This window comes from Micromonospora sp. NPDC048898, assembly GCF_043198035.1.
Lineage (GTDB): Bacteria > Actinomycetota > Actinomycetes > Mycobacteriales > Micromonosporaceae > Micromonospora.
On sequence record NZ_JBICUF010000011.1, the window covers coordinates 113130 to 170800 of the forward strand.

Consider the following 57671-nt stretch of genomic DNA (forward strand, 5'->3'; position numbering starts at 1 on the left):
GACCATCGCCGCTCGCTACCTGACGATCGGCGACCCTCTTCGCACCCACATCAGCGACATCACGCGAACGCCGGCCAGCGAAAACCACCGCGCCGTCTGCACGCAGCTCACGCCGTCATGGCCGGTACCGGCCACCTCACTGGCCGCATAGCGACCTGGTCAACAAAGGGGAATGCACCATGCCGACGCGGTCCCTGCCAGTTGCTCCGTGGACGCCGGCGCTCGTCACCAAGGCGGTGGCCGCGACGCTGACGCGTGCCGCCGAGCACGGCCTGCGTCCTGCGGTCAAGGAGGTCGCCAGCGAATGCGGCGTGTCACGGCGCACCATCGACGAATGGGTGGCACGGGCACGAGCGGTGCCATCCGCCCCGGTCCCGCCAGGGCTGACGGCCTGCCATCTCTGCGCCAACCGCATGATCCTGGTGCACCTCCCTAAAGGCCCGCAGGTCTACCTGTGCATGCCATCCTGCGGACGGGCACCCGTCCCGGCGCAGGCGCTGCGCGACGCGGTCGCCCAGGCGGTGCTCCACCGTGCCCCGCACCTCGTGCCCCCCGGCAAGACCGAATTCGCCGCCGCGTATGCCCCCGGTGGCCTGCACCGTGTCGCGGTCGGGGCTGATCACACCGATCTGCACATGACGTGGCGGTCTCACCCGCGCCAGCTCGTCGGACCGCGGATGTCCATGGCACAACGCCTCACTTACGCCCGGGCCCGCGCTGATCACGGTGAGCACGCGCGCGCCATTCAGGTCCTGCACACCGGGCTGCTGCTCACCGATCCCTCCGACGACGTCGGCGCCTTGGACGTCGCCACCGCGCTCGCCGCCGCACTGCTCGCGGAGTTGACCGTCGTCCACGCTGACCCCAGCACCGCGCTGCCCTGGGCCGGGTGGGCGCACCGCAGCCTGTACCGCCTGCTCGGCACCTCCTCGCCGGAAACCGACTCGGCCCTGCGGATCCTCGCCATCGCACACTGCCGGACCGGCAACCTCACCGACGCCGCGAACTGCTACGGCGAGCTCATCCGCCACCACAGCAAGGCCGAAGGCACTCGGGCGCTACGCACCCTTGCCGCCCAAGCGGCCCTCGCCCTCGTCCTCTATCAGGACGGGCGCTGCATCCAAGCGCGTCAACTCCTTGCCCGCACCGCCGCCGACCACCATGCCGCGCACCCAGGTCACCGCGACGGCCCGCGCCTGCGCCACGAACTCGCCCGCATGCGCGCCGGTTGTGTTGACCAAGGCCACGCCCATCCGGTCGGAACCGACGACCCCTCACACGATCTTCAGACCGCACTCACCGATAGGAGCCCGTCAGCATGACCGACGACACCAGCCACACCGCTGCGACCGACGGCACCGACCCGTCGGCCGGCGGGGCAGCAACGGCGCATGGCAGCACGCAGAACTCGCACCCGGCTGTTGCGCGACCAACTCGACCGAGTCCAGGTCAGCGCCGGGCAGCGGGTCCTGACCTCACCCGAGCCGCCGACCTGCCGACCTGCGACACGCCCGTCAGGTCCAGGCCATCGCCCGGTGACCGCTATCCGGTCCTACGCGGCGGGCAGATCTGACCGGATGGTGAGAGGCAGTCGTTCCGGTGACGAGTCGATGGCGGACAGGCGGCGCCGCATCTACACGACGCTGCTCGACGACCCCACGCGGACGTGGACCGTGCGGGAGCTAGCCGACACGGTGAACAGCGTTTCCGAAGGCACCGTCCGCGACACCTTCAACGTGCTGCTCGCCAATGGGCACCTGCGGGAGGTGCCGCGCCAGCGTTCCCTGACGGCCATGCTCACCGACCGCGGCCAACAGGCCCTCACCAGGCTGCTCCGCTGTGCCACCTAGCCCCTACAGGCCAACGAAACAGACCGAGCGACCTTCGCGCCCTCGCGTCCGACCGACCACACCAACGCGGGGCCGCGTCAACGCCGAGGCGGGCCTGCGCCAGTCCTCTGACCACTTACCTCCAGCGAGGAATCATCACCACGATGCCCATGCCCCGACGGACTAGTCTTGCCCTCCTGGTGACTGCGAGCGCTCTCGGAGTCCTGCTCACTGCCTGCCAATCAAGTACCCCCGCTGGGCAGACCCACCCGCAATCTGCGTCCAGAACACCACGGCAGCAGAGCACCACAACACCTCCGGCGGCCGCCACCGATCCCGGCCTCACCCCGCACGAACGCCTGATGACCCTCGCGGGGAACGTCGGCAGTACACCCGCCGACGCCGCCACTGGCCTGCCCTACACCTACGTGCACACCCAGTCGTGGACCCGCGTCACGAAGAAGATCGCCCGCATCGACCTCCAGCGCTGGCGCCGCGACGCCGACGACTCCGGCCGCGAGGTGACCCGCCGGCTTCCCGACGTGCCTGGCCTCGCCCACCGCCCGACCCAGGCCGAGCGCGACCGCTTCGCATCAGCCCGAAAGACGATCACCCCATACCTAGCGGGCGACCTCAAGGCGTACGTTGCGGAACCGCTGCCCACCGACGCCACCGTGCTCGCCAGCGTGCTGGCCCCACGCGAGCTGGCCGGGGAGCCGGCCTACCCGCGAATCCTCGTCCACGGTGTCATCGGCCTCGCTACCCATCAATACCTGAACCAGGATCAGCGCCGGACCACTCTGCGCGTCCTCGCGGCCGTACCGAACATCGCCTATCAAGGCGAGCAAACAGACTTCGCTGGACGGACCGGGCTCGGCTTCACGGTGACCGCGGACGGCTCCACGACGCAGCTCATCATCAACCCCGGCACCGGAGAAATCCTCTCCGCGCAGGAGCAAGTGGCCGGCGCACGGTCGGGCCTGTTCTCCTGCGTGCTGATCCTCGCCCGCGGCTACGCAGCCAACGACACCCAATCACCTTCCACCCAAAACCTGAGGTAGGCAGCTACTGACCGGCCCCTGCCCACCGAGCAACATCGATCGGACTCGAGGTAGCGCTCAGGTCGCAGGTTCCTTCCTCAGCGTGCATCCAGCCGTCGATACATCCCCGGCGGGTACAAGTCGCTTTGGAGAGCCATTTCAAGATTGGCGAGGGTTCGAAGATCGGCGTAACGGTCACCGTTCAAAACCGAGCCGATGGTGGGATGGCTCACCCCTGCCAGCTTGGCCAGCTCCCGGTTGCTGATGGGCCGTCGCCGCATCGCGACTGCCAGCCGACGCGCGACCTCTTGGGCATAGTGGGCGCTGGCAGGGGCATCGGCCTGCAGGACTGCCTCCGGCCAATGACCGTCCCGGACGTACGTCTTCGGCGCCGATTCACCGTGGCTCCGCGCCACTTCCACCCCTCGCTTAGCCGGCGATGCGTTCCAGCAAGGGTGTGGACCGCAGTTCGACGAGGCTGACTCGACACGCGTGGTAATTTCATCTACCAGGAACGCGGGCGGCGTGGCGAGCAGAAGTCGACGGGACCAGATGCGCACGAGTGTGGACTGGTCTCGAAGTGAGCGCTCGGGCGTCGCTGGTCGCACAGTCGACGAGCTCGCCCGACTGTGGTCGATTTGGCGTGGGTGCGTCATTCAGGCCGAAGATCGCTCACGGGGAGTGTCTGGTGCGTCGCCTATGGTTGTCGCGACGTGTCGGGCGCGAACTCGGCGTTGTTCTCGACTCGCGCGCGGTGGCGGTCCATGCCCGCTGCGCAGTCACGTGTGCACATTGCGCGATCGTTGGGTGCCGATGTGTGCTGTGGATGGGCAAAAAGACACTTTTGCATTGAAACTCGGCTAACTCGGTGAATACATTCGGCCAACCGCGTAGGTGCTGATGCGGAGGGAGGGGACATGCGTAAAGGGCTTGAGTGGAGCTGACGTCACCAATCTGCTACTGTGAGCGACTTGAAGGCTGGGGGGCCGGCTAGCCACGGGGTATAAATGGACGCGCTCCGCAGAAATAGTGTCGCGTTGGCTTTGTTTACTGCGACGCTGGTGGTAATGGCGCTGGCTGGCTTGGGATGGGCGCTCTTCCATCTGAGCGAGCCAGCGCAACACCATGTCGTCTACGTTCTGACGGGCGCATCGCTGATAGCGGTCGGGGCGATCTTCTCTGCGCCACTCCCTGCGCGAATCCCCATGAGAATAACGCTGACTCCTACGGCGTGCCTTGTGTGTGCTTCGGCACTGCCGGCGCCGTGGGTCATCGTCTGTGTAGCCGTCGGTGCGTCCGCTGCAAAGGTGCTGACGAGATATCCCCGGACGGCGAGCGTGCATAAGGCTGTCCACAACATCAGCAAGGATATTGTGGCGGCGATGCTTGCCGTTTTGGTCATGTCGCTCTACGGCATTCAGCCCGCGTTTGATAGAGCTGTTGACGTTGACCTTTCGATTCAGCGCTGTCTGCTCGCAATCGCCAGTGCGGCGCTCGTCATCTGGCTATTGGACGAGTTGGCGACCACGACGGCAGTATGTCTTTCCACAAGTCGCAAGTTCAAGGCGATGTTGCGATACATGTGGCAAATGAGGCTGATAGTGGGTGTAACGGAGGCGGTGATATCGGGCGTCGCGGTAATGCTGATCAGTCTCGACAAAAGGGCGCTCATCATCCTTCCTGTCGCCATGCTTGTGCTACATGGTGTCCTGTCGCTTCGGCTTAAGTTGCGTGAGGAGCGCCGAGTTTGGGAGAAGCTGGCTGCGTTGATCGATGCGTTGACTACTCGCGAGTTCGACGAGGTTCTGCGTACGGCGGCTCGGGGTGCAGTCGACCTCTTCGGCGCCCGCGCGGCGGAGGTAGAGGTCGGGGCGTCTAGAAGGCTGGTTCGAGCCGACGGCGACGCTCTGGTCGTGTACGACGGTGCAGCGTCGGGGGCACCCAGACTCGATGGCGTGGGCCCGCCATCGATCGTCCAAGAGGTCGGCGCGGAGGCCGCCGGCGTGCATGGAGTGCTGCGGATTTACCTGCAAGGACCCCGTGATGTGTTAACGCCTCGCGAGCGCTCGACCATGCGCGCCCTGGCGTCGGCGATCTCGACGAGCGTAGACATCGCGTTCGCATATCAGCGGTTGACCGAGGAATCGGCCGGCCATGCGCTTGCCGCAACTCAAGATGCCGTCACTGGCCTGTCGAACAGGGTGGCGTTTACACGGCGAGTCACAGCGGCTGAGGGCGCTGACTCTTGTCACCTCATCGCCATCGGCCTCGAAAACTTCAAGTTCATCAGCGAAGCGATAGGTCGGGATTGCGCCGACAGTGTCTTGGCCAAGCTGGCGCAGCGTCTTGAGAGGTCGTTCCGCGAACATCAAGCGGCGGTCGGCAGAATCGGTGATCATGAGTTCGGGGTTGCGGTCTGGGGGTGCTCCGAAGCCACGGCCTATGAGCGGGCATGCTGGGCAGTTTCCAACCTTCGTCGAGAGGTGCAAGATGGCGGCCATAGCGTAGCGGTGCGAGCCAGCGCAGGCATGGTTTCCGGGTCCCGGGCAGACGCTGAGGAACTTCTGAAGCTAGCCGAGATGCGGATGTGGCGATCGGTGCAGCAAGGGCGCGATCTTCTTGTCGCCACGACCGAACATCCTGGCTCGCTCACGCTCGGCGCGGAGCTTCGGAATTCCCGAATGTCGATCTCGTTCAGGCCGATTGTTGACCTCGCATCGGGAGCTATCGTGTTGGCGCAGGCACTTCCTCGGTGGCTCTACTCTCCCTACGAAGTGCTCTCGGCAGACGAATACGTCTATCAACTGATCGACGACCAGGAAGCGCTGGATGCCCTGACGCAGACCACGCTGACGCGGTCGCTGGCTGCCGCCCAAACCTGGCGGCCCAAGCTGCCGCGCGCAGGGTTGGTCATCCCCGTGCCCGGTCGGTCGGTCAACGCGAAGCTCGTCCAGGCTGTCCGGAATCTGCTCGGGACGTATGGCGCGCCGCCCACGACGTTGGTATTGGCGATCGCACCGTCAGAAGGTATTCAGGACCTCGACGCCTACCGCGACCTTCGGCGCTGCGGCGTGCGGTTCATGTTGCACGAGTTCGGTAGCGGCGACCGGAGCCTTGAGCTCTTAAGCGCCGCAGAGTTCGACTTCGTTTCCGTACATGCCGCCTACGCCCTGGACGGCGGGTGGAGCACTGCCCGGTCCACTATTCGGGCGGCGGTGGACCTCGGTAGGGATCTGGACATGAGCGTGGTCGTTCCAGGTGTCGTCGATGAGCAGCACCGCCGGCAGCTCCTGCAGCTCGGGTGCTCGCTGGGGGCGGGCCCGTTGTTCGGTGACGAGACGTTCCCGAGCGAGTTCCGTGACAACATCAGCCGGCAGCCCCGGTTCAAGCAGGCGGCCCTGGACGTTCACACGGCGCGGCTAGGACGGCACCGGTGCGGAGGCATCACCAAACCTTGCGGCGGCCGACAGACCGGGCGCGCTGGGGCCGGTTAGGCGGCGAACCACCAACGTTGGCGGTCCTTGTCCGGCGACGCGACATGCCGGCGAAGTCCGCCGTCTCTGGTCGCGGTGCCCCATCGCGCAAGCTCGGCGTGGACCAGGGGAGATTGATGAAGCGCGCGGGACACCTGGGCAAGGCGGCGCGTTTCCTCGCGGATGTCCAGGTGTCCCGAGCCGCGCTGAGGCAGTACGAAGCTTCCGCCTGCGGGGGGCGCACCGGCTTTTCGGCGCCGAAGCGCGACTGCGATGACTGCTGCCTCCGCAACGGCCGCTGCTTCCGACGGGCCGCATCTCTCTGCCCGTCGCAGGGCGCTCAAGCGAACGTCCTCCGAGTACCACGGCCGCAATCGACGCAGCTGTTCGTGAACCTCTACGACCCGACGGTAGGTGCGGCGGCTGCCGCCCAGCGCCGGCGCGGGCTCATCGTCGTGCGGAACGAGGATGAGCGGCGCGTCCGGGACCGCTGTCCTCAGCTTGACCCAGAGCAGTTCCAGCTGCCAGTCATCCCAGCGGTCGTTCATCCAATCCCGAGTGCGCCAGTTCAGGTCGGTTAGCTTCGCCTCCTGCGGTGTCGACACTCGATGCGCGGCATTGGCTGCTCGGGCGAGCTGGCGTGACAGGATGTCTGCGGCAATTTCGGCGTCAGCCTCTGCGGAAGGGTCGATGTCGCCGTGCAGCGCGTTGCCTCGGTGCCCCAGGAGCAGATGGGCAAGCTCATGAAGAATGGTCTGTATTCGAGTCAGCGATGGCAGTCTGACGTCAGTGACGATGTAGTCAGCTTCGGCGCTGTTGAAGAAGAACCCCGGCGGCCAATCTGCTTGTAGCTCGGCGGAGCTGATCCGGATCGGGCGTCCTCGGGCTGCGGCTATCGCCTCGCACCACGCCTCGACGGTGTAGGGCTGCGGTGGGTCGGGCACTCCGGCTCGGTGTAGACGCCCAGCGACGCGTGCCCGTCTCCACCACACTGTGGACCTCCTGACACTGTGACTGCCCGTGTGTGACCAAAGATCGGAGTGTAGCGGCGACCGCCGGGTTTTGGACCCCCTTGGACGCCGTCGCCTGCCGTCACGCCACTATGGCCTGGCCGCTAGGCTTCCGGTCCGTAATGGAGGTCACAGGACGGCGGGATGCGCCGTCTTGTACGGAACGGGGAGCGGCGCATGGTGAGCGACGAGACAGGCCAGAAGTCATCATCTGCCGGAGGGCGGGCCACCGTGGCCCGGATGTACGACTACCTGCTGGGTGGCAAGCACAACTTCCCAGCTGACCGTGCGGCCGCGCAGGAGCTTCAGCGGGTGGTGCCGGAGAGCGCCGATATCGCGTTGTCGAACCGGCAGTTCCTCGGCCGAGTGGTTCAGGTGCTAGCGGAGCGGGGAATCCGGCAGTTCATTGACCTCGGCTCGGGAATTCCTACCCAGGGCAACGTCCACCAGATCGTTCAACGTGTAGACCCGACGGCACGCGTTCTGTATGTCGACATCGACCCCGTCGCGATTGTCGCGTCCAACGAAATCCTGGCCGATAACCCCTACTGTAGGGCGGTCGAGGGTGACTTCACGCGACCAGATTCCGTTCTCGATGCCCTCGCGGAGGGGGACCTCGCGACGCTGTTCGATCTAGATCAGCCGGCCGCGCTGCTGTACTTCGCGGTCCTCCAGCAGGTCTCCCCGTCGCAGGTCGAAGCTGTCGTCGCACCGCTACGAGATCGTCTTGTCCCCGGGAGCGCCATCGCGATCTCTCACCTCAGCCACGTGGTGGTAGACACCCACGGCGAGGACTCCGTGGAGGTCGCGAAGGAGGTGTACCGCAGGCGGGCCGACATCGAGATCACCCTCCGGTCCCCAGAGGAGATCGCCTCGCTCTTCGGGGGCTTCTCGCTGTTGGAACCGGGCTTGGCACGGCTCCCCGAATGGCGACCCCTCGGGGATGGATCTGACCCGTACGCGAGTGCGCCCGAGAAGTCTCCGATGGTGGGGGGCGTGGGGATCCGAGCCTGATAGCCGGGCTGCTCGATTGACCACAGAGAACGCCACATCCAGTGCCGGGACAGGGCGTGAGGGTGGGACGCTGTAGCGCTGGTCATCGCTTTGTCGGTGCAGGCGTTCATACTCGGGATATGTCATCTCGTGTCGCTAGCCCGTGTTGTGGTGCCACCGGCGGTCGGCGCCATTTGGCTTCGGTCTACGCCGCAGGGATCAGGACGGCCCACACCCGCACCACCATGTTGGCACCGCGAGTTCTGGTGGTTCGGGGCCGCAGCGCGACGACGTCGACCACAGGGCTGGCAGACCTCCTGCGACCGCCGGTCCAGCCGCGGTCACCCCGCCGGCCCATGGTGGTGGCGTTGATCTGCGGCGGGTTGCTGTGCCTGCTGACGTACGGCGTTGTCGCGGCGCCGGCAGCTGACCGTGCTGCAAGCGCCCTGATGATGGGTCTCGTCGGTTTGGTGGGTGCTCCTGCGGCGGTTCTCGCACTGGCTCGGTCGAGTAGCCGCCGCAGGAGCACGCTGGCTGGCCGTGCATGGCAGGTCTGGCAGGCGGGATCGTGGTGTGCGCAGTGCGGGCAGGCGACACTTCCTGTGCCGTGGGCGGGCCGAGAGGTCGTCGTACCGGCGGCGGAGGTGCATCACGCCGTCGAGGAGATCGCCGCCGGACGGCTGCCCGCACTGGCTGGCTACCGCTGAACGGGCGTCGTGGCGGCCTGTGCCCACAGGTCACGTAGTGGCAGCCACGAGGATGCCAGCTCAGCCCAGTAGCAGGTGAAGACCCCAGCGATGGGCTTCGTGGGGTCGCTCCACCAGATGGCGACCACGACCTGTCCCGCGCGGTCGCCGGTGGGGATTCGGTAGGCGTACTCGATGTACTGCACGGGGCGGCCGGCAGCGGTGCTCTGCTGCGTCGGCGGCGCCGCACCCGGCGCCAGGGTGGCTGCGTTCGCCGCCTGACTGCGGTATCGGGCCTCTGCGGCCTCCCGGTCGGCGAGGTTGCGGTACGTGATCCAGTAACTGGTGACGATGCCTGCCGTGCAGCGGGTTCGAGTCGTCTCACCGTTGCCGCGCTGCGTTTCGCTGATGGCATCGACGGAACACCCGCCGATCGTGGCGAGCCAAGGGCCGGCGAAGTCCGCGATGCCGGGCGTCGGCAGACTGGCTCGGTTGACCGCTGCTTGGCGCTGCGCGAACGCTGCGCCAGCTGATGCGGTGGGCGCCGTAGCCGTCGGTGTGTGACGTGGCGGTGGCACGACCGTGTAGTGCAGGCCGAATCCGATGGACGCGCCCGTGAGCAGGGCCGCCAGAGCGAGCGCCGTAGGTCCGCGCGCCCATCGCCTCCGTCGGCCGCTTCTATTATCGGACGCCAAGGACCGCAGCTGGTCGGAGCCAGCGGGTTGCGTGCCGGTGCGGATGCCGCTGTCAGGTGGGGCAGTGGTGCGGCGAACGGGTTCGACCGCAGGCGCCCGGCCGGGCGCGGTGGCGGGGACGTCCTCGATCGAGGATGGCCAGACCGCCCGGTCCGGGTGCTGCGTCGTCACTGGCTGCTCCTTCCGCCCGCGTCAGCTGGGCCGGCTTGTGCTCATCGTGGCTTGCGGCGACTGGCCAGCAGCAGCGCGACGCCGGCGATGAGGGCCGCGCCCCCCGTGGCGGCGATCGGAGCGATACTCCCGCCGGTCACCGGGAGCGACGGCGCCGATGATTCCGCGGTACCGCTGGCGTTGCTCGGGCTGTCGCCACGGTCGGTGGCACCCCCGCCTAGCTGCTGCGGAGTCTGCCCTCCAACTGGCGCACCGCTCGACGGCCGAGGACTTGCCCGGGTTGGTTCCGGCGCGGGCGGGGCGTCGGGCGGTGGAGTGCTCGGATCGGGCTCCGGCGGCGCGGTGGTGGGATCGGGCAGGGGAGCGGTGGGGTCGGGATCCGGCGGAGGATCGGTCGGGTCGGGAGCACTCGTGGGTGTCGGCTTCGACGTTGAGGGCTCCGCCTCGACGGTGGACCGTTGCGGCTTCGGCTTGTCAGGGCTGGCCGTCGCGCTCGCCGAACTCGAAGGGCTTATCTCCGCCCTCGCCGGTGACGCGGAAAATGCGCCGATCGTCGCAAGGGCGAACGCCGAAGCCGCCAATGCCGCTAGGCGTTGCCGCACCTGCGATTCAGGTTGACTCACGATCTATTACCTCCCCGTGTTGCATGGTGTTGGTCGGCGGTCGTGCGTCCTGCCGCCGCATCCAATGGCGGATTGGACGCTAGCGTTTCCACCACCGGGGCACCAGCTTCACCAAGTCCGCGATCTACCTTTATAGCTACTGTTTGTGCAGCTCAGCAGGGTTGCGACTGGCCGATGTGGGTCTTTGGTATCCGGCTAGGTGTAGTCGCATTGGTAGACACACACAAAGGTGCTGTGGTGGATTCGATGCCGAACAACCCAGTCCTCGACAACGGGGGAGAGGCAGGGGTTCGGGCTCGCCGCCATATCGCGGTGGGTTGATGCGCCGCGCCCCCAGTTAGGTGCTGCCGAATGAACGGTCGAGCAAATCAATCCATCTCTGGCATGAGGGGCAGCCGAGAACGGCAGAGAACTCTCGCGCTGATGCCCTCTGCCCATGACGCAGGGCACCGCGGGAGCCTGCCCGTTCGCCGAACTGCGGCGGCTCTTGCCGTGCTCCTCGGCCTTGCGGCACTGGCGCTGAACGGATGCTCGGAGGCCGACGACACGTCCGGGACCGCACCGGTGGCGTCGTCCACCGCCGGGTTCGGCACCGCTGGGACATCCACCGGCCCGCCAGCAACCTACCGAAGCGTTGGCGCGCTGTGCCCGGTGCTGGATTTCCGGCCGCTGAGCGAACTGTTCGGCCCAGTGGGACAGCAACAGCACCAGAGCCGTCCGGTCGGTGCCACCACCGAGCTGAGGTGCACGGCAACGCTCGGGCAACTGCCCCGAGGCGTCGTCGTGACCGTGGCGGCCACCATCGGGGCGCCGGAGGCCGGGCGGGTCATGTACGAGGGACTGCGCCGCGTTCATGCCGAGACCGAATCCGTTCGGGACCTCGCGTCCCTGGGCGCTGGCGCCTACCAGTACACCGACGCGGCCGGAAGCCACATCGTCACCTACGACGCCAACCTCTACCTCACGCTGACGGCCGCGCCGCTGCGCCTCAACGCCACCCCGGACCCCGCCCTGGTAGAGCCGACGTCCCGCGTGGCCGCGTCGGCGCTGTCCGCGCTACGCGCCTGACCCCCCACCTCACGCCGAACCCATTCAGCATCCCCTCCGGGCCGCGGCGTAACCGAACCGATCCACGCGGAGGACCACCCTTGTCCACGACACCCCTGCCGGCAGTGCTGCCCGGCAGCGCAGCGACCGACTACGCCCGCTACATGCGTACCGACGTACTGCTCTCCCTGCAACGCAGCACCAGCGAGGGGGCGCACCCCGACGAGCTGCTGTTTCAGGTCGTCCACCAGTCCTCGGAACTGTGGTTCAAGCTGATCTACGACGAGTTGACGCGCGCGCTCGCCCACATCGCCGACGAGCACCCCGGCGCGGCCGAGTTGCTTGTCCAGCGGGCGGCGCAGAGCCTGCGGCTGGTCACCCACCAACTTGACATCCTGCGGCACCTGCACCCGATGCAGTTCGCGTCCTTCCGCGGCGAACTCGGCAACGGCTCCGGTTTCGAATCGCCTGGCTGGAAACTGCTGCGTCAGGCCACCACCGAACTCGACATCGCGCTGAGCCGGCTCCTGGCCTCACTCGACCTCACCCCGATCGACCTCTACCGCGGACAGCCATCCGACCCGCTGTACCGGCTCGCCGAAGCGCTCGTGTCTCTCGACGAGCAGATCGCGCTGTGGCGCACCCAGCACTACACCATCGCGACCCGCATCATCGGCCACGGCGTGCTGGGCACCCGCAACACCCCAGTCGACAGCCTCACCCGGTTCATCTCGCATCGCCACTTCGCGGCCCTGTGGGAGGCGCGCACCGAGCTGACCGAATCCAGCCCTCGCGGTCGCCAGAGCAGGCAGGCCCAGCAGTGAGCGCCGCAGCCGCCGGGATCCCGGCGGGCATCCGCGGCCGATTTCCGAGCCTGGAGCAGACGGTGCACCTGGCCGCGTGCAGCATCGGCCCGCGCAGCACCGCGATGGATCAGGCGCTGGCCGCGATGTTGGACGACCTGTCCCGTCCCGGCTTCTGGAGCGCCGCCGAGGAACAGGTGACCGAGGCCCGGCGGCGATTCGCCAGACTCATCGGCGCCGAGGTCGACCAGGTTGCGATCCTGCCTAACGTCAGCGTCGCCGCTCACCAAGCGGTGTCCAGCCTGCGCTGGCGGCGCCGCCGCGAGCTGCTGAGCACGACGGCCGAATTCCCCGGCGTCGCGCACGTATGGCTGGCCCAGGAGAACCGAGGAGCGCGAGTGCGCTGGTGCGGCCCCCGCGCCGGCCGGGTCAGCTCCACTGACTACCTGCGCGCCATCACCACCGACACCGCGCTGGTCTCCGTGCCCGCCGTCACCCATCTAGACGCGACCCGCCTGGACATCCGACGCATCGCAGACGCCGCCCACGCCGCCGGCGCCGCGGTGATCGTCGACGCCTACCAGGCCGCCGGCGTCATGCCATTGCACGTCGACGCGCTGCGCTGCGACTACCTGATGGCCGGCACCGGCAAGTATCTGCTGGGCCTTCCGGGAATCGCGTTCCTGTACGCGCGCCACCCCAACGGACCCGCCCCGGCCCTGACCGGCTGGCTCGGCCGCATCGACCCGCACGCCTTTGACGCGATGCGGCTCGACTTCCCGGCGCACGCCCGCCGCCTCGAGACCGGCACACCCTCGGTCGCCGCGGCGTACGCCGCAGTCGCTGGGCTGTCGCTGATCGAAGACCTGGACCTGACCGCGGTCCGTGAACACACCCAACGGCTCCTGGCCTGCGCCGCCGACCGGCTCACACGGCAAGGCGAGATCGTGGACCTGGCGCGCAGCGTGGACGAGCGCGGCGCCCACCTTGCATTGAGGGAGCCACACGCATGGGCGATGGCGGCCTGGCTTGAGGACCACGGCATCGCCGTCGCCCCCCGCCGCGGCGTTGTACGCCTCGCCGTGCACGCCTACACCAACGCGGGCGACATCGACGCGCTCTGCGACGCCATCGCCAAGTACCGAATCAAATCCCGCAGCGGGACGCCGATCGGAGCATCACGGTGACCAGCGTGCAGCCCCTGCAGTGGTGGCTGGCGCAGCGCCGCCCCTCGGCCGACCGTTTCCCCTTCGACGCGGTCGTGACCGCCTACCAGCACTACGGCAAGCACTTCGTCCCCCACGAATGGACACAAGCGCTGATCGCCGCCAGGGACCGGCTCCCGCAGCTCAACGGCCCCAGCACCACCTACCTGTCCGCGTTCCTCTCCGGCACGCTCGACAAGATCGACGGCACCTTCGACTACCGCTCATACCTCGGGTTGGCTCTCCTGCCGATTCCCGACCCCAGCCAGGGCCCGGGCCCGGGCCCGGCAGCGCAACAGCTCGCCAACCGCGACCGCCTCCACGCGATCCTGCTGACAGACCTCATCGCCTTCGAGCTCCGAGCTGCCCACGACGACCAGGCACCGCTTCCACAACTGCGCCCGACACCGCCTGTGGCAGCAAAAAGGCTGCGACACGCGCTCCGTGCGGTGATGCCAGCCCTGCGGCGCCTCAGCTTCGTCGACGACACGACGGACCCCTCGGAGATCGCTCAGCTGCGACGCCTGACCGCCGCCGTCAACGTGGACCTCACCGCCGAGGACCGACGCGCCCTGCAGGTCAGCATGCTGCCGGTACACACGATGCACGACGAGTGGATGTTCATTCGCGTCTTGCAGGCTTTCGAGACGACCTTCGCGTTACTGGCGACGGACCTCACCGAGATCATCAACGCCGTACAGGCCGACCGGATGCCGCACGCCGCGACCAGATTGTCCGCAGCGGCGTCACTGCTGCGCGAGAGCGCTTCGCTCTGGCCGCTGCTGGCCACGATCCAGCCCGAAGCGTTCCACGCCTTTCGCCCGTACACCGACGGCGCGAGCGCCATCCAGTCCCGCCACTACAAGATGCTCGAATCGCTGTGCCGCACCCCAGACGGCAAGCGTCTGAACTCTGCCGCGTACCTGTCAGTTCCCGAGGTTCGCACGGCAATCATGCAAGGCCAGGTCAGCCTCGATGACGCCCTGGCGGCGGCTCGGCAGCCAGCCTCCAGCGACACCTTCCTCACCGCCGCGATGCGCGAGTTCACCGCAGCGATCACCCAGTGGCGCCAGACCCACTACCGCCTCGCCGTGCGCGTCCTCGGACCCCAGCGCAACGGCACCGGCTACACCCAAGGAACCCCCTACTTGCACGACGCCCGCAACGAGCCGGTCTTTCGCCACCACCCACCTGTCGACCCGGACGCCGGAGTCGACGGATGAACACCCCAGACGTCGCCAACCCAGCTACGTCGACGACGCAGAACTCCGTCCTCGACGAAGCGCACGCCTTCCTCCGCCTGCTGCACCGTGAAACCGGCCAAGCAGGGTTCACCCGACGCTGGCGCGATGTCCGCGCGCAGATCACCACCACCGGCACATGGCGGCAGACCACCCATGAATTGACCTACGGCGCCCGGGTAGCGTGGCGCAACTCCGCCCGCTGCATCGGCCGACTGCGCTGGCAGAGCCTGCAGGTACACGACCACCGCCACACCACCGACGTCACCGCCGTGCAGCGCGCACTCGTCCGCCACCTGCACCACGCAACCAACGCAGGCCGCATCCGGTCAACCATCACCATCTTCCCGCCCGTCCCGGCAGGCGGCCCCACGCCCGTACGAATCGTCAACCCGCAGCTCGTGCGCTACGCCGCCTGGACCGATCGCGAACACATCCTCGGCGATCCCGCCAATCTCACGCTCACACGCCTGGCTACCGCCCTGGGCTGGCCCGGCCCAACTGATCGCGGACCGTTCGACATCCTGCCGTGGATCGTCGCCACCGGCGACGGCCACCTACACGTGCTACCCGTCGACCCGGCCGACATCCTCGAAGTTCCGATCCAGCACCCGCAGCACCGCTGGATCGGCGACCTCGGACTGCGGTGGCCGGCGGTGCCCCTCATCAGCAACATGCTGCTCTCAATCGGCGGCGTTCAGTACCCCGCACCGTTCAACGGCTTCTTCATGGGCTCCGAGATCGCCGCCCGCAACTTTGCCGACGTCGACCGATACCACCAGATACCCGCCGTCATCGACAGCCTCAAGCTCGACGAGAACGACCGTCTGCGACACGACAAAGCCTTGCTCGTGCTCCAGGAGGCAGTCCTCTACAGCTACGACCGCGCCGGCGTGACGATCACTGACCATCACCGAGAAAGCGAGCACTTCGCGCGGTTCGCCCGCCGCGAAGAGGCCGCCGGCCGCACCGTCGTCGGCGACTGGACCTGGTTGAACAGCTACCCCATGACCCCACAGGACCCGTCCTGGAAGCGCTACTACAGCCCGGCCGCCTCCCGGCCGGCCCTCTGCCCCGATCCCGCCGCCGGGACCGGTCTGAAGGCCCCCCACACGGGCTCGACGGCAACCGTCGCCGAACCCAACCACCAGCGCGCCGCTCCCTCCACGGCCGCTGCCGTTTGTCCCGCAAGAACCTAGGAGGAGCAATGTCAGCATCCATCCAGCCGCCGCCCGAGAGCGACCAGCAGACGGCGACCAGCAAGATCCGACGGACGCTGTCCGCCGTCGTCGGCCTGGTGGTCATCGCTGCCGGACTCGCCATGGCGGCGGCACCGGCACAGGCAGCGTCCGGCTGCCGCAGCGCGCCCTACAGCGCTAGTTTCGGCCTGGCCGACCACTTCATGGTCTTCGACGGCGTAGAGGTCGGATCGGCACCGCTAACGGGCACCTACCGCACCACGAGCCAGTGCCGCGACATCCAAGTCAAGAACACCGGAGACGGCAGCAGCTGGGGTGCACCCTTCCATGCGTGCGTCGTCTACTCAGGCCGGGCGACATGTGCCAACGGCTGGACCTACGTACCACCGCGGCAGTGGAGGAATCTGGCGACCAACGTCAAGGACGGCACCCGTTTCACCATCTGGATCAGCGTCAACCTCGGCACCTACAACGGTGCCTACGCGGTCGGTGACTGGTGAACCAGCCGCTGACGATGCCGACCGATCAACCTCGGCCGGGCGGCGAACGGGAGGCAGCGTCGGGACTTCGGTCCCGCGCTGCCCTCCGGGCAGCCAACAACACCCGACAGGCACCAATCGACGCGCATGGCAAGATCGCCGTGATCACCGGCGCCAACGCCGGCATCGGCTACCAAACCGCCCGGCAACTCGCCGCAGCAGGAGCAACCGTCGTCCTGGCCTGCCGCCACCCCGGCCGGATGGCAGAGGCGGCCCGAGCCATCCGCAATGAGTATCCCAACGCCGCAATCAACGAGGTCAGCATCGACCTGGGAAGTCTTCGTTCCATCAGAGCCGCAGCCAGCACCATCAGCGACAGCCACCCACACGTCGACATCCTCATCAACAACGCAGGGGTGATCGGCGAGCCCGGATGGCGAACCCTCGACGGCTTCGAAACCTGCTTCGGCATCAACCACCTGGGCCACTTCGCGTTGACCGGACTCCTGCTGGACAAGCTGAAAGCCGCGACTGACGCCCGGATCGTCACCGTCAGCAGCACCGCCCACCGCGCCGCCCGTCTGAACCCGCAAGAATGGCCCAACCCACAGAACCCCAACATCTACCACGCCTACACCGCGAGCAAACTGGCAAACCTCCTGTTCGCCTACCACCTCCACAGCCTGATTACCGCAACCGGAGCCCCAATGCGCAGCATCGCCTGCCACCCGGGCTGGGCAGCAACACGGCTGCTGTCGCCCCGGCCGCGAAGCCCGCAACACCGAGCAAGCGTGGCTGCCCTACAGGCAATCGGCGCCATCATCGCGCAGCCGGCAGAAGACGGCGCGCAGCCCCTACTGCACGCTGCCACCGCCGACATTCCATCCGGCGTATACCTCGGACCAAGCCGTTGGTGGCGAACGCGAGGCCCCGCCACAATCGAGAAATCAAGCGCCAACTCTCACGACGCGCAGGCCGGCCGCCTGCTGTGGGACCTGTCGGTCGAACTGTGCGGTGTGGACTACGCAGCTCTCGCGGGATCCGCGGCAGCCGGCTTCACTCCCGATCCTCCAGGAGATCACGGCACCTCCGAACAACGGAACGCGCCTCATCAGCCGGACGTAAGACCAGAACCACTTGTCCTCCCGGATGGTGAGGTCCTTTCTGTACGGCCCTCCACCGCAGCAGACGTTGAGGGAGTGGAGCAGCTGCACCGAAATTGCTCAAACCGAAGCCGCCACCAGCGCTACATGGGCGGCTCATCGCCTACACCGGAGAAACTGCGCCGCCTGCTCGATCCACCACAGGGCCTCACCCTCCTCGTGACTGAGGACCGGTCAGAGCACGGCCAGCCGATCATCGCTGTGGCAAACCTGATCACTCAAGGTGCTGATGCAGAGATTGGTCTCCTTGTTCGAGATGACTGGCAGCGGCGCGGCATCGGGACGGGCCTGCTGCGGCGCCTGCTGGACTACGCAGAGAAGTCCGGCAAAAGGGCCGCTGTGATGCATATCCAATCACAGAACACGCCGATGTTTCGAACCGTGGCGCGGCTCGGCCGTCGATCTGAAGTCCAACGAGAAGGTTCAGTTGCTTCTCTAAGGATCGCCTTGACTGTGGCCTCTAACTCCCGCGTAGGCACCAAAACGGAAGGAAGAGCAGCATCGAAGTAGGGAGCGATGCTGTCGTTTGGCAGCTGGCCGGGCCCGGCGTTCGTCGAGGCCGGCCCAGCCAGCGGAAGGAGAGAGCAAACCAGCAGACAATCACTACTGTCCTAGGACGCCCTAGCGTGTGTTCGGCAGTTCACGATCATGAGAAGGTGCTCTTCCAAGTCTGGTTCTCGAAGCGAACCTAGCCAGAGCCGACGAGCGGGCTGGCGGGACAGCGTGGCACTTCTCTGCGGGAGAGGCCCCTACGGCGCCGGGGGCCGGTGGAGGACGACGGGAGGCGGCGGAGGTGGGAGGAGTGCTTCCGTCAAGCGAGGATTGGCCCAATTGGGAGGATGGCGAATTTGGCGATCAACGCGGCTCGGGCGACGCTGAGGCCTCCATTCGAGCACGCCATCGAGGTTTTCCTCTCGCCGACCTGATCGAAGAAATAGAGAGATCGCCATTCTACTATTGCGTCACCCCTATTAACGATCGGGGCCGTTTGGCCGACCGATCGGCGCTCCGTCTTATGCAGTGGAGCGCCCTTCAACCAATCGAATACGATGTGGAACCGGGGTCCCTCCGGGTGACAAGGTCAGGTTCAGGAATGTGGACAGTCACCCGGCAAGGCCACCTGTACATTCCGTCAAGCGTCCGACTCGCCGTCGGAATCAGGCCGATAGATCGCCTCCTGGTGGTAGCGGACTTGCGAGGCGGGGAGCTCCGGCTATTCACGATGAATAGGCTCGACCGTGCGCTCGGGCTCCAGCAATCTCTGAGAAGGGTGACAGAGCATGGCTGACGACGTAGGTGGACGCCTGGGAGGCGGCGCGGAGTTGGAGGCAGTGCGGTTTTTGATCGACCGGCTGGGGGTGAGTGCCGAAGAAGTCTTCAAAGGCGCTGCGCCGTCGAAAGAAATTCCAACTTTTAGCGAGCATATTTCAAGAGTTTCCGGCGCTGTTGCCGAAGGCACGCGTCGGGTATATGGGACCTACTGGCGAAAAATTGAAGAAGTTTGGGGTGATCGGCGCATAGATGAACCTTCGCCTATGGAGATAAGGCACCTTGCCGAGTTCATCAAGAAAAACGTCGTCGTGCGGCGGAATTCACGTGGCGGACGAACCGCAGTGGAACATTTCATATCAGCCATGCGTTGCCTATATGGCTATGCGGTGGCTGATGGGCTGATTCCAGAAACGGCGAATCCCGCTGCGCGGGTCGCCAAGCCCCGTCGCCTTGCAAGCACTCGCCGGGCGCTCTCTGACAATCAGTTGACTGCAATAAACAAGATGGTGGCAAAGACCGGAAATGATCCCCGGCTTGATTCGATTCTGCTCAGGCTTCACGAGGAGACGGCCTGTAGGCGAGGTGGTGCTCTCGCGCTTCAACGAGAAGACTTAGACCTCGACGGCTGTCTCGTGCAACTGCGAGAGAAGGGTGAGACGGTGCGGTGGCAGCCGATCTCGCCAACGCTGGCCCGTTCGCTTGCGCAACTCAACAAGGACCGAGGGTCTGGTGGCCAGCTGCTGAGGTATCGGAATGGGGCACCGATCACCCGCCGTCGCTACGACTACATCTGGCAGCGGTTAGGCAAATCGCTGCCTTGGGTCGCTTCGCAGCAAATCAGCACTCACTGGCTTCGCCACACGACTCTGACCTGGGTAGAGCGCAACTTCGGCTATGGCATCGCTCGTGCTTACGCTGGGCACGACGGCAGATCTGCCGCCGGGACGACAACGACCTACGTTAAGGCGGACATATATGAGGTAGCGAGAGCACTTAGCGCGCTTTGCGGTGAAAAGCACCCGCTAGTCGCTGAGCTTGCGTCCGGCGCTGTACGACCACGGCTATCACGAGATGCTGGCGATGCCCCGGTTGCGCCGTCGTGGCTGGATGGGTCCCAGCTCTAAGTGGTTCCGCGACTGGGATCCAGATCGTCTTCGAGGGTATCCGGCGCTCTTCCTGCCGGCGACCCGAACGCCGGTGGTCTCGGGAAGCTCGCCCTGTACCCGCGCGGTGAACATGACCTGCCGTACATGCAGCGTGGTGCCAAGGCCGAGCATGGGTCGCTCGCGAAGAAGTCCGTCACGTCATAACTCTCGCGGATCAGCGAGACCTACGTGAAGGGCCTCTTCTTGGGCGGCTACCGGCCGGCAAAGTCGACCACAACGCCCGGCCGTGGGAGTTTTGGCAGGCGAACCGTATGGTCTGCCGGTAGACGATCGCGACGCAGGGCGCCCTGGAATTCGGCGCGTGATACGTCCTGGTCCCACTGGGCGAGCTGGCGCCGCTGAGGACACACGTCCGCTTCGAGGATGCACGACGACGAGCGGCCGGTAGACGCGCTGCCGGCTGAAGGGCGCTCCCGCGACGGAGCGACGCTCTGTGAGCTGTTTGACGACGAGGCGGTTCACCTCCTCCGAGCGGCCGAAACAATCCTCCCGGCTGACCGTCGTCGAGACGCAGGCTCGCGGCCCTGGGCGTGACTTCGCTCGTCCGGATCCGCAGCCGCCTGGACGACGGAAAGCGAGGCACGGGATGGATCGAGACACGTGTGGTTAACCGAACTACTCTCGATGTCCTGACTCCTACGAAGATCCAACCGAAAACCCGAGCTTTCGCGCGACGTCGGCCAGCGATGAGGCAACCTCCTCGGAGTCATCGTCGTCGCCTCGAACCGTCATGCCCTTACCCTCACGGATCTGCCGGTCTTCCAGCTCTCGGACCACTCCGTAAACCTGGGCATACACAAGCTCGTACCGCCCCAGATAGGGCTCCAGGTCCGTGTACCGCAGGCCAGTGAGGAAGAATCGGTGCACGATCGCGTTTCGGTGCTCGTACAGCTCCACAACCTCTGCCTTCAACTCGGCGTCGATCAGCCCTCGCCGCAAAGCCTCGTCGTAGATGGCCTTCTCGGTGAAACGGGCTCCCCCCGGCACCTGCTGCACGTACTTGTCGAGGTCGTCGCTCTGCCCCGCAAGTTGCTTGTCGAGGATGATCGCCGTACGCAGGAATCCGTCGATCAGCGAGACATACAGGACCATGCCCTCAATGAGGCTTCCGTTCTGGTGTGCTTGCTGAAGCAGGTGACGTGCCGCACCGAACGAGGCAATGAAGTCGGCCATGGGGTGCTTCGGGGAGCCGGTCATCCAGTCAGGGTAAAGGCCGGTGCCTACGGGAGCCGGTGGTGAGCGGTGCGCTCGCCATCCGCTTCGAGCCGAGTGCCTCCGACTGTTCCCCCTCAGCTACGGGCGCGCGGCCACGGGTCGCATCTGGCGGGTCGCGCGGTGGACCCGGCCGTGGTACTCGGCGAACCGGCCGGCATCGGCGGCGCGCTGCTCCTCGCCGGCCCGGATGCCGGCCTCCAGGAGCCCTCCAACGATCCGCCGGACGGGCTCGTGGTGCCTCGTGGTGCCGTGCCCATAGACGTCCGTCGTCGTTTCCATCTGGGCGCGCCGGGCGACACCCTTGAGCGCCGCCAGCTCCAGTCCCTCGTTGGCCAACGGGGTCAGCAGGGAATGCCGCAGGCCGTGCATCGTGATATGCCCGCGCACGCCGCGCAACTTGGCCAGCGTGCGGATCTTCACCCATCGCCAGTCATGGAAGTCCTCACTCCGCCAGTGGTTGTCACCGACGCGATGAACAGGAACGCGTTGGGCGGCCGCTCCACATATCGCCGTCCCCGGAGTACCGCCCACAGCCCACGTCAGCTGGGGTCGTGGAACAGGTGATGCAGGTAGCGCTGCGGGTTGGCCAGGAAGGATCGGGTTAGCAGCACCGGCTGCGCGTCGTCGTAGTCGACGGGGTTGATGGTGCCGTCGGGTTCGATTTGCAGGATCCAGGCGTGGGGGGCGGCCAGCAGGATGGGGGAGTGGGTGGCGATGATGAACTGTGCGCCGGCCTGTGTGAGGTCGTGGATGCGGGTGAGCAGCGCCAGGCAGCCGTGTACGGACAGGGCGGCTTCCGGTTCGTCGAGCAGGTACAGGCCGTGGGGCTTGAATCGGTAGACGGTCAGGTCGAGGAACGACTCCCCGTGGGATCGTTCGTGCAGGCTGGTGCCACCGTAGCCGTCGACTACACCGAGGCGGTCGATCTCGGTGGCCACGTTGTAGAACGACTCGGCCCGTAGGAAGAACCCGCTGCGCGGCTTCCTGGTGCCGCGGACCAGTCGTAGGTGTTCACCAAGAGACGATTCGGTGGCGCGGGTGCTGAATTTGAAGTTGGTGGATCCGCCCTCGGGGTTGAACCCGGCCGCTACCGCGATCGCCTCGATCAGGGTCGACTTGCCGGTGCCGTTGTCACCGGCCAGGAACGTCACCGCCGGGTCCAGCGTCAACCGGCCGGCCGCCCGTAGACCGGCGACGACCGGCAGAGCGAACGGATAGGCGGACCGGTCCGTGCCGTCATCGGTCAGCTCCACCCAGCGCAGGAACCCACCGCTGTCTCGACGCGAGTGCAACGCCTCGTCCCCGGTTGCCATCAGCTGACCCTTCCGCGCCGCCGCCCTGCCTACCATCCCCACCGTGTGTGCCCAGGACGGAACGATGTCCGACGGTACGCCTGCTTGCGCGGCTGCTGCTGTCACCGCCCAGTGGGACAGGTTCTCGCAATCGCCGGGGGCGGGTGACGGTGGCTCGTCCGGCTGATCGTGCTCCGCGCCGACGAGCAACCGCCTGACGGAGTCAGCGCAGACCGTGCTGCGCGGCGACGCTCTCGGCTACCTTCCGGTGGGTGCCGGCCAGTCCTTGGGTGTCGAGCACGCCGGCGAAGGGCTTGCTGCTGTCTGGTTTGACGAGCGTGCCGCGGCGGACCCAGACGTCGGTGTGGCGGATCAGATAGTTGGTGGTCAGGATTGTGGCCCTGTGCGCGAGAAGGAATTCGAGGATGCGGTGCAGTTTCTCGCTGTTGCGCGAGTACCGGCTCAGCGCTGACGTGCACAGTACGAAATCGCCTTCGGTGGCCTTCCCGAGTAGGTCCACCAGGCCTTGGTCGAAGCGCGGGTCGATCGCGCTGAACACGGTCACCGTGTCGTCGTCGGACGGTGGTGCCGTGACTACCTCGTTGCCGGACGGCAGCCTGGGCATGGGTGCCGACGGTAGGCGCAGTGGACCGCGGCCGCCGTCGGCGAAGGTGTCGGTCAGCGCGTCGAGACACGCCCACGCACGTGGATAGCGTCCGGCCAGCCCGGCGAAAGGGTTCGGATCCTGAGCGGCGATGGGCTGGCGGCGGCGCGCGGCCAGCAGATGCGACAGCGGGCCGGCTGCGTACTCCGTGGCCGGGATGATCCCGTCGTCAAGCGGACCGTCGTGGTGTGCCTGCTCGAGCAGGCTGTTTCGCACCACGAGGGTGACCTTGGCCTTCAGGTCCAGCGGTGACGCCAGCGGCTTGTGGTCGAACACCTCCTCGACGAACGGCGCGATCAACACGTCCTGCTCACGCTGCGGAAGGGCCGCCAGCGCCTCGGCCCGCTGCAACACGTCGTCGCCGATACGGTGGGCCAGGTCCTCGTCAACGTCGCATGCCTCGGTCAGCATGCTGGGCAGCACGTCGCGGCAGTATTTGACCATGTGAGTGGGATCAGGGGCGGTCATCGCGAATGCCTCCGTCGGATGGGGACCAGGTGTCGACAGCGCCACACCCTAAGCAGACCGACGCGGTGTCGCGACAGACGCGCCATGGCGCATGCCAAACAGCAGGCCCCCAGTGGGCTGTCGACGCTGATGCGGTCGCGCTACGGCCGTCTGTCGGGATCGAGGGCGTGGATGAGATGTCCGATCCTTTGCTGGTCGGGTGCCGGCCAGTACAGGTAGCGCGGACCGAGGAAGCAATGGAAAGCCCCGCAGGCGAACAGCTCCTCGAGCAGGTCAGCGGGCGTCGCGATGAGCAGACCAAACGGCCGCATCGCGTCCGTGGCTTTGAGGATCCCGACGTCGCGCGTCAAGAAGACGTTCGCGCCGACCTGGAGCGCATCGTGCACCAGCCGGCGGTCGTTCCCGGCTGGAACAGCCGTCAAGGCTCGCGTCATCTCCCGCTCGGGCAGGATCAGCAGGCCTTCGCGGGAGGGGCGCTTCTCCGGTTCCCCCCAGCCTAGGAGTTGTAGCGCGGCGGTGAACTCCTCGAAGGCAAGCAGCCGCTGCCCACGACGCTCCTGGGGCAGGGTCTTCTTCGCGTCGTCGACGGACGCCGCGAGCATGATGAAGCGGATGTCTCGGACCGCCCACAGGGCGAGAACAAGTTGCAGCGATTCCAGGTCTGTCGAGTAATCCTCGCCGGACACAAGATCAACAACGCTGTCGCCCGTCCAGATCCGATGCCCGTAGGTGAAGTAATCGATCAACAGATTCGTGTCTAAGGCGACATGCAGGGGGCCTCGCCCTCGTCGTCCCGCGAACAGCCGCACATTTTCCTCGTACACGAAGTGCGGGCCCTCAGGAGGAGCAAACAGCGCGGCTCGCTCCAGCATCCGCGTTACCTCGTCAGCGCCGAAGGAGACCCGGAGCCGTCGGGTCATCTCGTTAGCTAGGTGGAAGCCCCACCTTTCGTCGTCGCGGTACGCGGCGGTGGCATCGACGTAGAGCAACACCAACTCATCGTCTCAAGCGCCCGCCACCAATCCAAGCCACTGACGTGCGGGCCGTAGGCGTGTGGGCAGTCGCGACGTTGTGTCGTCATGACACGACCTACCCGAGTCCTTGAGCAACTCGTTCGTCCGCTCATCCCTGCTACCTCGCCCGCGCGGCCGAGCCCATGCCCGATGCCGATGCCAGCGCTACCCGCCCCCGTTTACCCGCCGGCAATCACCGACGCCTCCGGGCTGTTGCTGTGGATGGCTCTCCCCGCTCGCTGCGGCCGGGTGAGTGCCCAGCACCTCCTGCACGCGATGGGCTGGGTGCCGGGACATAGCCTCGACATCCAGTTGTGCCACGACATGCTCGTCATCACCTCCGCGCAGGAGGACCGGTACCAGGTGGGCAGCCGAGGCGAACTGCCCTTGCCGGCGAGCTCCCGGCAGATGTGCCGGATCGAGCCCGGCCAGCCTGTGCTCCTGGCCGCCTTCATCACGCATGACCTGCTCGTCGTGCATCCCGTCAGCGCCGTCGCCCGCCTCCTTACCGACCTGCACCACCAGCTGGCAGGAGGCGACAGTGACCGCTGACCCGTCTGCTGTCGCCGCCGCACACCAGGTCCTGGCCCACCTGGGCGTCACCGTGGCCGACCTCCAAGCACACCCCAGCGCCCGGGCCGCCCTACCCACGGTCGCGGAGTACCTGCCGCGCGTTCTCGCCGCAGCCGGGCCTGGAGCACGCCGCACGTACGGCACCTACTGGGAACGAATGGCCGCTACCTGGCCCGACCGACCGTTGGACGGCGTCGCCGCCAGCGACATCGAGGCCTTGAAACAACTGATGATGGCCAGCGCGGTGTCGCGGCGCAACAGCCGCAACGGCCGGCACGCCGGCGAGCACGTCGTCGCCGCCGCCCGCGCCTTCTACACCCGGGCCATCGCCGATGGCCTGATCGACGCCTCCGCCAGCCCCGCCCACCGGGTCGCGAAACCCCGCCGCCTGCCCAGCACCCGCCGCGCCCTGACCCCACACGAGCTGGAAGAAATCAATATCGAGGCTCGTACCAGCGGCAACGACGTCATCCTCGACGCACTGGTCCTGCGCCTGCACACCGAAACCGCCTGCCGCCGCGGCGGCGCACTGGCCCTGCGCCTGGTCGACCTGGACACCATCAACGGACTCGTCCGCCTGACCGAGAAGGGCGCCACCATCCGGTGGCAACCGATCACCCTCGACCTCGCCGAACACCTGTACGAGCACGCCCGCGCCCGCGGCGCGGTCCTGCTCACCGACCCACTGCTGCGCACCCGTGCCGGCCAACCGATCACGAGCCGCCGCTACGACCACCTGTGGAAACGCCTCGGCGAGCGCCTGCCGTGGGTCGCCGTGCACGGCGTATCCACACACTGGCTGCGCCACACCACGCTCACCTGGGTGGAGCGGCACTTCGGCTACGGCATCGCCCGCGCCTACGCCGGTCACACCGACAGCCCCGGATCCTCCACCACCACCTACATCAAGGCTGATCTGCACGACGTGGCCAACGCGCTGTCGGCCATGACCGGCCAACCCCATCCGCTGGCCCGCCTAGCGGACCACGCCGACCGGTGGTCGCAGGCGAGCGGCGCCGTCTCACCCACGACCATGTAAGGGATGGGGGCCGCGTGCGGCGCTCCGGGCCAGACGGCTCCGGGGTCACCGCACGCGGCGAGGCCCCGCAAGGCACGCTCAACTGAACACAGCGTCGAATCCCGCGGCTCCCCGCAGCGACGACGCACTTGGCCGCCGGCTGCTGTAGAAGCCATGGCGCGCAGTAGGAGTTTCCGTAACCCGTTTCGGTCTTGCACCTGCACAGGTGCCTGCCGCAGCCCGCGACGCCGCTCGCCGTCAGGACCCCAGTGCCGATGGCACGGCTCGTCAAGGACCATGACGAAGGCGTGGGGACCTACTGGATGGTTCCCTGTTGCGAGATCATCCTTGCCGGCTAGGTCGGCAAGTGCGAGGGTCATAGGTGGGCTTCCCGGCGTCTACTATGCGCAAGGTGTAGCCCTGCAGGTGCAGGTTAGGTGACCGTCCTCAAAGGTTCAGAACGGGCGAGAGGGCTGCGGACGATGCATGTTGCGAGTCCTTATTCGACCGGCGGCGGGGGTGTGACATTCGAACATGATTACGGCGGCAGGCTGCTCGCGGATCTTCTCCTGGGTCGTCCTACTGCCGGGCTCGGTGACGGTTTTGTCGTCCAAGAGGTTTGGTTCCAGCAGGCAGCGACGAGTCCAGTCGATGACATCGTGGTTGTTGGTGCCTCATCAGCGGGACAGCGCATTCTGTCAATCGGAGTGCGCAGAAACCCGGTTTTCAAGCAGAGCGACCCGAAGCTGCTCCGGCTTGTTTCGCAGTACCTGCGAATGGTCGCAGAGTTCCGCCAGGAACTGGACAGCGGCGAACGCCGTCTAGGGCTCGCCGTCTCGGCGACGCAAAGTCATGTCGCCGATTTAGTCGACCTCGTAGGGGTGGCAAGAAGCCAGAATAGCCCTGCCCGTTTCCAAGAAGCGGTTTTGGCGCGCAGCAGGACGATGCGCGCCGAATTGCAAAGAGTTACGCACGTTGTCAACGCAGCAAGGCGACTCGATGCCGAGTCGGCCAAAATCTCTTCTGACGAACTTTCCTGGAGATTCCTTGCAGCGCTGCACGTTATTCGCGTCGATTTGGATGGTGAGGATTCAGGCGGTAAGGCGGATCTTGTGACTAGCCTTACCCAGCTGACCAACGACGCTGTTGTCGCTGACCATTTACGGCTGCATCTTAGTCGACTGGCTGCGACATTTGCGCAACGTGCCGGACGTGTCGACACTGCAATTCTGGGCCGTGAACTCCACGGCCGGTTCGATCTAGGTCTACCGGTTTCCAGACGACGGCCGACGCCATACCGTGCGCTCTTCGAAGACTACGCAGCCCGCTGCCCCGAGCTGAAGGAGCGCGATAGTGAGTTCGCGCAGTTGGGAGAATTTGCCAACGAGAGCCGGGGATACCTCCATCTTCGAGCGGGTGCATGGGCAGGTAAGACGGCCTTGGTCAGCCATCTCGCCGTTGACCCGCCGCCGCTGGTAGACATTGTCGGATTCTTTATTTCACGTCGTGGTGGAACCGTAAGAGCAGGTCAATTCCTCCACGCCACCTGCTTGCAATTAGCAGCGCTGGTAGACGAGATTGCACCGGCGGAACCGAGTCGCGCCGATTTCCTCGACTTGTGGGCCCGTGCGGCGGCGGCAGCGCGGCGTCAGCAGCGGTCAGTACTGCTCATTGTCGATGGGTTAGACGAAGATGATGCACGTCAGCTGAACGAGCCGAGTATCGCCTCGCAGCTGCCGCATCGCATCGAGATGGGCGCGAGCGTCTTGGTTACCAGCCGCAGCAACACCGACCTTCCCTCGGATGTTGATGCTCATCATCCGCTCCGTACCTGCGAAGTCTGGAACCTCTATCCATCACCCGCCGCTGCGGCGATTCAAATCCAAGCTCAACACGAGCTCGATCACATCCTTGACGAAGATGAGTTGCGCAAGATCACAGCGGTCATCGCGGTCGCCCGCGGTGGACTGACGATCCGTGACCTGGGTGAAATCCTAGGGACGAGTACCGGCCGAGTGCGAGGTTTGGCCAAGGGCCGCCTCGCTCGCGTCCTCGATGGACGAGAAGATCGGCCGCGCTCAACGACGCACTACACTATCGCCCACGACACACTTGTCGAACTGCTACGCAACGAACTGACCAGTAACGAACTCGCGTCGGCTCGATCAATGATCGACCGATGGGCGCAGGGCTGGCAAGAAGACGGCTGGCCTGCGAATACCCCGGAATATCTTGTTGAGTCTTATCCGTCGATGCTCGCCGCCGAACGAGACGGCCGCACCCTGGCCTTGCTCGCGTCCGAGAGTAGACAAGCACTACTGAGCTGGCGGACCGGTGGCGAGACGGCCGCTCTCGCCGAGTTCGCGGATGCCGCCGCGCTGCTTGCTCAGGATTGCAATTCCGACTTGCAGCTTCTGGCACGAGTCTCAGTTCTGCGTCACAACATTCATGATCGAGCCGACGCGGTACCGTCGGAATACGTTTTGGCCCTCGCCCGGATCGGGCGGCTCAACCACGCCGTGCAGCTCGCCCGCACCATCCCGTATCCAAATCTCCGATCGCACGCACTCCTGCAGATCGCGCGGCACCTACTGCCCGACGCGCCAGGTCAAGCTGCCGCCGTAGCCGCGGAAGCCGAACACGTCCCGGGCCGCCTTGACTTCGATGACCTCGTAGAACGAGTGGGCGCAGCCGTCCTACAGGCGCTTGCCGGGGACGACGCGGCAGCGGCCCGTGCACAGGCGGCGGCGGAGGCGCTGCTCGCCGATGCCGAGGAGGGCGACGAATGGCGGCTCTCCGCGCTTAGCGCGAGCTTCGCCCGACTCGACCACGACATGGCACGACGACTGCTCGCCAAAGCGCTGGAGGTCACCGACGAACCTGACCACCTGCTCGCGTCGAGCGCAGACGTCCTGGTCCGCCTCGACGAACTCTCTCGATTAATCGAAAATCTGGAAGGCGCCGATCCAGCCACTCGCCTCGGCGCCGGACTCAACGCCTGCAGCGTTCTCTTGGAGGATGGCGAACGCTGCTTACCCGAGGACCTCACGTCAGCGCTCGGTCAAGCGGCAGCGACCATGGCCGCACAGCTTGCACGCTCCTCAATAGAGGACGTCGACAGCGAGGACTTGCAGCTCCTCGCCAAGTCGGCCCGCTACATAGATGCTCATACCGCCCAAGTCATCATCGATCTCGTAGCGCTGCGCCCCCAGGCGGACCGTGATGTGGTCGTCGCGCTCGCCGGTGCTTACGCCGCACATGGCGTGGACCCGCGTCAAGTCCCTGACCTGGCCCTCGACGATGACATGCTCGCCGAATCGGTCGAGATCGCCTGTCAGGTCGGCGTGCTCCGCCATGCCCCCGGTATGGCCTCAGAAATCAGCGATCCGCAGCTGCGTGTAGATGCCTTCGCGCAGTGCGCGCTCGCCATGCTTGACCGGGACGACGCGGATGGCGCCCATCACATGCTCGATAGCCTGGCAGCCGCCCTTGCTGAGGTCCGAAGTAAAGCGCAACCTGTCCTCGTCGCTGCGCTATCTGCCGCCGCCCACGAGTGTGGGCAGGGACAAGTGTCGGAAGACCTTCACCTCCAGACCTCCTATCTCCTCCACTTCAGACGGTTTGATTGGGACTTGGCCTGGGGCACGCGATTTCTTGCGTCCTGCGCCTTGCGTCATCCGGCGGGCAAGTGGTTCGACTTCTTCGATGGGGTATCACCGCATGCGCGGTTCGAATCGATTCTGGCGGCAGCCCGACTACCAGCACCGCCATCCACACCGGCTCGTCTTCTTGATCATCTCGGTAGCTTGGTAGAACAGACGGAGAGCCCGCTTCACGCGGCGGAGTTTGCTGAGTTCGCTATCGAGGTCGGAGAGCCAGCGCGCGCGCTGGCAATTCTTGCTCACAACGCTGAGGAACCAGGTTCCCTAGCCGAGCGTGTAACCGTCGCCAAGTTCAAGGCGCTACTGGCACTGGGCATGAGCAGAAGCGACGCACTCAGTTTTTATGCCGACGCGGCTGGCCGAGAGGCTGATCTAGGCCCCATCCTTGCCGTCGCGATGGCCGATGCGGGCCTCGTTGCCGAGGCCGGGACTTGTGTCCGGCTGCTTTTGCAGACCGCTGACCCCGATGCCACGCGATCCGACGGCAGATGGCCGAACGCATGGCTAACGCTCGCCTGCCGGCAGGCGGGGCTCCGAAAAGAGGCAGAACTTCTCGGCGGAGGACTTACTGGAAAGCATCTTGTCATTGTTGACCGTGATTCTTGCGGCATGGAAGATTTACCGGCCATAGTCCGGCTAGGGCTTTGGGACACATTCGCGCGCGACCTGTTGGACGCGAACGCTGCCTTCGCCATGATACTGATGGAAGATCTGGTCGACGAGATGCTCAAGCAGGGTTTCGTAGACCAGGCGGTCGGGCTGCTGGAGCACCTGCATCACGGCGAGGGCAAAGCCGTGATGCTGGCTAAGTGCGCTGCCAGAGGCGTCGAACTAGTAAGGACACGTCAACTGGTGGCGCAGTCGATGAGCCTGGAGCTTGTGCCGGAAGTGATACTCCCCGCTATCCAGCTATGCCCAGATATTCTTTACGAGATGGCATCGCTACTGCTGGGGCGGCCGATACCGAAACCACGACTCGTACCGTCCGGAATCGATAGTACCTAAGCTGTTGCCGGTAAGCCGATCCACGCCTTGGGGAGGCGGGCCGGCAGCAGTGGTCGGGTGGAGGTCGTGCACGTCGAGCCAGTTGAGCAGGCCGAACAGGGCGACCAAACGGGCTGCTCCGTCGGTCAGCACGGCGACTCGTCGGACGCTGCCGAGTGGAACCTCTCCGGTCACCGCATGTCGAGCGGCGAACGGGCGCGGCTGACCGCCCGTGCGCGGTCTGGTGCCGCTGGCCTGACAGGGGCGCGACGCAGGGAGGCCGGGTTGCCATTGTAGGTGGGTGGTGAGATGCGGTCAGATCAAGCTGTTGAGGAGTTGGCCGGCCACGGCGTTGCCTCGACCGTGGAGGCGGGCGAGGACTTGCCGTCCGTTGTCTGCGGTAGGGCCGGAGCCGCGCAGCGGGTTCGGGGTGCGAGTGGAGATGGTAACCAGGAACTCGGTGACCGCGGTGTCCAACCGCTCGCTGGTGGGGTGAGAGGAACGTTCGCGATCGGCGAGCCAGCCGACGGCGTCGTGGACGAACCCTGCCGCGGCCGGCTCCCGGAAGAAGCGAACGGCCGCGTAGGCGAAGTCGTCGTGGCCCATGTGCTCGCCGAACCACGTCGACCACGCTGGCACGGCTGCGCGGAGGGCGGCTGTCTGCTGCTCGCTGACCGGCGAGTGCCCCCACTCGCTGAGGCCGGCGACGGCGAGCGCCAGGACGCCGGTGCCGGAGTAGCCCTGCCAGGTGTTGGCGGTGGTGGCGAATCCCAGCATGTTTGCAACCAGGGCGGGGAACGCTGCTGGACACGGGTCCTTCGTGCAGGCGGTTTTCCAGACCTGGCTGAGGTAGTTGCCCACCCAGGAGGAGGCGGTGGTCCCGAGGGCGAGGATCGGCTCCCAGACCGTACGGGCCTCTGCGGCGTCGGCGCTGATCGTGACGTCGGCGAGAAGCCCACTAGCGCGACGTTCCTCGTCGTAGGGGTAGTGGGAGGAACGAGTGGCGGCCTCTGTAGAGGTCAACCCCGAGGCGAGGAACGTCGCGAGGTCGGCGGCGAACTCAACCGCCCGGGCTCGCGTGCGCGTATCCGCCGCAGCAGTAAGGGCTATGAAGTGCGGGCGGGAGGCGACGAGGTAGCCGAGGTCGAGGGTGCGCAGTATGCGGGAGCGGGCGTCGCGGCCGTCGGGGAAGCTGGTCGCGGCGGTGGCGGTGATCCACTCCGCCAACCGGGGCACCTCGGCGGGCAGGCTGCCGTCGGCGAAGGCGTCGAATGCGGCCTCGGCGGCAGCCTCCAGCTCCGGGAGGCCGTCGATCGGGCCGTGGCCGGGCTCATCGTCCTCTTGGCCCACGTCGAGTCCAGCGGCTTCCTCCGGGTCGGTGTCGAAGTCGAAGTCGAGGTCGGCTTCCTGAAAGTATGGGTCGATGTCGTAGTGCGACATCGACAGCCGCGCGCAGTGCAGCGTCAGGTGCTCAAGCCGGCGCAGGTCGTCGGCGAGGTGGGGGTGTGCGGCGGCGAGGCGCATCACGGTGGTGACGGTGAGGCGGCGGGCACCGAGCAGCAGCCGCGCGATGGCCGCGCGCACGGCGACGTCGTCGGGAGTCTCGGCCCACAGGGCGGTGAGCGCTTCGGCGCAGAAGACGTCCCATTCATCGTCGGAGGGGCTGTCGGGGTATGCGTGGGACCACGTGGCGGCCGGGTCGGTGAGGGGGCGCATGAGCACGGCCCGGCACCACTCATCGCGGTCGGGGTGGTTCCGCAGCCAGTCGCGGGCGCACAGCACCAGCCACGCCGCGTACCCGCACCGCAGGTCCTCCACACCGCTGATGGAGCTCGGCGACTCAGCATCCGGGACGAGAGCGTCGAGTTGGGGCTGGACGGTGGCCCACTGCTCCTCGAGCTCCGTGTCGCTGGGGCGGACATGGTCGGTGATGTTGCGGCGCATGGTGTAGGCGAACGTTAACCAGTCGCGATCGCGGTCGAGGTGGTCCCGCATCTCGCGGGCTTCTTCCCCAATGGCCGCCGGCGGGTTGTACACGAGGTAGGTCCTTCCGTCTGTGGCGCGGACGGCGTGGTAGTTCGCGATGTCGGTCGCGGCGAGCATCACCCGCCACCGGTGTGCGTCTGTCGTGGCCCAGTGCTCTCGGGCGGTAGTGAGCTGCTCGGTGAGCCGGCCGGTGACGAATGCGCCCAGGTGCACCAGGTCCAGGAGCGGGGTCTTGCGGTGGTCCATCGTGTGCCACGTGCGGGCTCGCTCAGCTCGGGTGGGTTCCATGACGAGCGGGAGCACGCTGAAGGAGCGCATGTGCACGCTCATCCGGTCGTCGTCGAGTAGGTCGGCGCTGGTGACCAGGGGCGCAAGCGGGCCTTCCAGCAGTGCAGGAGTGTGGCGGGCGATGTCGGCGAGCAGTCCCCACGTCGCGACCGATCGGCTGCCGGTGAGCTGGGCGAGGAGCGTGGTGATGTCGCGGCCGGCGTCGAGGGCTTTGTAGAGGTGGGCCTCCAGGGCCATCATCGCCGCCGCCAGTATGTCCGGTACCCGGTGGCCACCGTGGCTCCAGGCCAGGACGGTGGCGTCACCGACCAGCGCGACAGGCGCGCCGTCGACGAGCAGCTCGAACGCCGGCCGCTCCTGCGTGGGTCCCTGGCCGCCTGACACCGCGGCGCTGCGGGTGCGTCTCCAATGGGCGGTCGCGTGCTCGACGAGGGCGAGCACCACGTCGACGCCCTGCGGTTCGGCGTTGACGAGCATCGCCCGGAACGGCCCGCACTCGGGGATCGGATCGAAGGAGCGCGGGGCGCTGAAAATGCCGAGGCCATCACGCAGCCGGTCATGGACGTAACGGCGGTGATGGCGGTCGGAGTCAACGGCAGCCCGCAGCACCAGGTCCCGGGCCATCTGCGCGGACGCCGGCAGCAACGGCATCACGGTGTCGACGTCAAGCAAGGCTGCACGGAGTCTCGTCTGGCCGCGACGCTGGCGGCCAATGACCCGGCCGCTGTGCTCAAGCCGGCTATCAACAGGGGGCAGCAGCATGTCGAGGAAGGTGGCGACGGCGTCGGGTTCGACCGCGCCGGCGGCGATGACGCACCGCCACAGCACCGGCTCGACTGTGTCGTTGAAAAAGCCTCCGCCGTCGATGTGCGCGACGATGTGCCGTCCGACCGCCAGGCCGATCACGGCAGCCTGATCGCGGGCCGGCCACGTGTCGGGGGCGTGTCGCAGCCACAGGTCGGCGATCGCGGCGACCTCCGGGGCGGCCGCGGCGACTGCGGTCTCATGCTCCGCCGCCAGGACGCGTAGGACCGGCAGCCACAGCGGCCATACCGGCAGCCGCGACTGGGCGGCGGCGTACACCGCTAGGTCTGGCTCGTCGGCGAGCACAGTGATCCAACCGGAGTCCGGCACGGTCGCGGAGAACCTGAACCTGCGCAGCAGCCGTGCCAGCAGAGCGCTGTCGGCGGCGAGGCGCGACCACAGCTCGCCCAGAAGCCGGTCGGCGTCGTGGGCGTAGAACACCGCGTCGAGGTACAAGTCCGCCACGAGCGGCTGGTCGGCGGCGTCCAGAGCAGACCGGTCGGCCTCCCACCGATCGACGCCCTGCTCGCGGAGCACGCCGGCGGCGTACAGGCGAATCGCTCGGTGCCACGACGGCAGCGCCGCCTTCTCCGCGATCACGCCGATGACGTCGTCACGGGAGCGCAGGTAATGCAACAGCGTCCAGTCGTCGAACAGATCGTGGGCGAAGGAAACCCGGCCGTCGACCTCGGCGAGGATCCCGTCGACGCGCAGCTGGTCGACCAGCCCAACGGCGTCGACCGGGAGGTCGTCCAGGGGAGTCTGGGCCCGCAGACGGTCGGCCTGCTCGACGGCGATCCGCCGCAGCAACGTCTGGCGGGCGGCGCCGTTCGGGCCCGCTCCGGCCAACCGCTGCCACCACAAACCAGCGATCGACGGCTCGTCACGGATAGCGGCAACCGTAGCCCCGGGCACCCGCAGCACCAGGTCGAGGACCTTCGGGCGCCGGACGACACCACCGAGCCCACCAGCGACGATCACCGCGGCCAGGTCCGGGTGCCCGCGCAACACCAGATTGACGTCTGCGTCAGACAGGTCCCCCATAACGAGCGGGACGGCCTGCGGGCCGTTGGCCTGCACCAAGCGCTCCGACACTCGAGGGAACTCCGACTGCTGCGAGGTGATCAACAACCGGATCCGACCGCCGATGTCGGCCGAGAGGCGTGCCAGGGCGGCCGTCGCGGCGAACGGCTCGTCGGTGTAGACCCGGTCGAGGCCGTCAACGACGACGCGGACCTCCCCGGGGGCAAGCGTCAGGACTTCCTCCAGGCCCCGGGTCAGCCCGAGTCGCGCGCCGACGCCGGCCTCGAGGTCCGCGGCCGACAGCCAAACCGTCCGGTGCATGCCCGGAGCAGCCAGCCACCTCTTGGCCGCCACGGTCTTACCGCAGCCCGACGGCCCCGACAGCACGTTAACCGCCCCGGCCTTGGCGAGCACGGCGGTCACGTCCTCACGGACCAGGACCACGTCGTCGCCGAGCCGGTCCCGGACCCGGGCCATCATGCTGGTGGTGTGCGCGGTGAGAAGGCCCCAGTCCGGGGCTACATCCGGGCGCAGCTGGAACGCAAACTGCCCGCCCAGCCGGTCAGCCAAAAGCTGCCACGTGACTGCCCCGCCTTTGGGCCGCAGGTCAGCGACCACCTCGAGCAGCGCCGTCCACAGATCCACAGCCCTCCCGGCCTGCTGCGGGACGAGCGCGGCGCGGCACCAACGGATCGCGTTCGCGATCGCCTGGGAGGTGGGAGTGAGGAAATCTAGACGCAGAGGCAGAAGCAAGGCCAGCAGCCGGGCGGGAGAGGAGTCGACGTCGATCCCGTGCTGCTCGGCAAGCTCCGTCGGACACTTCGCCGACTCCCACAGCGAGCGCTTCGCCACGTTGAACGCGCCAGGCACGCCGATCCGCGAGGCGATGCCAGCCTGGTCGGCCGCGGCCTCGCCGATCAGCTCCGCGAGCTCGACCCAGGTGCCCTGCGCCGCCGACCCTGACACCAGACCGACCCGGTCTGCAGCGCGCCGGAACCTGTCGGCAAGGATGTCGCGCCAGGCGGCCTCCACGAACTCCGTGTGCAGCCTGGCGCCGGTCAACATGTCGAACGACTTCACCGACGCCGACCACCGCGGCCCACCGGCCGCGTCACCGGTGACGACCATGTCGTCGAGGAAAAACCCCGACGTACTGCCCTGGAACCGCACCTCCACCGGGACCGCGACCCCGACGCCCAGCGGCATCTCGCCAGCGGCCATCCCAGCGGCGAACCACGCACCAACACGGTCTTCGAAATTGAAGCCGCCACCGCCAGTGATGAACGCCGTCGCCACCAAGCGCCCGTCCGACGCCTCTCTGCTCGACATCGCCTGAGGCTACCGGCCCGCACCCCACCCGGCCGCTCCACTGCCCGAGACGAGCCAGGCCACTTCGGACCGACGTGGTGTTGGGGCATTAGCGGGCGTTGCGGCGGCACCAGCCTCATTGCGATGCACCTGGTAGCGGACCAGGCCGACGTCTCTTCACGCTGCCTGGATGCCCAGAGCGGCGGCGAGGTGCACCAGGGATGAGGTCGGCCGTGTCGGCGGCCCGCAGTCGCCAGCGAGACCGTTGGCCGCCCCGGCCGCAAAGTCGGCTGTCGGATATGCCCATTCCTGCGGATGGCACAATTGGCACAGCTTTCCTGGATGGCACTGTGCCATCTGTGCCATCGTCAGTTCATGACTCCGATCCCGCTGTCCCAATGGGCCGACCAGAACGGCGTGCCGCGCCGTACCGCCTACAACTGGGCCAAGAACGGCAAGCTCAACGTGCCGATCCATCGCACCCTCACCGGCCGCCTGGTCGTGCTCGACGACGACGAGACACCCGGTGATGCCCATCCGTTCGTGGCCGCCTACGCCGAGGCGCTGAGCCTGCCCGTCGGCGTGCACTCCGGCGACCTGCACCACTCGCCGGTCCTCGAAGCTTGGGGTGTGGACCTGTACGACACGGTCGCCGACGACTTGCGTCCCGTGGTGCTGCAGCTGGCCCTCGCGGCGGCGTGCGCCCGCCCGAAGCGGGACGCGTGGTGGCGACTGACTGACTGGCTCGGCCGCGTCGAGCTGGCCGACTGGTACACCTCGACCGGCTTCCCTGAAGTAGCTGCGCTCATCAGTGGGCGGCAGCCGATCACCGACCAGGACAGCTACCTCGACTGGTGGCCGTGTGGCGTCGGCTCGCACGAGTTCTGGCAGGACTTCGACGCCGCCGCGGCGCAGGCCGTCGCCGGCGCCGGGCTCGGCCCGTCCGAGCACAATGACGCGGTCGCCTGGCTCACCGAGTCGACCCTGACGGACAACATCGCGATCGCCGGGCGCCGCGAGAGCCTACGCAACCGGCTCGACAAGCTGGCCGGCAGTACCACCGACCACGAGCAGATCCCCACCATCCCTGACCGCAGCGACCTGTGGAGCCTGCGCGGTATGTACCCCGAGCCGGCCTGGGCCATCGCCCGTCCCCACGCCCGGCGCACCGCGCAGAGCATCTGCGCCATCGTTGGCTGGGATCCCGAGAGCCCGGCACCGCCCGACGGACACCCGCTGCGCGAGATCGGCTACCGGGCCTGCCTGCACGCCAGCGAGGCCGCTCTCGTCCCATACGTGCACGACGCCCACCTGCGCGAGATCGACGCCTTCCGTCGCGTCGCCCTCGGCAAGCCATGGCACCTCATCACGACATGAGGAGGCTGCGACGGTGGGTGTCTCGGTCAGCCACAGGGAGAGCAGCACGCCGCAGTGCAATCCATCGGTTTTGCGGTGCCGCTGATCGAGATCCGGGCTTAGCCACGTCAGGGGGTGTGAGTCCAGTCCCGTCCATGGTTGGTGTCTCTGTCGGCTATCCGCCACGCGCTGGCGAGCAGTGCCTTCTCGTAGTGCGATGACCATGTGGGGCGGGCACTAAGGGAGTACCGTCGCGAGTCCGGTGCCCTGCTGGGCACGATCGCCGTCGGCCTGGCTATCAACGTCGTGACGGCGCGCACGGACAGCTGGCGTGGGCCGTGGCGGTTTGTCCTTGACTACGCCTACCTCTGGCTCCCACTCTGCGTCGTCCTGTGGCTCAGCTGGCGCTTCTTCGTCCATCGCCGCACCGCGGTCACGTGGCGCGGCACGGAAAGCCCATACCCCGGCCTCGCCCCGTTCACGGCGGAGCGCGCGGGCGTCTTCTTTGGGCGCGACCGCGAGGCAAGGGACGTACTGAACCGACTGGAGCGCTCCGGGCCGGCGCCGGCGACCCGGATCGTCACTATCGTTGGCCCGTCGGGGGTGGGCAAGTCCTCGCTGATCCGCGCGGGTGTTCTCGCTCGACTACCACGGCGTTGGACCGTGGTGGGTCCATTACGTCCGGCCGCCGACCCGTTTATGAGCCTCGCCGCGGCTCTAGAGGATGGCCCAAAGGATGTGCTGGAGACGGCGCGACTGCTGCGCGAGGAGGCCGCCTCTCCGGAAGCTCCACTCCAGGTTGTGCCAAGCTTCCTCGCCGCCGCCCGCGGCCCTGTACTGCTCGTTGTCGACCAGGCCGAAGACCTGTACACGATGACCGGCGAGCACGACCGGGCCCAGTGGTGGAGCCTGCTGACCCGAACGCTGACGGTGCTGCCGGAGCTGCGCCTGCTGCTGGCGATCCGGCCCGAGTTCCGCCGCCGGCTTACCGATCAGCAGGCCGGCTTCATCACCCGACCTGTGGCCATCGGTCTGCTGGATCCGGCCCGCATCCGACAGGCCATCGCGGGGCCTGCCCGGGCTGCCGGACTCACGTTCGAGGACGACCTCATCGACCGCATGACCGCCGATGCCACGGTCGGTGACGCGCTTCCCCTACTCAGCCACCTGCTACAACGTCTGCACCTACAGTCCGACCGCCAACACATCACGGTGGCCCAATACGAACAGGCGGGGGAGGTGGGTGGTGCCATCGCAGCTCACGCCGAGCAGATCTACGAAAACCTCACCCAGCGGTACCCCCAGCACGCCGTCGACTCTGCTCTGCTGCGCGGCATCGCTATGGAAGGTAAGGAAACCGTACGAAGGACGATCCGACGATCTGACCTCGACACCACCGCAGCTCGCATCCTTGAGGAGTTCAGGGCAGCCCGTCTGATCATCGACGTCGAGGACGGCACCTGCCTTGAATTGACCCACGACGCCCTGTTCCGTCAGTGGCGACGACTCGCCTCTCTGATCAGCGCCAACGAGGAGCGACTGCACCGCATCACCCGGCTCGAGCACCGCGCGGCAGCATGGCAAGCGGACCCACACACCGACGACCTCTTGCGCGGCCGAACGCTCGCCGATGCTCTCGCGCTCGCAGCCGAGGTACCCCTCTCCACCGCAGCACGACGCCTGCTCGACGCCTCCCAAAAGTTCGATCACCAGGACCGCGTCCGACAGTCCGAGCGGATCGCCGAGTTGGCACAACAGGTGCGCCGGCAGGACCCCGAACTGGCCGTGGCACTGGCCCACGCCGCGCTACACGAGTTGCCACCCACCCCGGCAGCGACGACGACGCGCTGGGCCCTAACCGCCACGTCACGAACACGGCATCTCACCATCGGGCACACCACCGGCATCACCTCCGCAGTCTGGCTGCCCGACAGGGAGGCCCTGCGCACCGCCGACAAGACGGGGCGCGTCTGCACCTGGGACGACGCCGGTCGCCTTGCCGAGGTCACCTTTGCCGCTGACGGGGATGGGTACGGGCACACACTGCTGAGTGCCAGCGGCACCCTCGCCCTCACCGGGCACGATCGAGGTGCCACGCTCTGGCGCGTCGCGGATGGCTGCACCCTGGGCAGCCGAAGGGGGAGTTTTGCAGCATCGCTCGACTCATTCTCGTGGCGCGACGATGTCTGTTTCGCGGGCCAGTTCGACTACCGGACCGTTGACGTCTGCCGTTTGGACGACGAGGTCCCACAGTTGGTCACCAGCATCCCGGCCGCACACGTTCGCGCCACAGCATGGTCCCCGCAGGGTGACCGGCTGGCCATCGCCTCAGACGACTTGCTGCTCGTGGTCAGCGTCGGCGAGCAGGCGTCGGAGGTCCTGCGACGGCAGGTAGCGTGGTCAGAACCGGTTTTGTGCTGGGCACCCGACGGAATCCGACTCGCCGTCTCAGCCGCTCCGGCATTCACAATGCGCCGCACTGAGATCGTCGCATCGACGCGCCGCACGCTGTGGATTTACAACACCGACACGGGCCAGGCCGCCGAAAGCGCACCGCCGGGCATGACCGAAACCATGGCATGGTCACCTGTCGAGGATGTCATCGCCTACGCCTTGCGTCGAACGCGAGACCATGATCGTGTGGCTCTGTTCGACGTCGGAAGCGGCAGGACCGTTGAGCGGCGGGCGCGCCCTCACCAGATCAGCACGATTGCCTGGTCCTCCGATGGTAAACGAATCGGCTTGGGAACCTCATTTCACAATGTCGAGATGTGGGACGTCATCGGCCGAAGCTTCCGCCGCCTGCCCACCGGAAGCCTACGAGAGATTTCTTGGTCGCCGGACCTCAGGCGCGTCACTGTAAAGCGGCTCGGAACGACGCCAGAGATCATCGAAGTGGACGAGGTGACGCCGCCGCTGCGGCTCGGGGACGACGATTGCCTGTCGATCGCGTTTTCACCACTAGGTGACCAGGTTGCCACCGCAATGCAAGAGCAGGTCACCGTGTGGGACGCCCGATCCGGTGTCTCTCGGATGCAGTGGGGCGCGCAACCGCGACAAACTCCGAGACACATAGCGACATCGACGCCACTTCCATGGGTTTATGGACTCGCCTGGTCCGGCGACGGCTCACGGCTGGCTGTCCATACACATTGCTTCTTCGACAGAACACCACCCGCCCTCTCGGTCTGGGACGTGGCCAAAGCGCAGCGCCTAGCAGTTCTCGACGGAGGCGAAGACAGCACAGGAACGATTGCCTGGTCCCCGGATTCAAGCCTCATAGCTGCAGTCGCCGGCAAGCATAACGTGAGCTTGTGGCGAGGAGACGAATACACCCTCGTCCACCAATGGCGAACCGAAGGGCCCGACGAAATAGCAGCCCTGGCCTGGTCGGATGACTCCACCAGACTCGCCGCCGCCGTCGGCAACCACATCGAAATCTGGAACGTCGCGCAGAAGCAAGTCGGCTCACACTGTCTCGGCCATACGGGAAACGTCGAACACCTCACCTGGGCAACCGACGGGCACCGTCTCGCGACCATCAGCGATGACTACATGCTCTACATCTGGCGCGCTCAAGAGGGACGGCCTCTCGGCGTACTTGACATACCTCGTGGGGTAGTGCGAAGCCTGTCATGGCAAGACGCCCTCATCATCGCCTACGACGACGGCACGATTATGAGCTGGGACGTATGCAATAACCCTGCGCAGGTTCCGGCTGAAGGCAGTGAGCCCCGTGCGCTCAACAGTGAAGAACGCGAACGATATGGCTTGCCGCGAAAGTCAGTCGACTGAGAGTTCACCAGCGTGCAAAACGGCTCTCGTCGTGGCCCGCCGATGTCAGACAGAGAGGCCGTGGCGGACTGAGTCCAACTTGTCGGCTGTACACTTACACATGGTTATGGCGGCCAGTATTGAGCTAGTCCTGGCCGTACCGTAATCTATGAGCATGTGCACCCCAGAATGGTGCACATATGATGCGTACAAGAGTTCGAATCCCCTCGGACACGTTATTTCCACACGAAGCGTGATTCTTCTTCGTGTTTCTAGCGATCCCCGTCCCGTTGGGCGGGGATTTTTGCTGTCGTGGCGAGGAAGCTTCCCGCCGGGGTGAGCGGGTAGATCGCGGTTTCGGCTTCGATGGTCCATGCGTGGTGGTCACACACAATGATCATGTTGTTGGTGCGTACGTAGTTGGCGAGTTTTTCTGGGTCGGGGCTGCGCAGTGCGGGATGGTGACGGTGTAGCCCTTTGTCGTGTCGGATGCGGTCGAGCAGGTGGTCTTCCCGGATGTAGAGGATCTTCGGTTGGGTGGAGGTCCTGGTGCGGGTGCTCGTGTGTCCGTGGCGGCATCGGTAGCCGGGTCGGCTGTGTATCCAGTGGGAGTCCATGATTCGGCCGCACACGCCGCAGCAGATCACTCCGGCCAACACGTAGCGGCGGGGGATGCCGTCGGCGGGGGTCGGTGCGGTGTGGATTGCCTGGACGGCGATGAAGTGTTCTTCGCTGACCAGCGGAGGGTGCGCGATCTTTCGGGAGATGACCCAGTCGGTGGAGGCGCTCCACCGTTGGATCTCGTGGTGTCGGTCGAAGGTTCCCCGTTCAGGGAGGGCGTCACGGTCGGTGCGTTGACGGTTCCAGACCTGCCGGCCGGTGTAACGGGGGTTGGCCAGGATCGCCGCGACAGTGGTGAGCATCCATTGGCGGCCGCTGCGGTGGGGGTTACGCGCTGGGTCGGCGCCGGACGGGCACGGGACGCCGTTGTCGTTGAGGGCGCGGGCGATGCTGGCCACGCTGCGGCCAGCGAGCCGCTGCCCGAAGATCCACCGAACATGGTGTGCGGTGGCAGGGTCGGGCTCCAAGCGGTGCAGGCGTCGTCCCCAGGCGGCGTGGGCGCGGTTCGGATGAGGGCCGGCGTCGGTGAGCTGGTAGCCGTAGGGTGGCCGGCCGCCGAGGTGTCGGCCCTGCAACTCTGCCTGGGCGCGCATGGCCGCGGTGGTGCGATGCCGGGCTCGGGACACCTCCCGCTGGGAGTGCACGCCCAGTAGGTCCAGCAACGCCAACTGTCGAGGGTTGTTGAAGTCCACCGGCCCGTAGGTCTCCGGCAGCCACAACTGCAGCCCGTGGCTGAGCAATGTGGGAGTCAACTGTTCAAGCTGCTGGCCGTGGAAGGCGCGCTCGTACTCGCCGACGACGATCGCGTCGAAACCGCGTGCCGCGTCCGTCAAGGCGTCGAGCAGCCGTGACGCCTGTGGCCGGTCCGGCCAGGGCACTCGGCGGGAGACGCCCTCGTCGAAAAACTCCACCACGATCCGGCCATGACCGGCGACCAGGTCGCCGGCGTGGTCGCGTTGCCACCGGCACGACGACGCCCGATCCTGGAAGTCGACGGTAGACATCCGTCCGTAGAACGCGAAGCGCAGTCCATCCGCAGCCGGGGTGAACCGTTGTGGCCGTAGCTTCCGCTGCCCGGCGGCCCAGGACGAAAGAGTGCTCCGCCCCCGTTCTGTCATTGTCCTCGTCGCCATAGGACCTCCACGATCGGGAGATGCTTGCGGGGAGGTATGAGTGTTGTTCGTGTAAGCCTGCGGCAGGCGGACAGGGTGTCCGGCTCGTGCGGATGGGCTTAGCCCTCCTACCCTCCCAGGTTGATCGTCGAGTGGTTCCATCCGTTGATGGCCGGGGATCCCGGCATCTGAGCAAGTCATCTACACGGGGCTATGCTTCGGGCGGCGCTGGTTCGCCCGGTCACGAGGTGGTTGGGCGTCGTAAGAGGGAACCCGGTGGGAATCCGGGGCTGCCCCGCAGCGGTGAGTGGGAACGACCGCCATCATCAGCACTGGGCCAGTGGCCTGGGAAGCGACGGCCAGTAGGGGACCGGCGCAGCCGGTCGGGCCCGCGAGTCCGAAGACCTGCCAGTGCTGCGCACACGACCGTGTGCGCTGCCGTCGGCCTCGCGGGTGGGCTGAGCGGGTGACGTGCCGTGTGCGATCTGCGCCGGTGTGTCCTCGTCAGTGTGTGTCCGTGTTCCGGTGGTGTGGTTTCCCGAGGGACGGACTACCGCTGTGCACGACACCGCCACGATCGCCGGCCGAGCGCCGTCGGCGTCGCACCTGACCCTGTCGCAGATCATGGACCAGCACCACACCAACCTGATGGGTACGGTCCACGGGGGCCGCATCCTCAACCTCATCGACTCGGTTGCCGGAGTGGTCGCCGCCCGGCACTCCGACGGGCCGGCGGTCACCGCCGCGATCGACGAGACGGCGTTCCTGCGCGCGGTGCGGGTCGGCGACGTCGTGCACGTCGACGCCCGGATCACCTGGGCCGGCCGCAGCTCGATGGAGGTGGCCGTCAAGGTGACCGCCGACCGGTGGGACCGGGCGGTGCCGCCTACTGACGTGGCCACCGCCCACCTGGTCATGGTCGCCATCGACGACGACGGACAGCCGCGTACGGTTCCGCCGCTGCTGCCGGAGACCGACGGGGACCGGCGTCGCTACCGGGAGGCCGAGATCCGCCGCGAGCATCGGCTGGCCCTGCGGCGGGCGCTGCTCGACGGTGCCGAGGAGGGCTGAATCGTGCTCGGACTCTCCGTTGCGACGCTGGTCGGCTACCTCGCCGCGATCGTCGTCCTCATGGTCACGCCCGGCCCGGACATGAGCCGGAGCAGGGTGGCGGCTCCGCGCGGGCCTTCCTGCGTGGACTAGTGACCAATCTCCTCAATCCCAAGATGATCCTGTTCAGCGTGGCGTTCCTGCCTCAGTTCGTCGACCCGGCACGGGGCAATGCCACCGCCCAACTGGTGCTTCTCGGTGCGGTCTTCGTCGTGGTGCAACTCGCCGTCGACATCGCCCTGGGCGCTGGTGCCGGGCGACTCGGCGCTCGCATGACTGACGGTCGCTTCTCGCTGCGCCTCAACAGGATCTGCGCGGCGGCGTTCGTCGCGCTCGGGGTACGCCTCGCGCTCGGGTCGTAGCGAGGGCCGGTGACCGTCGCCGTGGTCCGGCTCGCGAAGTGGACGTGGCGTGGTCATGCCTGGTAGGCAGGCGGGTGTGCGCATCGTCTCCCTGCTGCCGGCGGCTACGGACATCGTGGCCATGCTCGGCCTGACCGGGCATCTGGTCGGCCGCACGCACGAGTGTGACTGGCCGCCGGGGGACCTGGACGGTGTGCCGGTGGTGACGGGGACGTCTCTGCCCGAGGCGTTGACGAGTCGGGAGATCTCGGCGGCGATCGCCGGCGACCCGCACCGAGGGTCGTCGTTGTACCAGCTCGATGTCACGATGCTGGAGGACGTGAAGCCGGATCTTATTCTGACCCAGGACCTGTGCGACGTGTGCGCGGTCTCCTATGCGCGGGTCAACGACGCGGTGCGGCTGATCGATCTCGATACCAGGGTGGTGTCCCTGGAGGCGAGGACGATCAACGGGATCCTGGACACGGTCGACGCCGTGGCCTTGTTGACCGGCACTGCGGGCAGGGCGGCGCAGATCCGGGCGGACGCCGAGCGTCGACTCGCCGCGCTGCCCGGCCCGTCGTCCGACGCGCCGACGGTGCTGTTCGTCGAGTGGCTTGACCCTCTGATGCCGGGCGGGCACTGGGTGCCCGAGCAGATCGCCTTCGCGGGCGGCCGGTCGTTGCTGCTCGGTCCGGGGGCGCACAGCACCCCACACCTGTGGTTGGTGGTCGCCGATCTGGCCCCGGACGTGGTGGTGTTCGGGCCGTGTGGCTTTACGCCCGAACGGACCATCGGCGAGCTGTCCGTGGCGGCCGGGCAACCCGGTTGGGCCGAACTCCCCGCGGTTCGTCAGGGGCAGGTGTGGGTGGTCGACGGACCCGCCTACTTCAACCGCCCCGGTCCCAGGGTCGTCGACGGCGCGGAGATCCTCGCCGCCATTCTCGCAGGCCGCCCGGATTCCCGCGCTCGGCGGGTTTCCGTCGACGCGGGTTGACCCGCCTGGCCGACGCGGGCATCGGATGCGCGTTGTCGCACGCCACGGTGGGGCGGCGTGCCGCCGCCCCACCGCGCGCTCAGGTAAGAGTGCTGCGGATCTCGGCGGCGCCGCTGACCAGACGGGTCAGGGCCTGTTCGACCTCCGGGTAGCCGCGGGTCTTCAGGCCGCAGTCGGGGTTGACCCAGAGCCGGTCGGCGGGCACCGCGGCGACGGCGCGGCGCAGCGCGTCGGTGACCTCCGCCTGTTCCGGTACGCGGGGTGAGTGGATGTCGTACACGCCGGGTCCGACACCGCGTTGGTAGCCGGTGGTGCGGAGATCGTCGAGGATTTCCATCTTTGACCGGGACGCTTCGATGCTGGTGACGTCGGCGTCGAGGGCGTCGATCGCGGGCAGGACCTCGCCGAATTCGGAGTAGCACAGGTGGGTGTGGATCTGGGTGGCGTCGGCGACTCCGCTGGTGGCGAGCCGGAACGCCCGGACAGCCCAGTCCAGGTAGGCGCGCTGCTCGTCCCGGCGCAGTGGCAGTGTCTCCCGCAGCGCGGGTTCGTCGACCTGGATGATGCGGATGCCGGCGGCCTCCAGGTCGCGGGCCTCGTCGCGCAGTGCGAGAGCGACCTGGTTGGCGGTGTCGGCGAGGGGTTGGTCGGTGCGGACGAATGACCAGGCCAGGATCGTCACCGGTCCGGTGAGCATGCCCTTGACCGGTCGGTTCGTCAGCGACTGCGCGTAGGTGGACCAGTCGACGGTCATCGGGCCGGTCCGGGTGACGTCGCCGTAGATGATCGGGGGGCGTACGCACCGGGAGCCGTACGACTGCACCCAGCCGTTGACAGTGGCGGCGAACCCGTCGAGCTGTTCGCCGAAGTACTGCACCATGTCGTTGCGTTCCGGTTCGCCGTGCACCAGCACGTCCAACCCGAGACGTTCCTGCACAGCGATGACGTGGGCGACCTCGGCGCGCATCCGCTCGGCGTAGCCGGTGTCGTCGAGCCGACCGGCCCGGTGCGCCGCGCGAGCCTGCCGCAGCTCCGCGGTTTGCGGGAAGGATCCGATGGTGGTGGTGGGCAGCGGTGGGAGACCCAGTCGGGCCTGCTGAGTGGCGGCCCGTTGGGCGTACGGGCCCCGTCGTACGTGTTCGGGTCGCAGCGCGTCCAGTCGGGCTCGGACCCCGTCGTTACGCCAGGCCGCCGGGGTCGCGGGCAGGGCAGGGGGCAGGGCGCCGACACCGTCGCGCAGTGCGCGTCCGAGAGCGACGACCTCGTCGACCTTCTGCCGGGCGAACGCGAGCCGCCCACGCAGGTCCTGGTCCAGATCGGGTTCGGCGGCGAGGTCCACCGGCACGTGCAGCAACGAACAGGTTGTCGACACCGCGACATGGTCGGCCAGAGCGGTCAGTACGGCGCCGGTCGCGGTGGCGGTGCGTAGGTCGGTTCGCCAGATGTTGCGCCCGTCGACCAGTCCAGCGACGATCGTCTTCCCGCGTAGTGGGCCGGCGGCGGCGAGGCGGTTCAGGTTGCCTGGCCCGGCGACCAGATCGATGCCGACCGCCTCGACCGGGGTGCCCAACAGCGCTGGTAACGCGTCGCCGAGGTCACCGAAGTACGACGCGACGAACAACCGTGGGCGGTGCTTTAGGAGGCCGAGCCGGCGGTACGCGGCGCGCAGCGCGGCGATCTCCTGCGGGGTGCGGTCGGCGGCGTACGCGGGTTCGTCGAGTTGAACCCATTCGACGCCGGCACCGGCCAGGGTGTCGAGGATGTTCTCGTAGACAGCGATGAGGTCATCGAGCCGGTCGAAGGGCCGGAATCCCTCGGGCGCGTCCTCGGTGGCCTTGGACAGCAGGAGGTAGGTCGCCGGGCCGACCAGCACCGGTCTGGTGGTGACGCCGAGCGCCTTCGCCTCGCCGTACTCCCGTACCGCCTTGTCGGGCCGAGCGGTGAACGGTGTGTCTGGGCCGACCTCCGGCACCAGGTAGTGGTAGTTGGTGTCGAACCACTTCGTCAGCTCCAGCGCCGGCTCGCGCTCCGTGCCACGAGCCATGGCGAAGTAGGTGTCCAGGTCACCGAGGCCGAGGCGGCGGAACCGGTCGGGGATCGCGTCGACCAGGACGGTGGTGTCGAGTACCTGGTCGTAGAAGGAGAACGTGTTCGACGGGATCGCGTCCAGACCGGCGTCGCGCAGTGTGCGCCACACCTCGGCACGGAGGCCGGCGGCAGTCTCTTGAAGGGCGTTCGCGTCGATCCGGCCCGCCCAGTAGGACTCGACGGCGTGCTTGAGTTCCCGGTGCGGACCGATGCGGGGATAGCCGAGCACGGTGCTCAGCCCGAACGGTGTGGTCACGGAACAGGTGTCCTTCCCTCGAGGTCGACCACCGACCACACTGGAGGGACACGGCAGGGCACGGACCAACGACCGGGCCTCGCCCTGACCCTCCCGAGAGGTCGACGGCGGCGCACGCGGACGCGTACGCGGTGCGGGCAGGTCTTCGGACTCGCGGGCGCGACCGGCGCGAACCGATCTCCTACTGGCCGTCGCTTCCCAGACGCTCACGCGTCCAGTGCGTATGACGGCGGTCGTTCCCACTCACCGCTGCGGGGCAGTCCCGGTCTTGCACCGGGTTCCCTCTTACGACGCCACACCATGACGGCGCGGCGAACCAGCACTGCCGACCATCGTACGGCCTGCGAGCTGATCCTCAGGGCCGCAGTCATAGGCAGGTTTCCCTGTCGTCCGCCCGCCACCGGACCGGCCGGGAATCCGGGTGCCCGGACTCCCGGCCGAGGCCCGCTACGGCGGGGAGATAGACGGAGCCTGCCCGGAGCCGAAGCGCCATCCTTCGACAGTGCCCTGCGCGGGGTTGTAGCTGCTGGCCCCGAGGGTGCTGTAGGACCAGGTGCCGCCGGGTACGGCGTGCCAGTACGACCAGTACGCGCTGGCGGGTGGCGTGTTGACACACGGTTCGGCGGCGGGGAGGGGGTAGCCGTTGATGCGGCAGACGAAGGCCAGCCCCCACCGTTTCGTACCGGTGACGGCGAAGCCGGCCCCCTGCAACGCGGCGAGGCCGGTCGGTGGGTCCCCGAGCCGGCAGCCGGTCTGCACACCGAGGCCGAAGGCAGTGAGGTCGACCACCACAGTGACGCCCGCCCCCGGCGCACACGCTGCTGCGTGTGCAGCGCGCGGGATCGGATCGACCGCGACCAGACCGGCGCCGGCGACGACGGCCGCGAGGAGTAGCGCGATCCGTCGGCGAGCCGTCACCCGCGGGGCGGTCACCACGGCGCACACGCCAGGACGGGCGCGGTCAGCTGGGCGCCGGCGGCCGACAGGGTCGCGTACCCGGTGCCCGCCATGCCGGGTACGGCCTGCGCGGTCGCCCGAACAGCGGTGCTCGCGTCGAACCCACCCGAGGTGTACGCGATGGCACCACGATTGGCGGATGCCCCCGTGCAGTTCACCTGCAGGCTGATCAGGTGCTGGCGAGCGCGCAGCCACGGCAGCGATCGCCCGGCGGCGGACAGCGCCTGGGCGGCGAGTCCGGTGCTGTTCGCGTTGGGCACGCCGTTGGTGGAGAACGAGCCGTCGCTGTTCTGCACGGAAACGAGCCACTGCGCCGCCGAGGCCGCGACGAGTGGCCGGTCCGCCGCGAGCAGAGCCTGCACGGCCATCGCTGTCGCGTCGACATCGCTGACGCAGGTCGCCTGCCCGAAGAGCAGCGGGAAACCGCCGTCGGCGCACCGGCTCGCGGCCAGGAACGTGACCGCCGCCGGTGGTGCGCCCCCGGCGCGGTCCAACGCCAGCACCGCGAAGGACTGGGTGAACGCGCTGCTGTAGTCGCCGAACGCGGAACGGTCGGAGTATCGACCCGATGGTGTCAGCAGGCCGTTGAGGCGGGTGAGTAGGTCGACTCCGCCGAACGCCGCCGGGTTGAGACCCCGGACCTGGGCGCCGAGGGCGAGTTTCGCTGTCGCGCCCGCGTACGCCTCGGTGCCGTCTCCGATGTAGCCGGTGAGTACGGCGGGTTGGGCGAGCCACGACACGGCGTTGGCCGCAGTCGTGTCGGCCACCTTCGCTGCGGCGAAGGCGAACACCGCGTCGAGGGTGAGTCCTTGGTCGGGGTAGGCGACGCCGTCGAAGGTGACTTCGAAGCGTTCACCGTCTACTGCCTGGCGGGCGAGCCACCCGGCCGCGGCGTCGGCTTTGTTGAGGGTCGGCGGTGATGCTGACGCAGCTGACGGTGTGACCGTCAGAGTCAGCGTGAGGGCGGCGAGCGCGGCGGTCACGAGGATGCGTGCGCGGTGCCGGAGGGGGCGGTTGACCATGAAACGGCGCCTTTCCGGGCTCCGATGGTCCGAGACGACCCGACTCCGGTCGGGTGGCTCCGACCCGTGGGCCACGACGGGTGGGGGATGGTCCTGACGTGTGCGGACGGGTACTCGGGCTCGCGGCGTCACTACGTCTGTCGCCGCCTACCGTTGCGGGCCAGCGCCGGATTTCGACCGGACTTCCCCCATCAGCACACAGGTATGAAGTTGTGACGGACAGTGTCACCACTCGTGGTGCCACCGTCAATGTCTACGATCCGACGGTCGTCTCGATCCCAGCCGGTCGTCCGGCCGCCCGCCGTTGCCAGAACGGTGCATGGTCGGCACGATGCTCTGGTGAAGTCGATCGACCGCAGCATGGTCAGCGTCCAGATCCTCTCCACTCCGCACCGTCGGGCGGTATGAGCACAGTCCGGCTCGTCAACGGCAGGGCTATGCTCGCGGCCAGCGGCGAGCTGATGGCGATCTACGCGGCGGTCTTCTGTGTGCCGCCGTGGAACGAACCGCTCGAACGGGCCTGGGGTCTCGCAGATCGGCTCGCCGATTGGACCGAGAAACCCGGATTCGTTGGTGCGCTCGCTCACGCAGGCAACACTGTGACCGGGTTCGCGTTGGGCTACACCACACCGACCCCGTTCCCCAGCGACCGCTCCTACGGCCAGGTGCGCTCGGTTCTGGGGTCCACTGCCATCGCCGGGTTGTCCGGCCGGTTCGAGGTGGGCGAGCTTGCTGTCGCGCCGAATGCCCGCCGCGGTGGTCTCGGTCGGCGGCTACTCGACACTCTGGTCGGTGACCGCCCCGCATGGCTGCTCACCGTGCCGACGATCCCTGGAACGACGGCCTTCTATGACGCTGTCGGGTGGCAGAGGTTGGGGACTGGCAAGGGCATCACGATCTACACGAACGTGCCACTCGCACCGGTCGCCTGACGCCCGTCGCCGGGACCACCTAGCAGCGCGCCGCGCAGCACAGCGGACGGGTCGGGGCTGAGATCGAGCCGGTCGGGCGGGACGTCGGCGCGGACGAGGAGGTCTCCGACTGCGGCGATCATGGCGCCGTTGTCGGTGCAGAGCCGCGGTGAGGGAACCCGCAGGTGGATGCCGGCGTTGGCGCAGCGTTGTTCGGCGAGGGCGCGTACCCGGCTGTTGGCGGCGACGCCGCCGACGAGGAGCAAGGTGTCGACCTGGTGGTCGCGGCAGGCGGCGAGGGCCTTGCGGGTGAGCGTGTCGGCGACGGCCTCCTGGAACGAGGCGGCGACGTCGGCGACAGGCAGCGGACCGGTGTGCTGCTCGACGTGGCGGGCGACGGCGGTCTTGAGCCCGGAGAACGAGAACCGGTAGGGCGGGTCCTGCGGGCCGGTCATCGGGCGGGGAAACCTTATGGCGTTCGGGTCGCCGTCGCGGGCGATCCGGTCGATGACGGGTCCGCCGGGGTAGGGCAGGCCGAGCAGCCGTGCGACCTTGTCGAATGCCTCGCCGGCGGCGTCGTCGACGGTGTCGCCGAGGTGCACGACGGGGTCGCGGGCGAGGTCGCCGATCAGGAGCAGGCTGGTGTGGCCACCGGAGACGATGAGTGCGACGCATCGGGCCGGCAGTGGCCCGTGTTCGAGGACGTCGACGGCGGCGTGACCGGCGAGGTGGTGCACGCCGTAGAGGGGGACGCCGAGGCTCAGCGCGTACGCCTTGCCGGCGGCGAGGCCGACCTGGACGGCGGTGGCGAGACCAGGGCCGGCGGTGGCGGCGACCGCGCCGATGTCGGCGAAGCCGATTCCGGCCTGGTGCAGCGCGTGGTCGACCATGGGGGTGATGGCGTGCAGGTGGGCGCGGGCGGCGATCTCGGGGACGACGCCGCCGAAGCGGGCGTGTTCGTCCATGCTCGTGGCGAGCGCGTCGCCGAGCAGGATGCCGTCGGCGACGATGCCGACGCCGGTCTCGTCGCAGGACGTTTCGATGCCGAGGACGACTGTCACGCGTCGGTGTCCTGGGGGACGCCGGCGCCGACGCCGGGGTGCTCGGCGCTGGCCGCGAGGAGCTGCTTGCGTAGTTTGACGGGCAGCCGGTCGACGTAGGCGAGACCATCGAGGTGATCGACCTCGTGCTGGAAGCACCGGGCGAGGGTGCCGGTGCCCTCCAGGCGGATCGGCTGACCGTGCAGGTCGACGCCAGTGACGGAGGCGGTGGCGGACCTCGCCAGGTCGGCGCGTTGCCCCGGCACGGACAGGCAGCCCTCGGAGTCGATCACCAGCTCCCGCTGCTCGGGCAGGTGCAGCACCGGGTTGATCACGTGGGCGACGGTGTGGATGTCGGTGGCGTCGGGGCAATCGACGACGAAGATCCGGGCATCGACGCCGATCTGGTTGGCGGCCAGGCCCACCCCGTGGGCGGCGTACATGCTGGCGAACATGTCGTCGACCAGCGCGGCGAGCGCGTCGTCGAACACGGTCACCGGGGCGCACCGGCGGTGCAGGACCGGGGTGCCGTAACGGGTGATCGGCCTCGGGGTGCCGACATGCCTCTCCATAGCTGCCCATAGTATGCAATTGCAAAACTATGGCAGTAGGGGAGTGCTCTGGTGCGGACGGCGGAGATCAAGCGGCGGTACCTCGCGCACTTCGAGGCGAATGGCCACACCGTGGTGCCGTCCGCTCCGCTGCCCGCCATCAGCGACCCGAACCTGCTGTTCGTCAACGCCGGGATGGTGCAGTTCGTCCCGTACTTCCTGGGTCAGCAGACTCCCGCGTACCAGCGGGCGGTCAGCGTGCAGAAGTGCATCCGCACACCGGACATCGACGAGGTCGGCAAGACCAGCCGGCACGGCACGTTCTTCCAGATGAACGGCAACTTCTCCTTCGGCGACTACTTCAAGGCCGGCGCGATCCCGCTCGCCTGGGACCTGGTCACCAAGTCGCAGGCCGACGGTGGGTTCGGCCTGGACCCGGAGCGCGTCTGGCCGACGATCTACCTCGACGACGACGAGGCGTACGAGATCTGGCGGTCGGTGGGTGTGCCCGCCGAGCGGATCGTGCGCCGGGGCAAGGCGGACAACTTCTGGTCGATGGGCATTCCCGGGCCGTGCGGCCCGTGCTCCGAGCTCTTCTACGACCGCGGCCCGGAGTACGGCCGCGAGGGCGGCCCGGCGGTCGACGAGGACCGCTACATGGAGTTCTGGAACCTCGTCTTCATGCAGTTCGAGCGGGGTCCGGGCACCACCAAGGACGACTACCCGATCCTGGGCGACCTGCCGGCGAAGAACATCGACACCGGCATGGGCCTGGAGCGGATGGCGTCAATCCTGCAGGGTGTGGACAACCTGTACGAGATCGACGAGGTCCGGCCGATCCTGGCCCGCGCCGCGGAGCTGACCGGCAAGCGCTACGGGGCGCACTCCGGGCACGTGGCCAGCGAGTCGCACCCTGACGACGTCCGGCTGCGGGTGATCGCGGACCACGTGCGGACGGCGTTGATCCTGATCGGCGACGGGGTGACCCCGTCGAACGAGGGGCGTGGGTACGTGCTGCGGCGGATCATGCGGCGGGCGATCCGGTCGATCCGGCTGCTGGGCTGGCAGGAGCGGGCGCTGCCCGAGTTGCTGCCGGTGGCCCGGGACTGCATGGCGCCGTCGTACCCGGAGCTGGCGACCGACTTCGACCGGATCGCGGACTACGCGTACGCGGAGGAGGAGGCGTTCCTGTCCACCCTGCGTGCCGGCACCACGATCCTGGACACGGCGATCGCGGAGACCCGTACGGCGGGTGGTTCGGCGTTGTCGGGGGCGAAGGCGTTCCAGTTGCACGACACGTACGGCTTCCCGATCGATCTGACTTTGGAGATCGCCGCGGAGCAGGGCCTCGCTGTCGACGACGAGGGGTTCCGCCGGCTGATGGCCGACCAGCGGACCCGGGCCAAGGCGGACGCGCAGGCCCGCAAGACCGGCCACGTCGACCTGTCGGCGTACCGCTCGGTGCTCGACGCGCACGGGCCGACGGACTGGCAGGCGTACCAGACCCTCGACACCGACTCGACGGTTCTCGGGCTCCTCAACAGTGACGGCGCGCCGGTTCCCGTCGCGGATTCGGGTGAGATCGTCGGGGTGTTCCTCGACCGGACCCCGTTCTACGCCGAGTCCGGCGGCCAGCACGCCGACGCCGGCGTCCTCACCGGCGACAACGTGCGCGCCGAGGTGCTCGACGTGCAACGACCGATCAAGGGCCTCGTCGTCCATCAGGTCCGGATCACCGCCGGCACCCTCGCCGTCGGCGACCAGATTCACGCGGCCGTCGACCCGCAGTGGCGACTCGGCGCCCGGCAGGCCCACTCCGGCACCCACGTGGTGCACGCCGCCCTGTGGCACGTCCTCGGACCGAGCGCGCTGCAGTCCGGCTCATTCAACCGGCCCGGCTATCTCCGGCTCGACTTCTCCGCGCCGAGCGGCCTCTCGCCGGCCACCCGCAGCGAGGTCGAGGAGGTCGCCAACCTGGCAATCCGCGACGACCTGCCGGTCCACGCCCGGTACATGCCGCTGCCCGAGGCCCGGCAGCTCGGCGCGCTCGCCCTGTTCGGCGAGACCTACGACGACACCGTCCGCGTCGTCGACATCGGAGGTGATTGGTCCCGGGAGCTCTGCGGCGGCACCCACGTCGACCGGTCGGCGCAGATCGGCGCGCTCGCCATCACCTCCGAGTCCTCCGTCGGTGCCGGACAGCGTCGGGTCGAGGCCGTCACCGGGATCGAGGCCTTCCGCTACCTGGCCCGCGAACGGGATCTGGTCACCGGCCTCGCCGATCAGCTGCGCGCCCCACGGGAGGAACTGCCCGACCGGATCACTGCACTGGTCAGCCGGGCCAAGGCCGCCGAGCGTCGGGCCGAACAGCTTCAACTTCAGCTCACCCAGGCCCAGGCCCGGACCGTGGCCGGCAATGCCGAGGACATCGCCGGAACCGCGTACGCGGTCAGCACCGACCTCGCCGGCGCTGACCCTCGCCAACTCGCTGAGCTGATCGGGCATGAACTACCGCAAGACCGTCCTGGGGTCGTGGTGGTCGCGCCCACGTCGAACGGCACGATGCGCCTCGTGGTGGCGGTCAACGACGCGGCGGCCGATCGCGGCACGTCGGCGGTACACCTGGTCAAGACCGCCCTCGGCGGGCGCGGCGGCGGCAGTGCCAGCCTCGCCCAGGGCGGCCAGCCCGGGGGACGGCCGGATCAGGTCGTCGATCTGGTGCGGGACCTGCTGCGCTCAGCTGGCGAAGCAACGTGACGCGTGTCTCCTCAGCAGGTGTCGCACCGCCCATAGACCACCACGCCGCTGGAGCGCCCCGCCGGGTCGGCGCTGAAACCGGCCGCGCCGGCCGCCTGCACCGCAGTGAGTACCGCACCGGGCGCGATGTGGCAGATTCGTTCGCAGTTGGTGCAGACGGCGTGGTGCTGCGGATGGTCGGCGAACCCGTAGGTCATCGCTGCGCTGACCGGCACCGCGTGCAACTCTCCCAGCTCGGTCAGGTGCACCAGCACGCGGTGCACCGTCGTCAGGTCGACCCGCAGACCGTTGCGCCGGACGCGTTCATGGACCTGTGCGGCGCTCAGGTGTGGCCGGTCGGACGGGGCTTCCACGAGCACTGTCAGCACCGCCTGCCGGGCCGGCGTCTGACGCAGTCCTCGCTCACGCAGCCGGCCCAGAGCCGCCGCCACCCGATCCGATGCTTCTGTGATCAATCACGTCCCCAGACGACATCTAGGCCCTTGTTGCAAGATAATGGCAACAGCCACACTAAGGCAGCAATGAGAGGACGTACTCCATGGCCGTGTACAACCTGCCCGACCTGCCCTACGACTACGGCGCACTCCAGCCCGCCATGTCCGGCGAGATCCTGGAGCTGCACCACGACAAGCACCACGCCGCGTACGTCAAGGGCGCCAACGACGGGTTGGAGCAGCTCGCCGAGGCCCGCGACAAGGGCAACTTCGGCACCCTGGTCGGGCTGGAGAAGACGTTCGCGTTCAACCTGTCCGGGCACGTGCTGCACTCGATCTTCTGGAACAACCTGTCCCCGGACGGCGGTGACCGCCCCGACGGCGAGTTGGCGGCGGCGATCGACGAGCACTTCGGCTCCTTCGACGGCTTCGCCGGCCAGTTGTCGGCGGCGACGAAGAGCGTGCAGGGCTCTGGTTGGGGTGTGCTGGCGTGGGAGCCGCTGAGCCAGCGGTTGATCGTGGAGCAGGTCTACGACCACCACGGCAACGTCGGGCAGGGATCCACGCCGATCCTGGTGTTCGACGCCTGGGAGCACGCCTACTACCTGCAGTACCGCAACGTCCGTCCGGACTACGTGGACCGGCTGTGGAACCTGGTCAACTGGACCGACGTCATCTCCCGCTTCGACGCCGCCCGCGCCGCCACCCCGAAGATCTGACCCGGCGTGAGCGGGTACACCCCCGAGGCGGCCGAGATCGTCCAACGCGCCGCAGGGGTCATCGCCGCCAAACACCGCGGTGACCTCGCCGGCGCGGAAGAACTGATGTCCGCGTTCAGCTCCGAGCAGGCCCGCACCCTCGGCTTCTACCTGTTGGCTGATCTCGCTCTGGGTCTGGTCAAGGCGCAGAGCGGCCAGTCGATGGACGATCTGGTCCGGGAGCTGTCGTTGCTCCTGGCCGAGACCGCTCAGTCCCCACCGGCATGACGGCCCGCTGGGTTCCGCCTGCGGGCGGAACCCAGCGGACAACCGCAGCGCCCGCCGCCGACTTCGGGGAGGCCCGATGCGCCGGAAGACCGAACACCGTGTCCTGACGATGGACGGACAGCAGGTGGCGGTGCTGGCTGTGGCCGATCTCGACCGGCTCGAGGCTGCCCGTCGGCAGTTCGGTGCCAGCGAGGCCCAGGCGCACCAGCTTCGCCAGCAGCTGCGGGACAGTCAGCGTCGGGTTGCCCGCTTGGAGGCTCTGCTCGCCGTATCCGCACGCTCCGGCGCCCCGGAGCGGGCCTCAGGGGTGTGCTCGCGCTGTACCGGCGAGGTCGACGACCCGGTCGGACCGGCGGTCCCGCAGGGCCTGGTCGTGGCTGATGACCAGGACTGAGGCCTGCTGCCCGCCCTGTCGCATCACCGGCCGACCGACCCGATCGGCTAGTTGATCAACGAAGTGTTCACGTGGTGGTCTTGTGTGGCACTCCGGCCCGGACCTGCGCGTTTCTGATTGCCCGGCACGGTCGAGGCGATCCTGTAGCCCGCAATCCCGGAGCATTCCTTGTCCCTACCCACACGTCGAGCCGCGGTGGCCGTCCTCTTCCTGGCGGCACTTGCCGCTGTCGCGGTGCCGTCCCCGGCGGCGGCGCACCCGTTCGGCGACCCCCAGACCGTGTCCATCGCGCGCGACGAGCAGCGCCCGGACATCGTTCGGGTGCGCTGGCGCGTCGGCGGCCCCGACGACCTGACGCTGCTCGGCGTCTCGCTCGGCCTGCTGCCGTCCGACCGGGTTCTGCTCGACGGCGCCGTCGACTACCGCACGTCGGACCCCGCGGTGATCGCCGCATCCGAGCGGTTCGCCGCGTACCTGCTCGAACGGATCACGGTGGGCGACGGCCCGCGTCTCTGCCCGGGAGTTGTCGCGCCGGTGACGGCCCTGGCGCGGGTGGGCGCGAGCGTCGATT

General features: G+C 67.6%; 47 protein-coding genes and 3 riboswitches (2 of these 50 cut by a window edge). Of the genes, 30 read left to right on the top strand and 17 right to left on the bottom strand.

Features of this window, described 5'->3' with window-relative positions; all coding sequences use genetic code 11:
• From ACGFIQ_RS25425 to ACGFIQ_RS25440, 4 genes are all read left to right on the top strand, one after another.
• Nucleotides 1–151 carry the 3' portion of a hypothetical protein gene (locus ACGFIQ_RS25425; RefSeq protein ID WP_393247609.1) on the top strand. The gene continues 500 nt to the left of window position 1, outside the view, so only the last 151 of its 651 coding nucleotides appear in the window; its start codon lies beyond the left edge, outside the window; it ends in the stop codon at nt 149–151.
• A 28-nt stretch (nt 152–179) separates the two neighbouring features.
• The gene (locus ACGFIQ_RS25430; RefSeq protein WP_393247611.1) at nt 180–1322 is read left to right on the top strand and encodes a hypothetical protein; all 1143 of its coding nucleotides are present in this window, start codon (nt 180–182) and stop codon (nt 1320–1322) included.
• 288 nt (nt 1323–1610) lie between these two features.
• Nucleotides 1611–1850, top strand: a complete 240-nt coding sequence (locus tag ACGFIQ_RS25435) for a hypothetical protein (RefSeq protein ID WP_393247613.1) — start codon at nt 1611–1613, stop codon at nt 1848–1850.
• 341 nt (nt 1851–2191) lie between these two features.
• Nucleotides 2192–2890, top strand: coding sequence for a hypothetical protein (locus ACGFIQ_RS25440; protein ID WP_393247615.1), 699 nt, complete (start codon nt 2192–2194; stop codon nt 2888–2890).
• Nucleotides 2891–2967: 77 nt separating this feature from the next.
• Here the strand turns inward: ACGFIQ_RS25440 and ACGFIQ_RS25445 are convergent, their stop codons facing one another.
• Nucleotides 2968–3285, bottom strand: a complete 318-nt coding sequence (locus ACGFIQ_RS25445; RefSeq protein ID WP_393247617.1) for a helix-turn-helix domain-containing protein — start codon at nt 3283–3285, stop codon at nt 2968–2970.
• 591 nt (nt 3286–3876) lie between these two features.
• On the opposite strand from ACGFIQ_RS25445, the gene ACGFIQ_RS25450 reads away from it, so the two are divergent.
• On the top strand, nt 3877–6363 hold the full coding sequence (locus ACGFIQ_RS25450; RefSeq protein ID WP_393247619.1) for an EAL domain-containing protein: 2487 nt from the start codon (nt 3877–3879) through the stop codon (nt 6361–6363).
• On the opposite strand, the gene ACGFIQ_RS25455 is transcribed toward ACGFIQ_RS25450, so the two are convergent.
• A complete protein-coding gene (locus ACGFIQ_RS25455) occupies nt 6360–7286 on the bottom strand; it encodes a DUF6545 domain-containing protein (protein WP_393247621.1) in 927 nt (308 codons plus the stop codon). The two genes, ACGFIQ_RS25450 and ACGFIQ_RS25455, sit on opposite strands and share 4 nt — an antisense overlap.
• 243 nt (nt 7287–7529) lie before the next feature.
• On the opposite strand from ACGFIQ_RS25455, the gene ACGFIQ_RS25460 reads away from it, so the two are divergent.
• Nucleotides 7530–8366: an SAM-dependent methyltransferase gene (locus tag ACGFIQ_RS25460; protein ID WP_393247623.1), complete on the top strand. Its 837-nt coding sequence runs from the start codon at nt 7530–7532 to the stop codon at nt 8364–8366.
• A gap of 676 nt (nt 8367–9042) precedes the next feature.
• On the opposite strand, the gene ACGFIQ_RS25465 is transcribed toward ACGFIQ_RS25460, so the two are convergent.
• The gene (locus ACGFIQ_RS25465) at nt 9043–9897 is read right to left on the bottom strand and encodes a hypothetical protein (RefSeq protein ID WP_393247625.1); all 855 of its coding nucleotides are present in this window, start codon (nt 9895–9897) and stop codon (nt 9043–9045) included.
• 41 nt (nt 9898–9938) lie between these two features.
• A complete protein-coding gene (locus ACGFIQ_RS25470) occupies nt 9939–10037 on the bottom strand; it encodes an LPXTG cell wall anchor domain-containing protein (protein WP_393247627.1) in 99 nt (32 codons plus the stop codon).
• A gap of 271 nt (nt 10038–10308) precedes the next feature.
• Between ACGFIQ_RS25470 and ACGFIQ_RS25475 the strand changes: the two genes are divergently transcribed.
• The 9 genes from ACGFIQ_RS25475 (at nt 10309) to ACGFIQ_RS25515 (ending at nt 20053) form a co-directional block, all read left to right on the top strand.
• Nucleotides 10309–10515, top strand: coding sequence for a hypothetical protein (locus ACGFIQ_RS25475; protein WP_393247629.1), 207 nt, complete (start codon nt 10309–10311; stop codon nt 10513–10515).
• Nucleotides 10516–11012: 497 nt separating this feature from the next.
• Nucleotides 11013–11588, top strand: a complete 576-nt coding sequence (locus ACGFIQ_RS25480) for a hypothetical protein (RefSeq protein ID WP_393247631.1) — start codon at nt 11013–11015, stop codon at nt 11586–11588.
• Between the two features lie 80 nt (nt 11589–11668).
• Nucleotides 11669–12391: a tryptophan 2,3-dioxygenase family protein gene (locus ACGFIQ_RS25485; protein ID WP_393247633.1), complete on the top strand. Its 723-nt coding sequence runs from the start codon at nt 11669–11671 to the stop codon at nt 12389–12391.
• Between the two features lie 125 nt (nt 12392–12516).
• On the top strand, nt 12517–13557 hold the full coding sequence (locus ACGFIQ_RS25490) for an aminotransferase class V-fold PLP-dependent enzyme (RefSeq protein WP_393247800.1): 1041 nt from the start codon (nt 12517–12519) through the stop codon (nt 13555–13557).
• Between the two features lie 74 nt (nt 13558–13631).
• Nucleotides 13632–14798 carry a tryptophan 2,3-dioxygenase family protein gene (locus tag ACGFIQ_RS25495; RefSeq protein ID WP_393247635.1) on the top strand — a complete coding sequence of 389 codons (1167 nt, stop codon included), beginning with the start codon at nt 13632–13634 and terminating at the stop codon, nt 14796–14798.
• Nucleotides 14795–16015: a nitric oxide synthase oxygenase gene (locus ACGFIQ_RS25500; RefSeq protein WP_393247637.1), complete on the top strand. Its 1221-nt coding sequence runs from the start codon at nt 14795–14797 to the stop codon at nt 16013–16015. The genes ACGFIQ_RS25495 and ACGFIQ_RS25500 overlap by 4 nt, the downstream gene beginning before the upstream one ends.
• Before the next feature lie 8 nt (nt 16016–16023).
• The gene (locus tag ACGFIQ_RS25505) at nt 16024–16515 is read left to right on the top strand and encodes a hypothetical protein (protein WP_393247639.1); all 492 of its coding nucleotides are present in this window, start codon (nt 16024–16026) and stop codon (nt 16513–16515) included.
• Nucleotides 16512–18167 carry an oxidoreductase gene (locus tag ACGFIQ_RS25510; protein WP_393247641.1) on the top strand — a complete coding sequence of 552 codons (1656 nt, stop codon included), beginning with the start codon at nt 16512–16514 and terminating at the stop codon, nt 18165–18167. The genes ACGFIQ_RS25505 and ACGFIQ_RS25510 overlap by 4 nt, the downstream gene beginning before the upstream one ends.
• 770 nt (nt 18168–18937) lie before the next feature.
• Nucleotides 18938–20053: a tyrosine-type recombinase/integrase gene (locus ACGFIQ_RS25515; protein WP_393247643.1), complete on the top strand. Its 1116-nt coding sequence runs from the start codon at nt 18938–18940 to the stop codon at nt 20051–20053.
• A gap of 678 nt (nt 20054–20731) precedes the next feature.
• Here ACGFIQ_RS25515 and ACGFIQ_RS25520 read toward each other — a convergent pair.
• The 5 genes from ACGFIQ_RS25520 to ACGFIQ_RS25540 form a co-directional block, all read right to left on the bottom strand.
• Nucleotides 20732–21292, bottom strand: a complete 561-nt coding sequence (locus ACGFIQ_RS25520) for a hypothetical protein (RefSeq protein WP_393247645.1) — start codon at nt 21290–21292, stop codon at nt 20732–20734.
• 96 nt (nt 21293–21388) lie between these two features.
• Entirely contained in the window at nt 21389–21730 is a 342-nt protein-coding gene (locus tag ACGFIQ_RS25525; protein WP_393247647.1) for a hypothetical protein, read from the bottom strand.
• Between the two features lie 119 nt (nt 21731–21849).
• Nucleotides 21850–22623, bottom strand: coding sequence for an AAA family ATPase (locus ACGFIQ_RS25530; protein WP_393247649.1), 774 nt, complete (start codon nt 22621–22623; stop codon nt 21850–21852).
• 202 nt (nt 22624–22825) lie between these two features.
• Nucleotides 22826–23734, bottom strand: coding sequence for a hypothetical protein (locus ACGFIQ_RS25535; protein ID WP_393247651.1), 909 nt, complete (start codon nt 23732–23734; stop codon nt 22826–22828).
• Between the two features lie 140 nt (nt 23735–23874).
• Nucleotides 23875–24726, bottom strand: coding sequence for a hypothetical protein (locus ACGFIQ_RS25540; protein WP_393247653.1), 852 nt, complete (start codon nt 24724–24726; stop codon nt 23875–23877).
• Nucleotides 24727–24996: 270 nt separating this feature from the next.
• Here ACGFIQ_RS25540 and ACGFIQ_RS25545 point away from each other — a divergent pair, with 270 nt between their 5' ends.
• The 3 genes from ACGFIQ_RS25545 (at nt 24997) to ACGFIQ_RS25555 (ending at nt 31005) form a co-directional block, all read left to right on the top strand.
• The gene (locus ACGFIQ_RS25545) at nt 24997–25299 is read left to right on the top strand and encodes a hypothetical protein (RefSeq protein WP_393247655.1); all 303 of its coding nucleotides are present in this window, start codon (nt 24997–24999) and stop codon (nt 25297–25299) included.
• The gene (locus ACGFIQ_RS25550) at nt 25289–26359 is read left to right on the top strand and encodes a tyrosine-type recombinase/integrase (protein WP_393247657.1); all 1071 of its coding nucleotides are present in this window, start codon (nt 25289–25291) and stop codon (nt 26357–26359) included. The genes ACGFIQ_RS25545 and ACGFIQ_RS25550 overlap by 11 nt, the downstream gene beginning before the upstream one ends.
• Nucleotides 26360–26775: 416 nt before the next feature.
• Nucleotides 26776–31005 (top strand): hypothetical protein, encoded by a 4230-nt coding sequence (locus tag ACGFIQ_RS25555; RefSeq protein ID WP_393247659.1) that lies wholly within the window; start codon nt 26776–26778, stop codon nt 31003–31005.
• A 294-nt stretch (nt 31006–31299) separates the two neighbouring features.
• On the opposite strand, the gene ACGFIQ_RS25560 is transcribed toward ACGFIQ_RS25555, so the two are convergent.
• The gene (locus tag ACGFIQ_RS25560) at nt 31300–36414 is read right to left on the bottom strand and encodes a hypothetical protein (RefSeq protein WP_393247661.1); all 5115 of its coding nucleotides are present in this window, start codon (nt 36412–36414) and stop codon (nt 31300–31302) included.
• Nucleotides 36415–36768: 354 nt separating this feature from the next.
• On the opposite strand from ACGFIQ_RS25560, the gene ACGFIQ_RS25565 reads away from it, so the two are divergent.
• On the top strand, nt 36769–37770 hold the full coding sequence (locus ACGFIQ_RS25565; RefSeq protein ID WP_393247663.1) for a hypothetical protein: 1002 nt from the start codon (nt 36769–36771) through the stop codon (nt 37768–37770).
• Nucleotides 37771–37974: 204 nt separating this feature from the next.
• Nucleotides 37975–41544 (top strand): NACHT and WD repeat domain-containing protein, encoded by a 3570-nt coding sequence (locus tag ACGFIQ_RS25570; RefSeq protein ID WP_393247665.1) that lies wholly within the window; start codon nt 37975–37977, stop codon nt 41542–41544.
• A 251-nt stretch (nt 41545–41795) separates the two neighbouring features.
• Here ACGFIQ_RS25570 and ACGFIQ_RS25575 read toward each other — a convergent pair whose 3' ends face one another.
• A complete protein-coding gene (locus ACGFIQ_RS25575; RefSeq protein ID WP_393247667.1) occupies nt 41796–43277 on the bottom strand; it encodes a recombinase family protein in 1482 nt (493 codons plus the stop codon).
• A 191-nt stretch (nt 43278–43468) separates the two neighbouring features.
• A riboswitch (cobalamin riboswitch) is annotated at nt 43469–43684 on the top strand.
• Nucleotides 43685–43880: 196 nt separating this feature from the next.
• On the opposite strand from ACGFIQ_RS25575, the gene ACGFIQ_RS25580 reads away from it, so the two are divergent.
• The 4 genes from ACGFIQ_RS25580 (at nt 43881) to ACGFIQ_RS25595 (ending at nt 45704) form a co-directional block, all read left to right on the top strand.
• Nucleotides 43881–44327: an acyl-CoA thioesterase gene (locus ACGFIQ_RS25580; protein ID WP_393247801.1), complete on the top strand. Its 447-nt coding sequence runs from the start codon at nt 43881–43883 to the stop codon at nt 44325–44327.
• Nucleotides 44328–44330: 3 nt separating this feature from the next.
• Nucleotides 44331–44459: a hypothetical protein gene (locus tag ACGFIQ_RS25585; RefSeq protein ID WP_393247669.1), complete on the top strand. Its 129-nt coding sequence runs from the start codon at nt 44331–44333 to the stop codon at nt 44457–44459.
• Nucleotides 44460–44482: 23 nt separating this feature from the next.
• The gene (locus tag ACGFIQ_RS25590; protein ID WP_393247671.1) at nt 44483–44728 is read left to right on the top strand and encodes a LysE family transporter; all 246 of its coding nucleotides are present in this window, start codon (nt 44483–44485) and stop codon (nt 44726–44728) included.
• 76 nt (nt 44729–44804) lie between these two features.
• Nucleotides 44805–45704: an ABC transporter substrate-binding protein gene (locus ACGFIQ_RS25595; RefSeq protein WP_393247673.1), complete on the top strand. Its 900-nt coding sequence runs from the start codon at nt 44805–44807 to the stop codon at nt 45702–45704.
• A 79-nt stretch (nt 45705–45783) separates the two neighbouring features.
• On the opposite strand, the gene metE is transcribed toward ACGFIQ_RS25595, so the two are convergent.
• The 3 genes from metE to ACGFIQ_RS25610 all read right to left on the bottom strand — a co-directional run bounded on the left by metE (nt 45784) and on the right by ACGFIQ_RS25610 (nt 50027).
• Nucleotides 45784–48048 carry a 5-methyltetrahydropteroyltriglutamate--homocysteine S-methyltransferase gene (gene metE, locus ACGFIQ_RS25600; RefSeq protein ID WP_393247675.1) on the bottom strand — a complete coding sequence of 755 codons (2265 nt, stop codon included), beginning with the start codon at nt 48046–48048 and terminating at the stop codon, nt 45784–45786.
• Nucleotides 48049–48166: 118 nt separating this feature from the next.
• Nucleotides 48167–48384, bottom strand: a riboswitch (cobalamin riboswitch).
• 111 nt (nt 48385–48495) lie between these two features.
• Nucleotides 48496–48984, bottom strand: coding sequence for a hypothetical protein (locus tag ACGFIQ_RS25605; RefSeq protein WP_393247677.1), 489 nt, complete (start codon nt 48982–48984; stop codon nt 48496–48498).
• Nucleotides 48978–50027, bottom strand: coding sequence for a prenyltransferase/squalene oxidase repeat-containing protein (locus ACGFIQ_RS25610; RefSeq protein WP_393247679.1), 1050 nt, complete (start codon nt 50025–50027; stop codon nt 48978–48980). Before ACGFIQ_RS25610 ends, ACGFIQ_RS25605 begins: the two co-directional genes overlap by 7 nt.
• Nucleotides 50028–50114: 87 nt before the next feature.
• Nucleotides 50115–50263: riboswitch (cobalamin riboswitch) on the bottom strand.
• Between the two features lie 168 nt (nt 50264–50431).
• On the opposite strand from ACGFIQ_RS25610, the gene ACGFIQ_RS25615 reads away from it, so the two are divergent.
• Entirely contained in the window at nt 50432–50959 is a 528-nt protein-coding gene (locus tag ACGFIQ_RS25615) for a GNAT family N-acetyltransferase (RefSeq protein ID WP_393247681.1), read from the top strand.
• On the opposite strand, the gene tsaD is transcribed toward ACGFIQ_RS25615, so the two are convergent.
• Both tsaD and def read right to left on the bottom strand, forming a co-directional pair.
• On the bottom strand, nt 50926–51999 hold the full coding sequence (gene tsaD / locus ACGFIQ_RS25620) for a tRNA (adenosine(37)-N6)-threonylcarbamoyltransferase complex transferase subunit TsaD (RefSeq protein WP_393247683.1): 1074 nt from the start codon (nt 51997–51999) through the stop codon (nt 50926–50928). The genes ACGFIQ_RS25615 and tsaD overlap by 34 nt on opposite strands.
• Entirely contained in the window at nt 51996–52550 is a 555-nt protein-coding gene (def, locus tag ACGFIQ_RS25625) for a peptide deformylase (RefSeq protein WP_393247686.1), read from the bottom strand. Before def ends, tsaD begins: the two co-directional genes overlap by 4 nt.
• Before the next feature lie 51 nt (nt 52551–52601).
• Between def and alaS the strand changes: the two genes are divergently transcribed.
• Entirely contained in the window at nt 52602–55286 is a 2685-nt protein-coding gene (gene alaS, locus ACGFIQ_RS25630; protein WP_393247688.1) for an alanine--tRNA ligase, read from the top strand.
• Between the two features lie 11 nt (nt 55287–55297).
• Here alaS and ACGFIQ_RS25635 read toward each other — a convergent pair whose 3' ends face one another.
• Nucleotides 55298–55717 (bottom strand): Fur family transcriptional regulator, encoded by a 420-nt coding sequence (locus ACGFIQ_RS25635; RefSeq protein WP_393247690.1) that lies wholly within the window; start codon nt 55715–55717, stop codon nt 55298–55300.
• Nucleotides 55718–55824: 107 nt separating this feature from the next.
• Here ACGFIQ_RS25635 and ACGFIQ_RS25640 point away from each other — a divergent pair, with 107 nt between their 5' ends.
• The 4 genes from ACGFIQ_RS25640 to ACGFIQ_RS25655 form a co-directional block, all read left to right on the top strand.
• Nucleotides 55825–56439 carry a superoxide dismutase gene (locus ACGFIQ_RS25640; protein ID WP_358164756.1) on the top strand — a complete coding sequence of 205 codons (615 nt, stop codon included), beginning with the start codon at nt 55825–55827 and terminating at the stop codon, nt 56437–56439.
• A gap of 6 nt (nt 56440–56445) precedes the next feature.
• Nucleotides 56446–56706 (top strand): superoxide dismutase, encoded by a 261-nt coding sequence (locus ACGFIQ_RS25645; protein WP_278140396.1) that lies wholly within the window; start codon nt 56446–56448, stop codon nt 56704–56706.
• Nucleotides 56707–56782: 76 nt separating this feature from the next.
• Nucleotides 56783–57100, top strand: a complete 318-nt coding sequence (locus ACGFIQ_RS25650; protein ID WP_393247693.1) for a hypothetical protein — start codon at nt 56783–56785, stop codon at nt 57098–57100.
• 195 nt (nt 57101–57295) lie between these two features.
• Nucleotides 57296–57671 carry the 5' portion of a hypothetical protein gene (locus tag ACGFIQ_RS25655; RefSeq protein WP_393247695.1) on the top strand. Its footprint extends 296 nt past the window's final position, so 376 of the gene's 672 nt are visible here — the first part of the coding sequence; the start codon lies at nt 57296–57298; its stop codon lies beyond the right edge, outside the window.

Coding starts and splice junctions, on each gene's coding strand:
- ACGFIQ_RS25430 (WP_393247611.1), top strand. CDS start 180: ATGCCGACGCGGTCCCTGCCAGTTGCTCCGTGGACGCCGGCGCTCGTC.
- ACGFIQ_RS25435 (WP_393247613.1), top strand. CDS start 1,611: ATGGCGGACAGGCGGCGCCGCATCTACACGACGCTGCTCGACGACCCC.
- ACGFIQ_RS25440 (WP_393247615.1), top strand. CDS start 2,192: ATGACCCTCGCGGGGAACGTCGGCAGTACACCCGCCGACGCCGCCACT.
- ACGFIQ_RS25450 (WP_393247619.1), top strand. CDS start 3,877: ATGGACGCGCTCCGCAGAAATAGTGTCGCGTTGGCTTTGTTTACTGCG.
- ACGFIQ_RS25460 (WP_393247623.1), top strand. CDS start 7,530: ATGGTGAGCGACGAGACAGGCCAGAAGTCATCATCTGCCGGAGGGCGG.
- ACGFIQ_RS25490 (WP_393247800.1), top strand. CDS start 12,517: ATGTTGGACGACCTGTCCCGTCCCGGCTTCTGGAGCGCCGCCGAGGAA.
- ACGFIQ_RS25500 (WP_393247637.1), top strand. CDS start 14,795: ATGAACACCCCAGACGTCGCCAACCCAGCTACGTCGACGACGCAGAAC.
- ACGFIQ_RS25505 (WP_393247639.1), top strand. CDS start 16,024: ATGTCAGCATCCATCCAGCCGCCGCCCGAGAGCGACCAGCAGACGGCG.
- ACGFIQ_RS25515 (WP_393247643.1), top strand. CDS start 18,938: ATGGCTGACGACGTAGGTGGACGCCTGGGAGGCGGCGCGGAGTTGGAG.
- ACGFIQ_RS25520 (WP_393247645.1), bottom strand. CDS start 21,292: ATGACCGGCTCCCCGAAGCACCCCATGGCCGACTTCATTGCCTCGTTC.
- ACGFIQ_RS25530 (WP_393247649.1), bottom strand. CDS start 22,623: ATGGCAACCGGGGACGAGGCGTTGCACTCGCGTCGAGACAGCGGTGGG.
- ACGFIQ_RS25535 (WP_393247651.1), bottom strand. CDS start 23,734: ATGACCGCCCCTGATCCCACTCACATGGTCAAATACTGCCGCGACGTG.
- ACGFIQ_RS25560 (WP_393247661.1), bottom strand. CDS start 36,414: ATGTCGAGCAGAGAGGCGTCGGACGGGCGCTTGGTGGCGACGGCGTTC.
- ACGFIQ_RS25565 (WP_393247663.1), top strand. CDS start 36,769: ATGACTCCGATCCCGCTGTCCCAATGGGCCGACCAGAACGGCGTGCCG.
- ACGFIQ_RS25575 (WP_393247667.1), bottom strand. CDS start 43,277: ATGGCGACGAGGACAATGACAGAACGGGGGCGGAGCACTCTTTCGTCC.
- ACGFIQ_RS25580 (WP_393247801.1), top strand. CDS start 43,881: ATGGACCAGCACCACACCAACCTGATGGGTACGGTCCACGGGGGCCGC.
- ACGFIQ_RS25590 (WP_393247671.1), top strand. CDS start 44,483: ATGATCCTGTTCAGCGTGGCGTTCCTGCCTCAGTTCGTCGACCCGGCA.
- ACGFIQ_RS25610 (WP_393247679.1), bottom strand. CDS start 50,027: ATGGTCAACCGCCCCCTCCGGCACCGCGCACGCATCCTCGTGACCGCC.
- ACGFIQ_RS25615 (WP_393247681.1), top strand. CDS start 50,432: ATGAGCACAGTCCGGCTCGTCAACGGCAGGGCTATGCTCGCGGCCAGC.
- def (WP_393247686.1), bottom strand. CDS start 52,550: ATGGAGAGGCATGTCGGCACCCCGAGGCCGATCACCCGTTACGGCACC.
- ACGFIQ_RS25640 (WP_358164756.1), top strand. CDS start 55,825: ATGGCCGTGTACAACCTGCCCGACCTGCCCTACGACTACGGCGCACTC.
- ACGFIQ_RS25650 (WP_393247693.1), top strand. CDS start 56,783: ATGCGCCGGAAGACCGAACACCGTGTCCTGACGATGGACGGACAGCAG.